The 56,205-nt window shown below is 63.0% G+C and carries 58 protein-coding genes (1 of these 58 only partly in view); 34 read left to right on the plus strand and 24 right to left on the minus strand.

All coding sequences use genetic code 11. The features are described from left to right. Positions 1-280, minus strand: a 280-nt coding sequence (locus tag BLW25_RS20365; protein ID WP_143040576.1) for an SDR family NAD(P)-dependent oxidoreductase, incomplete at its 3' end; no start/stop codon positions are given. A gap of 29 nt (positions 281-309) precedes the next feature. After that, complete coding sequence (locus BLW25_RS25410; protein WP_092903594.1) at positions 310-1,137, minus strand: SRPBCC family protein; 828 nt, start codon at positions 1,135-1,137, stop codon at positions 310-312. Positions 1,138-1,324: 187 nt separating this feature from the next. Here BLW25_RS25410 and BLW25_RS20375 point away from each other — a divergent pair, with 187 nt between their 5' ends. The 4 genes from BLW25_RS20375 to BLW25_RS20390 are packed head-to-tail and all read left to right on the plus strand — an operon-like array spanning position 1,325 to position 5,820. Beyond that, positions 1,325-2,200 (plus strand): FAD binding domain-containing protein, encoded by an 876-nt coding sequence (locus BLW25_RS20375; protein ID WP_092903596.1) that lies wholly within the window; start codon positions 1,325-1,327, stop codon positions 2,198-2,200. Then, positions 2,193-2,678, plus strand: coding sequence for a (2Fe-2S)-binding protein (locus tag BLW25_RS20380; protein ID WP_092903598.1), 486 nt, complete (start codon positions 2,193-2,195; stop codon positions 2,676-2,678). Before BLW25_RS20375 ends, BLW25_RS20380 begins: the two co-directional genes overlap by 8 nt. Positions 2,679-2,680: 2 nt before the next feature. Next, positions 2,681-3,436 (plus strand): N-acyl homoserine lactonase family protein, encoded by a 756-nt coding sequence (locus BLW25_RS20385; protein WP_216279449.1) that lies wholly within the window; start codon positions 2,681-2,683, stop codon positions 3,434-3,436. Continuing rightward, positions 3,433-5,820: a xanthine dehydrogenase family protein molybdopterin-binding subunit gene (locus BLW25_RS20390; protein WP_092903602.1), complete on the plus strand. Its 2,388-nt coding sequence runs from the start codon at positions 3,433-3,435 to the stop codon at positions 5,818-5,820. Before BLW25_RS20385 ends, BLW25_RS20390 begins: the two co-directional genes overlap by 4 nt. Positions 5,821-5,894: 74 nt before the next feature. On the opposite strand, the gene BLW25_RS20395 is transcribed toward BLW25_RS20390, so the two are convergent. The 5 genes from BLW25_RS20395 to BLW25_RS20415 form a co-directional block, all read right to left on the minus strand. Next, positions 5,895-6,818: a winged helix-turn-helix transcriptional regulator gene (locus BLW25_RS20395; protein WP_216279450.1), complete on the minus strand. Its 924-nt coding sequence runs from the start codon at positions 6,816-6,818 to the stop codon at positions 5,895-5,897. A gap of 133 nt (positions 6,819-6,951) precedes the next feature. Next, entirely contained in the window at positions 6,952-7,941 is a 990-nt protein-coding gene (locus BLW25_RS20400) for a branched-chain amino acid ABC transporter permease (RefSeq protein ID WP_092903606.1), read from the minus strand. 1 nt (position 7,942) lies between these two features. Then, positions 7,943-8,830: a branched-chain amino acid ABC transporter permease gene (locus tag BLW25_RS20405; RefSeq protein ID WP_092903608.1), complete on the minus strand. Its 888-nt coding sequence runs from the start codon at positions 8,828-8,830 to the stop codon at positions 7,943-7,945. Positions 8,831-8,840: 10 nt separating this feature from the next. Continuing rightward, complete coding sequence (locus BLW25_RS20410; RefSeq protein WP_092903610.1) at positions 8,841-9,557, minus strand: ABC transporter ATP-binding protein; 717 nt, start codon at positions 9,555-9,557, stop codon at positions 8,841-8,843. Further along, a complete protein-coding gene (locus BLW25_RS20415) occupies positions 9,550-10,308 on the minus strand; it encodes an ABC transporter ATP-binding protein (RefSeq protein WP_092903612.1) in 759 nt (252 codons plus the stop codon). Before BLW25_RS20415 ends, BLW25_RS20410 begins: the two co-directional genes overlap by 8 nt. 246 nt (positions 10,309-10,554) lie before the next feature. Between BLW25_RS20415 and BLW25_RS20420 the strand changes: the two genes are divergently transcribed. The 3 genes from BLW25_RS20420 to BLW25_RS20430 are packed head-to-tail and all read left to right on the plus strand — an operon-like array spanning position 10,555 to position 14,161. Next, positions 10,555-11,781 carry an ABC transporter substrate-binding protein gene (locus BLW25_RS20420; RefSeq protein WP_092903614.1) on the plus strand — a complete coding sequence of 409 codons (1,227 nt, stop codon included), beginning with the start codon at positions 10,555-10,557 and terminating at the stop codon, positions 11,779-11,781. Positions 11,782-11,832: 51 nt separating this feature from the next. Next, positions 11,833-12,603: an enoyl-CoA hydratase-related protein gene (locus tag BLW25_RS20425; protein WP_092903616.1), complete on the plus strand. Its 771-nt coding sequence runs from the start codon at positions 11,833-11,835 to the stop codon at positions 12,601-12,603. A gap of 40 nt (positions 12,604-12,643) precedes the next feature. Further along, a complete protein-coding gene (locus BLW25_RS20430; protein ID WP_092903618.1) occupies positions 12,644-14,161 on the plus strand; it encodes a class I adenylate-forming enzyme family protein in 1,518 nt (505 codons plus the stop codon). A gap of 413 nt (positions 14,162-14,574) precedes the next feature. Here BLW25_RS20430 and BLW25_RS20435 read toward each other — a convergent pair whose 3' ends face one another. Further along, a complete protein-coding gene (locus BLW25_RS20435; RefSeq protein ID WP_092903620.1) occupies positions 14,575-15,021 on the minus strand; it encodes a hypothetical protein in 447 nt (148 codons plus the stop codon). Positions 15,022-15,194: 173 nt separating this feature from the next. On the opposite strand from BLW25_RS20435, the gene BLW25_RS20440 reads away from it, so the two are divergent. Next, a complete protein-coding gene (locus tag BLW25_RS20440; protein WP_092903622.1) occupies positions 15,195-17,189 on the plus strand; it encodes a TonB-dependent receptor plug domain-containing protein in 1,995 nt (664 codons plus the stop codon). Between the two features lie 72 nt (positions 17,190-17,261). Here BLW25_RS20440 and BLW25_RS20445 read toward each other — a convergent pair whose 3' ends face one another. After that, entirely contained in the window at positions 17,262-18,686 is a 1,425-nt protein-coding gene (locus BLW25_RS20445) for a YncE family protein (RefSeq protein WP_092903624.1), read from the minus strand. Between the two features lie 547 nt (positions 18,687-19,233). Here BLW25_RS20445 and BLW25_RS20450 point away from each other — a divergent pair. From BLW25_RS20450 to BLW25_RS20480, 7 genes are all read left to right on the plus strand, one after another. Further along, positions 19,234-20,136 carry a 3-hydroxyacyl-CoA dehydrogenase gene (locus tag BLW25_RS20450; RefSeq protein ID WP_092903626.1) on the plus strand — a complete coding sequence of 301 codons (903 nt, stop codon included), beginning with the start codon at positions 19,234-19,236 and terminating at the stop codon, positions 20,134-20,136. Continuing rightward, positions 20,133-20,867 (plus strand): FCD domain-containing protein, encoded by a 735-nt coding sequence (locus BLW25_RS20455; protein ID WP_092903628.1) that lies wholly within the window; start codon positions 20,133-20,135, stop codon positions 20,865-20,867. Before BLW25_RS20450 ends, BLW25_RS20455 begins: the two co-directional genes overlap by 4 nt. A gap of 43 nt (positions 20,868-20,910) precedes the next feature. Beyond that, the gene (gene otnK / locus BLW25_RS20460) at positions 20,911-22,173 is read left to right on the plus strand and encodes a 3-oxo-tetronate kinase (protein ID WP_092903630.1); all 1,263 of its coding nucleotides are present in this window, start codon (positions 20,911-20,913) and stop codon (positions 22,171-22,173) included. A 62-nt stretch (positions 22,174-22,235) separates the two neighbouring features. Next, positions 22,236-23,234 (plus strand): TRAP transporter substrate-binding protein, encoded by a 999-nt coding sequence (locus tag BLW25_RS20465; RefSeq protein ID WP_092903632.1) that lies wholly within the window; start codon positions 22,236-22,238, stop codon positions 23,232-23,234. A gap of 77 nt (positions 23,235-23,311) precedes the next feature. Further along, the gene (locus BLW25_RS20470; protein ID WP_092903634.1) at positions 23,312-23,827 is read left to right on the plus strand and encodes a TRAP transporter small permease; all 516 of its coding nucleotides are present in this window, start codon (positions 23,312-23,314) and stop codon (positions 23,825-23,827) included. Further along, complete coding sequence (locus BLW25_RS20475) at positions 23,824-25,092, plus strand: TRAP transporter large permease (protein WP_092903636.1); 1,269 nt, start codon at positions 23,824-23,826, stop codon at positions 25,090-25,092. Before BLW25_RS20470 ends, BLW25_RS20475 begins: the two co-directional genes overlap by 4 nt. 85 nt (positions 25,093-25,177) lie before the next feature. Continuing rightward, complete coding sequence (locus BLW25_RS20480; RefSeq protein ID WP_092903638.1) at positions 25,178-25,831, plus strand: 3-oxo-tetronate 4-phosphate decarboxylase; 654 nt, start codon at positions 25,178-25,180, stop codon at positions 25,829-25,831. Positions 25,832-26,147: 316 nt separating this feature from the next. Here BLW25_RS20480 and BLW25_RS20485 read toward each other — a convergent pair whose 3' ends face one another. The 12 genes from BLW25_RS20485 to BLW25_RS20550 form a co-directional block, all read right to left on the minus strand. Next, complete coding sequence (locus tag BLW25_RS20485) at positions 26,148-26,918, minus strand: transporter substrate-binding domain-containing protein (RefSeq protein ID WP_171909680.1); 771 nt, start codon at positions 26,916-26,918, stop codon at positions 26,148-26,150. Positions 26,919-27,000: 82 nt separating this feature from the next. Continuing rightward, entirely contained in the window at positions 27,001-27,804 is an 804-nt protein-coding gene (locus BLW25_RS20490; RefSeq protein WP_092903642.1) for an ABC transporter permease, read from the minus strand. After that, positions 27,801-28,526, minus strand: coding sequence for an ABC transporter permease (locus BLW25_RS20495; RefSeq protein WP_092903644.1), 726 nt, complete (start codon positions 28,524-28,526; stop codon positions 27,801-27,803). Before BLW25_RS20495 ends, BLW25_RS20490 begins: the two co-directional genes overlap by 4 nt. Before the next feature lie 10 nt (positions 28,527-28,536). After that, entirely contained in the window at positions 28,537-29,310 is a 774-nt protein-coding gene (locus tag BLW25_RS20500; protein ID WP_092903646.1) for an ABC transporter ATP-binding protein, read from the minus strand. Between the two features lie 121 nt (positions 29,311-29,431). Next, on the minus strand, positions 29,432-30,886 hold the full coding sequence (locus BLW25_RS20505; protein WP_092903648.1) for a M20 family metallopeptidase: 1,455 nt from the start codon (positions 30,884-30,886) through the stop codon (positions 29,432-29,434). A gap of 2 nt (positions 30,887-30,888) precedes the next feature. Beyond that, positions 30,889-32,460 carry a malonate--CoA ligase gene (locus tag BLW25_RS20510; protein WP_092903650.1) on the minus strand — a complete coding sequence of 524 codons (1,572 nt, stop codon included), beginning with the start codon at positions 32,458-32,460 and terminating at the stop codon, positions 30,889-30,891. Between the two features lie 25 nt (positions 32,461-32,485). Beyond that, positions 32,486-33,847 (minus strand): malonyl-CoA decarboxylase, encoded by a 1,362-nt coding sequence (locus tag BLW25_RS20515; RefSeq protein WP_092903652.1) that lies wholly within the window; start codon positions 33,845-33,847, stop codon positions 32,486-32,488. Between the two features lie 653 nt (positions 33,848-34,500). Further along, positions 34,501-35,487 carry a UDP-glucose 4-epimerase GalE gene (galE, locus tag BLW25_RS20525; protein ID WP_092904016.1) on the minus strand — a complete coding sequence of 329 codons (987 nt, stop codon included), beginning with the start codon at positions 35,485-35,487 and terminating at the stop codon, positions 34,501-34,503. Positions 35,488-35,607: 120 nt separating this feature from the next. Further along, entirely contained in the window at positions 35,608-35,844 is a 237-nt protein-coding gene (locus tag BLW25_RS25415; protein WP_092903656.1) for a cupin domain-containing protein, read from the minus strand. 445 nt (positions 35,845-36,289) lie between these two features. After that, positions 36,290-36,736: a GMC oxidoreductase gene (locus BLW25_RS20535; RefSeq protein WP_092903658.1), complete on the minus strand. Its 447-nt coding sequence runs from the start codon at positions 36,734-36,736 to the stop codon at positions 36,290-36,292. Then, positions 36,672-37,037 carry a GMC family oxidoreductase N-terminal domain-containing protein gene (locus BLW25_RS20540; protein WP_171909681.1) on the minus strand — a complete coding sequence of 122 codons (366 nt, stop codon included), beginning with the start codon at positions 37,035-37,037 and terminating at the stop codon, positions 36,672-36,674. The genes BLW25_RS20535 and BLW25_RS20540 overlap by 65 nt, the downstream gene beginning before the upstream one ends. 307 nt (positions 37,038-37,344) lie before the next feature. After that, on the minus strand, positions 37,345-38,262 hold the full coding sequence (locus BLW25_RS20550) for a LysR substrate-binding domain-containing protein (RefSeq protein ID WP_092903663.1): 918 nt from the start codon (positions 38,260-38,262) through the stop codon (positions 37,345-37,347). 95 nt (positions 38,263-38,357) lie between these two features. Here BLW25_RS20550 and BLW25_RS20555 point away from each other — a divergent pair, with 95 nt between their 5' ends. Next, a complete protein-coding gene (locus tag BLW25_RS20555) occupies positions 38,358-38,678 on the plus strand; it encodes a nuclear transport factor 2 family protein (RefSeq protein ID WP_092903665.1) in 321 nt (106 codons plus the stop codon). After that, entirely contained in the window at positions 38,678-39,457 is a 780-nt protein-coding gene (locus tag BLW25_RS20560; protein WP_092903667.1) for an SDR family oxidoreductase, read from the plus strand. Before BLW25_RS20555 ends, BLW25_RS20560 begins: the two co-directional genes overlap by 1 nt. 23 nt (positions 39,458-39,480) lie before the next feature. On the opposite strand, the gene BLW25_RS20565 is transcribed toward BLW25_RS20560, so the two are convergent. Further along, entirely contained in the window at positions 39,481-39,867 is a 387-nt protein-coding gene (locus BLW25_RS20565) for a winged helix-turn-helix transcriptional regulator (RefSeq protein ID WP_092903669.1), read from the minus strand. A 105-nt stretch (positions 39,868-39,972) separates the two neighbouring features. Between BLW25_RS20565 and BLW25_RS20570 the strand changes: the two genes are divergently transcribed. Beyond that, entirely contained in the window at positions 39,973-40,365 is a 393-nt protein-coding gene (locus BLW25_RS20570; protein ID WP_092903671.1) for a nuclear transport factor 2 family protein, read from the plus strand. Between the two features lie 57 nt (positions 40,366-40,422). Here BLW25_RS20570 and BLW25_RS20575 read toward each other — a convergent pair whose 3' ends face one another. Beyond that, on the minus strand, positions 40,423-41,694 hold the full coding sequence (locus BLW25_RS20575) for an MFS transporter (RefSeq protein WP_092903673.1): 1,272 nt from the start codon (positions 41,692-41,694) through the stop codon (positions 40,423-40,425). A gap of 120 nt (positions 41,695-41,814) precedes the next feature. Between BLW25_RS20575 and BLW25_RS24770 the strand changes: the two genes are divergently transcribed. From BLW25_RS24770 to BLW25_RS20645, 16 genes are all read left to right on the plus strand, one after another. Beyond that, on the plus strand, positions 41,815-41,988 hold the full coding sequence (locus BLW25_RS24770) for a helix-turn-helix domain-containing protein (RefSeq protein WP_216279451.1): 174 nt from the start codon (positions 41,815-41,817) through the stop codon (positions 41,986-41,988). Positions 41,989-42,050: 62 nt separating this feature from the next. Continuing rightward, a complete protein-coding gene (locus BLW25_RS20580; protein WP_216279452.1) occupies positions 42,051-42,503 on the plus strand; it encodes a hypothetical protein in 453 nt (150 codons plus the stop codon). A gap of 196 nt (positions 42,504-42,699) precedes the next feature. Further along, complete coding sequence (locus BLW25_RS20585) at positions 42,700-43,680, plus strand: AAA family ATPase (protein WP_253188608.1); 981 nt, start codon at positions 42,700-42,702, stop codon at positions 43,678-43,680. After that, on the plus strand, positions 43,664-44,551 hold the full coding sequence (locus tag BLW25_RS20590) for a DUF58 domain-containing protein (RefSeq protein WP_092903675.1): 888 nt from the start codon (positions 43,664-43,666) through the stop codon (positions 44,549-44,551). Before BLW25_RS20585 ends, BLW25_RS20590 begins: the two co-directional genes overlap by 17 nt. Further along, a complete protein-coding gene (locus tag BLW25_RS24100; RefSeq protein WP_143040577.1) occupies positions 44,548-44,907 on the plus strand; it encodes a hypothetical protein in 360 nt (119 codons plus the stop codon). The genes BLW25_RS20590 and BLW25_RS24100 overlap by 4 nt, the downstream gene beginning before the upstream one ends. Continuing rightward, complete coding sequence (locus tag BLW25_RS20595; protein ID WP_394328454.1) at positions 44,904-45,845, plus strand: VWA domain-containing protein; 942 nt, start codon at positions 44,904-44,906, stop codon at positions 45,843-45,845. Before BLW25_RS24100 ends, BLW25_RS20595 begins: the two co-directional genes overlap by 4 nt. Next, a complete protein-coding gene (locus BLW25_RS20600; RefSeq protein WP_092903679.1) occupies positions 45,842-46,771 on the plus strand; it encodes a hypothetical protein in 930 nt (309 codons plus the stop codon). The genes BLW25_RS20595 and BLW25_RS20600 overlap by 4 nt, the downstream gene beginning before the upstream one ends. Then, the gene (locus BLW25_RS20605; RefSeq protein ID WP_092903681.1) at positions 46,771-47,364 is read left to right on the plus strand and encodes a tetratricopeptide repeat protein; all 594 of its coding nucleotides are present in this window, start codon (positions 46,771-46,773) and stop codon (positions 47,362-47,364) included. The genes BLW25_RS20600 and BLW25_RS20605 overlap by 1 nt, the downstream gene beginning before the upstream one ends. Next, positions 47,358-48,497, plus strand: coding sequence for a BatD family protein (locus tag BLW25_RS20610; RefSeq protein ID WP_092903683.1), 1,140 nt, complete (start codon positions 47,358-47,360; stop codon positions 48,495-48,497). Before BLW25_RS20605 ends, BLW25_RS20610 begins: the two co-directional genes overlap by 7 nt. Before the next feature lie 69 nt (positions 48,498-48,566). Further along, positions 48,567-49,148, plus strand: a complete 582-nt coding sequence (gene gfa / locus BLW25_RS20615; RefSeq protein WP_092904020.1) for an S-(hydroxymethyl)glutathione synthase — start codon at positions 48,567-48,569, stop codon at positions 49,146-49,148. Positions 49,149-49,277: 129 nt separating this feature from the next. Next, entirely contained in the window at positions 49,278-50,408 is a 1,131-nt protein-coding gene (locus BLW25_RS20620; RefSeq protein ID WP_092895544.1) for an S-(hydroxymethyl)glutathione dehydrogenase/class III alcohol dehydrogenase, read from the plus strand. Positions 50,409-50,501: 93 nt separating this feature from the next. After that, positions 50,502-51,335, plus strand: coding sequence for an S-formylglutathione hydrolase (gene fghA / locus BLW25_RS20625; RefSeq protein WP_092903685.1), 834 nt, complete (start codon positions 50,502-50,504; stop codon positions 51,333-51,335). Between the two features lie 33 nt (positions 51,336-51,368). Further along, complete coding sequence (locus tag BLW25_RS20630; RefSeq protein WP_092903687.1) at positions 51,369-51,842, plus strand: c-type cytochrome; 474 nt, start codon at positions 51,369-51,371, stop codon at positions 51,840-51,842. A gap of 252 nt (positions 51,843-52,094) precedes the next feature. After that, positions 52,095-53,900 (plus strand): methanol/ethanol family PQQ-dependent dehydrogenase, encoded by a 1,806-nt coding sequence (locus tag BLW25_RS20635; protein WP_092903688.1) that lies wholly within the window; start codon positions 52,095-52,097, stop codon positions 53,898-53,900. A 180-nt stretch (positions 53,901-54,080) separates the two neighbouring features. Next, on the plus strand, positions 54,081-54,587 hold the full coding sequence (locus tag BLW25_RS20640) for a c-type cytochrome, methanol metabolism-related (RefSeq protein WP_092903689.1): 507 nt from the start codon (positions 54,081-54,083) through the stop codon (positions 54,585-54,587). 1 nt (position 54,588) lies between these two features. Next, a complete protein-coding gene (locus tag BLW25_RS20645; RefSeq protein ID WP_092903690.1) occupies positions 54,589-55,401 on the plus strand; it encodes a substrate-binding domain-containing protein in 813 nt (270 codons plus the stop codon). Between the two features lie 5 nt (positions 55,402-55,406). Here BLW25_RS20645 and BLW25_RS20650 read toward each other — a convergent pair whose 3' ends face one another. Next, a protein-coding gene (locus BLW25_RS20650) for a YncE family protein (protein ID WP_092903691.1) crosses the window boundary here: on the minus strand, positions 55,407-56,205 show its 3' portion. Its footprint extends 146 nt past the window's final position; only the last 799 of its 945 coding nucleotides appear in the window; the start codon falls outside the window, past its right edge — the gene reads right to left on this strand; the stop codon is at positions 55,407-55,409.

A 56,205-nucleotide genomic window follows, 5' to 3' on the forward strand; every position in this document is an offset into this window, starting at 1 on the left:
CCGCATTGTTCACCAGAATATCGATCCGGCCGTGATCCGCGACGATGGCGTCCACCATGGCCTGAACCTGCGCATAGTCCGAGATATCCGCGCGATAAGCCCTGGCCTTATGCCCGGCGGCGGCCAGTTCGGCGACCAGGCCTTCGGCCTCGGCTTCGGAATTGCGGTAGTTGACGGCGAGGGTGGCACCGAGCGCGACCAGCTCGCGGGCGATCTCGGCCCCGGTGTCGCGGCCACCGCCGGTGACCAGCGCAACCTTGCCGGAAAGGGACATATCCATGGTGAACTCCTTGAGTATCAAAGGCGCGCCTAGCGGCGGCGGTCAGAAAGGCGGCCGAAGAGATAACCGACAGCCGCGATGAGGATGAGTTGGAGGGCCGCCCCAAATTCGGGCGACAGGCCTGAGGCGGGCGGCAGCACGGGGGCGGGGATCGTGTCCTGCCGTCCGGTCAGCCAGAGGAACGCGAAGACGCAGGCCAGTACCAGGGCGGCAAGGAATGCTGTTCGCGACCCGCCCGTGGGTTCTGGCGGAGGAGGCAAGGGATAGGGATAGGCCGGCGGATACCAGCCCGGCCCCGCCATGCCGGGTGGCATCCCGCCCATGGCGGGTGCCGCGCCGACCGGGCTCACCGCAGCGCCAGCGGCAGCCCCTGCGGCGCCGGTAGCGGCGGGTGCAGCAGCACCTTCGCCGTGATATTGCCGACGGATCTCGCTGGCGAATTTTTCGAAGAACGCCTCTGAAAGCTTGCGGGCCGTCGCGTCAATCAGCCGTCCGCCCAGCTGGGCCAGCTTGCCGCCGACCTGCGCATCGACGGTATAGGACAGCATCGTCCCACCCTCGACCTCTTCCAGACTGATGAAGGCGCCGCCTCTGGCAAAGCCCGCAACCCCGCCCTGCCCTTCGCCGGTGATGCGGTAGCTGACAGGCTCGTTCAGTTCAGATAGTGAAATCTTTCCGCCAAATTTGGCCGAGACCGGCCCGACCTTGATCGTTGCAGTGGCCTCCATCTCGGTGTCCGAGGTCTTGACCAGGGTTTGACATCCCGGAACGCAATTGCGCAGGATCTCAGGATCATTCAGCGCTTTCCAGACCGTCTCGCGTGTTTCTGGAATCAGCTTCTGACCGACCATTTCCATCGGAACTCTCCTTCCACGATGTGGGATAAAGGCGAATGACGCCTGCCCCACCGCTCTCCCGATCATTGACATGCCTCATTATAGTCTAGTAAAGCAAGTAATAATTTTCGATCCGTTACCGGGCTCCACCAGAGTCGGGCACGGCGGGGAGACCGTAGAGAGTGCAGAACATGGCTGAGGGGGCGCGGTGAAACCCGCAAAGTTCGACTATGTCCGGGCCGAGAGCCTGGATCACGCGCTGGAGGTTCTGGCGCAGCATGGCGATGACTCGAAAGTCATAGCGGGCGGACAGAGCCTGATGCCGATGATCAACTTCCGGCTGGTGAAGCCTGCCGTACTGGTGGACATCAACCACATCCCCGGACTGGAAGCGATCACCGCCGATGGGTCGCGCATCCGCATGGGCGCGCTTGCCCGACACCGGATGACCGCCAGCGACCCACTGATCCACGCCCGCCTGCCCGTGGTGGCCGAGACGATGCAGCATGTCGCACATATGACGGTGCGCAATCGCGGTACCTTCTGCGGCTCGGTCTGCCATGCCGACCCGGCAGCGGAAATGCCGATGATCGTTCAGATGTTCAACGGACAGGTGGAAATCGCTTCCGCCAAGGGTCGGCGGGTGCTGCCAGCGGCGGAATTCCTTGTCGCCTCAATGGTGAACGCGCTGGAACCGGGCGAGATGGTGACCGGCATCACCCTCTCCCCGCCCGATGCCACCGGCTGGGGGTTTGAGGAGTTCTCGCGCAGACATGGCGATTTCGCCATGGCCGCCATCGCCGTCACCTTCCAACTGGAGGAGGACGCGATCCGGGGTGCGGTGATCGGCATGACCGGCGTGGGCGAGACCGCGATGCGGATGACTGACCTGGAGGCACTGGTTGAAGGACGGGCGCCCGATGCCCCCCTGTACCGGGAGATTGCCGACTGGCTACAGGACAACCTGACCCCGAACAGCGACATCCATGCCAGCGCCGACTATCGCCGCCATTTGGCGGGCGTCCTGGCGGAACGCGCTATCCGCAAGGCCCATCGACGCGCAAGGGAGACCCATAATGGATGAGGGCAAGGTCGAGATCCGGGTGACCGTCAATGGCATCCACCACCGCCGTCTGGTCGAACCCCGGATGCTGCTGTCGGATTTTCTGCGTCATGAACTGGGGCTGACGGGCACCCATGTCGGTTGCGAACATGGCGTCTGCGGGGCCTGCACCATCACGCTGAACGGACGCTCGGCCCGCTCCTGCCTGACGCTGGCCGTGATGGCAGAGGGACAGGAGATCGAGACAATCGAATCCCAGGGGACGCCCGAGAATCTGTCGCGCATCCAACAGGCATTCCAGGACCATCACGGGCTGCAATGCGGCTTCTGCACCCCTGGCATGGTGATGGCCATCGCGGATCTGCTCAAGCACCACCCGCTGGAGACCGATGACGAGATCCGCGAGGGACTGTCCGGCAACATCTGCCGCTGTACCGGCTATGTCCACATCATCGCCGCTGTGCGTGAACTTGCCCGGGAAAGGGGACCGCTGAAATGAAGATGGATGTGCTTTCGGCCGGTCGGCTGAAGATGCGAAAGTCGATCTACATGCCTGCAAAGACCAAGGACGAGATGGTCTCGCTGCCGGTCATCTCGGTCCTCTTGCGCCACGCATCGGGCAATGTGCTGTTCGACACCGGCTGCGCGCCAGAGGCCGCAACGGATCCTGAAGGACGCTGGGGCGGATTGGCCCGCGTGATGCAGCCCGATTTCGCTCCGGCGGATGCGGTGGTGAACCAGTTACCAAAGCATGGGTTGACGCCGGATGACATCGACGTGGTGATCTGCTCGCATCTGCATCCCGATCATTGCGGCTGCAACACAGCCTTCCGCAGGGCCACGGTCTATGCCCACGCTGATGAGCTGGCCGCCGCAAAGGCCGGGGGGGCCGAGCGCCAGGGCTATCTGCCGCAGGAATGGGACATTTCGCAGGGCTATACCGAGATCAACGGCCAGACCGATCTGTTCGGCGATGGCCGTATCGTGCTGTTGCCCCTGCCCGGCCACTCTCCGGGACTGACCACTGCGCGAGTGGAACTGGATCGGGACGGCACCTTCCTCCTCGCATCGGATGCGGCACCGATGATGCGCCATGTCGATCAGGGTTATGCGCCGAAGAACAGCTGGAACATGGATCTGGCTGTGGCGGCGCTGGCAGAGATCAAGGCGCAGAAGGATCGGGGCACTGCCATCCTCTGCGGCCATGACGATGCGCAATGGCACAAGATTAGCACCCAGCCCGAGGGATTCCGGTGAAAAAGCCCGACTACTCTGATGTGACGATGCGGCCGAAGCTGGTCGGCCAGCGCGTGAAGCGGACCGAAGATCTGCGCCTGCTGACCGGCGGCGGCGAATATGTCGATGATGTGCCGGCGGTGGGGATGCTCCATCTGGCGATCCGGCGGTCAGACATGCCGCATGCGCGGATAAGGAGTATCGACGCCAGCGGTGCCTTCGACCTGCCCGGCGTAGTGGCGGTCTTTGACATGTTGGATCTCGTCGACGAATGTCAGCCCGCCGTGCCGACCTCACGCATGAAGGACTATTACGCGACGCCGACCTGGCCCCTGGCCAAGGACAAGGTGCGCTATGTCGGTGAGCCTGTGGTCGCCGTGGTGGCCGAAAGTCGCTATGCCGCCGAGGATGCGCTTGAACATGTGCTGATCGACTACGACCCTCTGCCATTCGCGATCCGCCAAGTCGATGCGGTGAAGGACGATGCGCCCCTGCTGCATGACGAGGCCGGGACAAACGTTATCATCAAGCGCACCTTCGAGCGTGCCGATGTGGATGCGGTTTTCGAGACCGCACCGCACCGGGTTTCGGGCACTTTCCGCATGACGCGCAAATGCGCCAGCCCGATGGAAAACCGCAGTTATATGGCGGAATGGGACAAAAGGCGGCGGTCTTTAACGCTATATACCGCGTCAAACATCCCTGGCGTGGTGCGCGATGTGCTGTCGGACTGCCTTGGCCTGTCCAGCAACCAATTACGGGTGATCGCACCGGATGTGGGCGGTTCGTTCGGCGGCAAGGGGTCGTTCTATGGCGAGGAGATGCTGGTCTGCATCCTCGCGCGCAAGCTGCAGCGCCCTGTGAAATACATTGCCGACCGGCTGGAGGATCTGGCCGCAATGAGCCAGGCTTTTGATGAGCTGATCGAGGCGGAACTGGCATTTGCCGATGACGGCACCTTCCTTGGCCTGCGCGCCGATGTGATCGGCGATGTCGGCGCCTTTTCCATCTACCCCTGGACAGCCGCGCTGGAAACGGTGCAGGTCATCAGCTTCATGCCCGGCCCCTACAAGATCGAGGCCTATCGTGGCCGTATCCGGGGTGTGCTGACGCCGAAGCCCCCGACCGGCCCCTATCGCGGCGTCGGGCGGCCGTCTTCGACGCTGGCGATGGAGCGGTTGGTCGAGATGGCGGCGCGCAAGATCGGTATGGACCCGGCCGAGATCCGCCGCCGCAATCTGGTGCGGGATGACGAATTCCCATATCGCACCGCGCCCGGCATCATCTGGGATAAATCCGCATTTCAGGAATGTCTGCAAGGCGCCTGCGATGCCGTCGACTACCCCACACTCCTGAAACGCCGCGATGCCATGCGGGCCGAGGGACGCTGGGTCGGGATCGGCATGGCTTCCTATGCCGAGCTGACCGGGATCGGCTCGCGCATTTCAGTGGCACCGGGAATGCCGATCAACACCGGCACCGAGACCGCCAACATAGGAATTGATTCAACAGGGGTGGTGACTGCAGCCTTTGGCGTTGCCTCGCACGGGCAGGGGCTGGAAACCACGCTGGCGCAGATCATCTCGGACGAACTGGGCTGCGAGATGAAGGACATCACCGTCCTGCACGGCGACAGTTCGCTGGTGCCGATGAGCACGGGCACCTTCGCCAGCCGGTCCGCCGTGCTGGGGGGCGGGGCAGCGACCCTTGCCTCGAAAGGGTTGAAATCTAAAGTTCTGGCTATGGCGTCGATCCTGTTGGAGGTCCCGGTCGAGGATCTTGACATGCAGGGCGGCATCGTCTCGGCGAAAGGGTCGAACCAGAGCCTGACGCTGAAAGAGGTGGCCAAGGCAGTCTACAACCAGATGGGCCGCATCCCCCGCGACAAGCGGGTCGATCTGGTGGAACAGACCACCTATGATCCCTATCTCGGAACAGCGTGTTCCTCGACCCATCTCTGCATGGCCGAAGTAGACCCCGGCACCTTCGGGGTGAAGATCCATACCTATGTCGTGTCCGAGGATTGCGGGCGCATCATCAACCCGATGATCGTCGATGGGCAGGTCCATGGTGCGGTTGCCCAGGGCATCGGCGCAGCGCTTCTGGAAGAGATCATCCATGACGATGCCGGGCAAAGCGTGGCGGCCAGTCTGGCCGACTACCTGCTGCCGGTGGCGACCGACATTCCTGAGATAGCAATCGTCCATATCGAGGCGGATCTGCCGAACAATGTGGGCGGCATCCGCGGCATGGGCGAAGGCGGCACCATCGGCGCGCCCGCCACCATCGCCAATGCCCTGTCCGATGCGCTGGCCCATCTGGGGGTGGGGATCAACCTGCTGCCCGCCACGCCGGACCGGCTGTTCCAGGCGGTCCGGGCGGCAGAGAAACAGGTGGCGGTCTGAGCGCGGAACTGCGGCATGCCGCCTGATACCCCCACAAACCGCAGGCCTGATCGCCGTTGCCGAGCGGCGGGTTGCTACTCCTGCAAATCATACCGCAGGACGTAATCCGTATCCCGCGCGTTGATCGGCTGCTTGCAGGCCGAGCAGACCACGATCGGGATGAAATCCTGGCCACAGGATTTGTGGCGCAGCCGCATTGGCGGCTTGCCATCGGTCAGCCATCTGTCGCCCCAGGCCATCATCACGATCATCGGCTTGTAGAGCGCCAGCCCCTTCTCGGTGAACCGGTATTCCTGCCGGTCGCCATTGCCGTAGGGGGCGCGGCGGAAAACTTCAGCCTCGACGAGACGGTTCAGCCGGTCGGTCAGGATATTGGGCGCGATGCCAAGATTTTCGCGCATCTCCTCAAACCGGCGCACGCCGGTCCAACCCTCTCGCAGGATCAGGAAACTCCAGCGATCGCCAATGATGGCCAGGCTTCGCGCCACCGAACAGGGACGCACGCGCTGCAGCAATGTCGGGTCGGAGCTGCGGCGGGTCCGTGCACGGGCCTCTGCCGGCTCATAGCCCGCCCCCGGTCCATCGCGGGGTGCCACCGCGCGGGCATCCACCGGCGCGAGGCAGCCCGAGCACACGGTCGTCGGGTGGCATTCACAGCCGCATTTCGTATGAATCAGTTGCAGAGGTGGCAGCGCATCGCCCGCCAGCCAGGTGTCGCCGAATTCCATCAGCGACAGCATGGCGGGGAACAGATCCTTGCCGCGCTCGGTCAGGAAATACTGGTGCCCCGGCTCTCCGGCTTTTCGGCCAATGCTGAAGATCTGCTTCTCCACTAACATGTTCAGCCGGCTGGACAGCGTCTGGCGCGGGATCGCGAGGCGGGACTGGAATTTGTCGAAACGACGCACGCCAAAGAAGGCCTCGCGAAGGATCAGGAAGTTCCAGCTGTCGAGGACGATGTCGATCGTCTTGCGCACCGAGGAGTAGCGCTGCAGCACGACGGGGACATCTGGGGCGGATGAAGACGACAGGTTCATTGCGTAACAAGACCCTCTGGGACAGGATCAGATAGCCATATTGTGCGCGAAGCGCAATTCCACCGCCTTGCGGCGATGGAAGCGTGATTTGTCATCAGGACCTGGGCCCGGAGGTCGGAACCTGCAGCCGGCTGCGCAGGAGCTCCAGCGTCTCGCCATAGAAGCCGCGACGGAACAGCATCACACAAGCCATGAAGACCAGGCCGACGACCAGGCTGACCGGCAGGCCGGAGCTGGCCAGGAAATGCCCGATCATCACCACGAAGACCGCGCCGATCAAAGGCCCCCAGAGCGTCGCCATACCGCCGATCAGCACCATCAGAACCACCTCGCCCGAGATGTGCCACGACACGTCGCCCAGTGCTGCCAGCTGGAAGGCCTGAGCCTTCAGGGCACCAGCCAGGCCAGACAGGGCTGCCGACAGCACGAAGGCCAGGAGCTTATAGCGCGCGGCGTTCAGGCCCAGCGAGGTGACGCGGATCTCGCTCTCGCGGATGGCACCCAGAACATGACCGAAGGGCGAATGGACCACCCGGCGGATCAGCAGCAGGCAGGCCACCACTATGGCCAGCACAACGTAGTAAAGCGTGTTGGTGTCCCGCAGATCGACCAGCCCCAGCAACGTGCCGCGCGGCACATTCTGAATCCCGTCCTCGCCGCCGGTGAACGGGGCCTGAACGGCCAGGAAATAGACCATTTGCGCCAGAGCCAGTGTGATCATCGTGAAGTAGATGCCCTGTCGGCGGATTGCGACAAGGCCGAAGACCAGCCCCAGCCCGGCACCGACGAAAACGCCGAACAGCAGCGACAGCTCGAACGGCCAGCCCCAGACCTTCGCCGATTGCGCAAAGGCATAACCCGCAGCCCCGAAGAAGGCGGCATGGCCCAGCGAAAGCAATCCCGCAAAACCCAGAACCAGGTTCAGCGCCGCCGCGAACAGCATAAAGCAGAGCACCTTAATCAGAAACAGCGGGAAGACCGCGAGCGGGGCAGCAAGGGCCACCATAGCCACCAGTGCCAGAAGGGCATAGCGCGGCATAGCGCCGATCAGGCCGGGACGGAAATCCTGGTAACGTGCGATCATGTCACTTGCCCTTCCCAAACAGCCCGGCCGGCCGCAGCAGCAGCACCAGGATCATCACGATGAACACCGTCAGCGCCGAGGCGGTGGGAAAGAAGACCTTGGTCAGCCCCTCCAGCACGCCCAGTGCCAGCCCGGTGATGATTGACCCGAGGATCGACCCCATGCCACCTATCACCACCACGGCGAAGACGATGATGATCAGGCTGGATCCCATGTTCGGACTGACCTGATAGATCGGCGCGGCCATCACCCCGGCAAAGCCCGCCAGCGCCACACCCGCGGCGTAGGTCAGAGTCAACATTAACGGCACGTTGATGCCGAAGGCGGTCACAAGGTAGGGGTTCTCGGTCGCGGCACGCAGCCGGGCCCCCAGTGGCGTCTTTTCGATCACCGCCCAGGCAGCCAGACAAACCGCCAGAGAGGCAACAATGACCCAGGCCCGATAGACCGGAAGAACCATGAACCCCAGGTTGTAAACGCCCTGCAGGCTGGCGGGTACCGGATAGGACTTGCCGCCCGCTCCGTAGATCCAGCGGATCAGCCCCTCCAGCGCCAGCGCCAGACCGAAGGTCAGGAGCAGGCTGTAAAGGTGGTCCAGCCCATAAAGGCGCCGCAGCATCGTTCGCTCGAACAGCGCTCCGAAGGCGCCCACGATCAGCGGCGTCAGCAGCAGCGACGGCCAATAGCCGATGCCGCCATAGATCAGCAGCATCCAGGACACGAAAGCGCCCAGCATGTAAAAGGCGCCATGGGCGAAGTTGATCACGTTCAACAGCCCGAAGATGATGGCCAGTCCCAGCGACAAAAGCGCGTAGAACGAACCGTTGATCAGGCCGATCATCACCTGACCTGAAAGGACGGCTAGCGGCACTCCGAAGATTTCGATCATCAGTGCCCCCTCAGATGCCCAGATAGCGGTTCAGCTTGCCCATATTCGCCGGCAGGCTTTCGTTGCTGAATTCGTCGATGATGCGGCCCTGTTCCATCACGTAGTGGCGGTCGGCAGCCGATTGCGCGAAGCTCAGGTTCTGTTCGACCAGAAGCACGGTGAAGCCCTTTTCCTTCAGCCGCATCAGCGCCTTGCCGATCTGTTCGACAATCACCGGGGCCAGCCCTTCGGTTGGTTCGTCCAGCAGGATGAAGTTGCAGCCGGTGCGCAGGATCCGCGCGATGGCCAGCATCTGTTGCTCGCCCCCGGACAGGCGGGTGCCAATAGTGCTGTCGCGGCCTTTCAGATTCGGGAACAGCTCGTGGATCGCCTCGACCGACCAGCCACCCGGGTGGATCACGGGCGGCAACAGCAGGTTTTCCCGCACAGTCAGCGTGGAAAAGATCCCGCGCTCTTCAGGCACATGGCCAAGCCCGGTCTGCGCCACCCGATGCGGCGGCGCCGTCAGAAGTTCGTGCCCATCCAGCCTGGCCGAGCCGCGCCGCTTGCGCATGACCCCGGCCAGTGCCCGCATGGTGGATGTCTTGCCCGCGCCGTTGCGGCCCAAAAGCGTGACCACCTCGCCCCGCGCTACGTTGAAGCTGGCACCGTGAAGAACGTGGCTCTCGCCATACCAGCCTTCCAGCGCCTGAACCTGAAGTCGGATCTCAGCCCCAATATCAGCCATGTGCGCCTCCCATATATGCCGAACGCACCTCTTCATTCGCAGCAACCGTGTCATAGTCGCCCTCGGCGATCTTCTCGCCCCGACGCAGCACAGTGATCCGGTCCGAGATATCCGCGACGACCTTTAAATTATGTTCGACCATTAAAACCGTATGGCGCGGCGCCAGACTGCTGATCAGGGCGGAGGTGCGTTCGATGTCCTCCTGCCCCATGCCAGCCATCGGCTCGTCAAGGAGGATCAGATCGGGCTTCAGCGCCAGCGTCGTCGCCAGTTCCAGCGCCCGCTTGCGGCCATAAGACAGATCTGCTGCTCGGGTATAGACGAGTTGCTCCAGTCCGACCTGGCAGACCAGTTCATATACGCGGTCGTCGAAACGGTGTAGCCCGGCCTCGCTGCGCCAGAAGCTCCAGGTGTCTCCCTCCTGCGCCTGCAGGGCGATTCGGATGTTCTCGTAGACGCTCAGATGTGGGAATACCGAGGAAATCTGGAAAGAGCGCACCATGCCCATGCGCGCGATCGCGGCCGGCAGGGCGCGGGTGATGTCTTGCCCCCGGAACCGGATCTCACCTGCAGTGGGCAGTATGAATTTTGTCAACAAGTTGAACAGGGTGGACTTTCCTGCCCCGTTCGGCCCGATCAGCGCATGAATATGCCCCGCCTGCACGGCCAGATCGACGCCCGCTATGGCGATAAAACCCCCGAAAGATTTCCTCAGCCCGCGCGCTTCGAGAATGATGCCCGAATCCTTCACGTTCCCTCCCTTCCTTCGCCCGGCACGGGCGGCACCCTGCAAACCCTCCTCGGTTCCTCAGGATGTATCAAAGTCTAACTATGAAATTATACTATATGTCAATAACTCACAGAGAAGGCGTAATTTATCTTCACAAATCCCTATGTTACTTAGCTATTGACGATACAAGTCCATCAATGCAATGAATATGTAGTTCTGCAATGATACTGAAAAAATCGGTATCTCTTCATTTGGGAGGATGAAGGCATGCGAGGCTTTCCTCAAACGACGACGCGTGGCGTTGCCCTCGCGGTGGCATTGACCCTTACGGTGGCGCATGGCCCTCTGATGGCCCAGGACGCGCCTGTCCGCATTGGCGTGCTGACCGACATGAGCGGCCAGTTCAGCCACGAAGCGGGCGAAGGCTCCGTTACCGCGATCAACATGGCGGTCGAGGATTTCGGAGGCGAGGTTCTGGGGCGGAAGATCGAGATCCTTGTCTCCGACCACCAGAATAAGCCGGAACTGGCAGTGTCCACCGCGCAGGAATGGTACGAATCCCAAGGCGTCAACTTGATCGGCAATCTGATCAATTCGGGCATTGCGCTGGCGGTGGCGGGGGTCGCGGCCGACAACAATGGCATTGCCATCATCAACGGCTCGGGCTCGTCCAAACTGACGGGCGAAGGCTGCACGCCACATTCGATCCACTACGCATATGACACCTATGCGCTGGCCGTGGGCACTGCCCGCGAACTGGCCAGGCAGGGCCACAAGAACTGGTTCTTCCTGACCGCCGACTACGCCTTTGGCCATGCACTTGAGGCGGATGCCTCAGCAATCGTAACCTCGCTGGGCGGTACAGTCGAAGGCGGGATCCGCTACCCGATCGAAACCACTGACCATTCATCCTTCGTGCTGCAGGCCATGGCCTCACCCGCTGATGTGGTGGCGATCGCCGGTTCAGGCACCACCTTCATCAACGCTGTGAAATCGGCGGGCGAGTTTGGCGTGACTTCCAGCGGCAAAACAGTGGCGGGCCTGCTGGTCTGGCTGACAGACACGCATTCGCTGGGGCTTGAAGCCGCGCAGGGCATGATTCTGACCAACGCCTTCTACCATGATCGCGACGATGACACCCGCGCCTTCTCGGCCCGGTTTATGGAGCGGGTCGGTCGTCCGCCGCATATGGGAGATGCGGGCGATTATTCCTCGACCCTGCACTACCTCAAAGCGGTAGAGGCTGCAGGCACTACCGATGCTGATGCCGTGATGGCAAAAATGCGTGAAATGCCGGTGAATGACTTCTTCGCCAGGGGCGGCGTGATCCGTGAGGACGGCCGCATGGTCCATGACATGTATGTGTATCAGGTGAAGACACCCGAGGAATCGATCGACGAATGGGATGTCTATAAGCTGGTCAGCGTGATCCCGGGCGAGGAAGCCTATCGCCCGCTGTCGGAAAGCACCTGCCCGCTTGTGAAGAAGAATTGATTAGACGGGGCGGCGGCACGATCGCCGCCTCTAACTGCCGGGGTTGAAAGAATGACGGACATCTTGGTCGATATTCAGGGCGCGATCGCGGTGGTGACACTGAACCGTCCGGCGCAGCGCAATGCCCTGACCTATGACATGTGGAACGGCCTGGATCGCGTCTTCGGCGCTCTTGGCCGCGACCCGGTCGTGAAGGCCGTCATCCTGACCGGCGCGGATGCGGATTTCACCGCAGGCGCAGACATCGCAGAATTCGCCCGCATCCGCGACGATGCCGAACAGGCCCGCGCCTATGAGGCAGCGGTGGATCTGGGCTGCGACACGCTGGCCCGTTGCCCCAAGCCGGTGATTGCCGCTTGCCGGGGCTACACGCTGGGCGGCGGAATGCATGTCGCCATGTCCGCCGATTTTCGCTTTGCCACGCCAGCCGCGCAATTCGGCATCCCGGCGGCGAGACTGTCCATCGTCTATGGCGTGCAGGCGACCCGTAAACTTCTGGCATTGGTGGGTCAGACCGAGGCCAAACGGATCCTCTATGGCGGCCACCGTTTCGGCGCGGAGCACGCGCTGACGGTCGGGCTGATCGACCGGATCTGCGACGATCCTTTGGCCGAGGCGATGGACTATGCCCGCGACCTGGCCGCCAGTTCTGCCCCGCTGACCATCGCGGGCGCGAAATACATTCTGAACGGGTATGCCAGCGGCGGGTTCGATCTGGCCGAGGCCGACCGTCAGATCGACGGGGCTGCGGCAAGCGAGGATTACCGTGAGGGCCGGTGCGCCTTCGCAGAGAAACGCGCACCGGCCTTCTGCGGCCGCTGACTTGCATGACAGAGGGCGGCCCTGCCGCCGGGAGGAACGGATGATACGTCTGGAGCTGATCGCATCGGTCGGCACACTTTTGCAACGCCACGCCCGGGACACGCCCGACAAATTGGCCTATGTGGATGACAACCGCGCCGTCACCTGGGCCGAGCTTGAAGCAGAGACCGCCGCATGGGCGCGCGACCTGGTGGCGCAGGGGCTTCTGCCCGGCCAGACGGTCTCCGTCTGGCTGGCCAATTCGGTGGACTGGGTTGTGGTGACGCTGGCCACGATCCGCGCCGGTGGCGTCGCTGTCCCGATCACGATCGAAGCCACCCTGCCTGAGGCAGAATATCGCCTCACCGACAGCTCGGCGCAGGTGGTCTTCGTGGATACCGCGGCCCGCCCGGTGGTCGACGAAATGCTGGCAAAGGGCATCGCCCTGCCCCGCCTTATATGGCGCGACGGCGCCCTTCCCGCCCCCCCGCCACAGGAAACGGTATTACCCGATGAGGATATCCACGGCCCGGCCTTCATTGTGTACACGTCGGGCACGACGGGCAAACCAAAGGGCGTGGTTCTGTCGGTGCATTCCATGCTGTGGGTCAATGCTGCATGCTGGGCGCCGATCGCAGGTCTGTCCGCCGACGACATCGTCCTGGCTCCGCTGCCGCTCTTCCACTCCTACGCGATCAACATCGCTGTCATGGCGATCCTCGCCACTGGCGCAACTGAGCGGATCGTCTCCAAATTCTCGCCCTCACGGGTTCTGGACCTGGCGCAGGCGGGCGAGGTGACCTTCCTGCCGGGCGTGCCCACCATGTTCCACTATCTGCTGTTGGCGGCGAAGGAGCGCGGTATCACCTCACTGGGCAGGATGCGGGTCTGCGTCTCGGCCGGGGCGATCTTGCCCGCCGCGCTGAACTGCGACTTCGAGGCGCAGTTCGGGGTCGAGCTGCTGGATGGCTATGGCATCACCGAAACCTCGACCATGGTAACAATGAACTGGCCGGGGCGGAACCGTATCCATGGTTCCTGCGGGTTGCCCTTGCCGGGGCTGGCGGTGCGGATTGTCGATCCTGTCACCGGGTCAGACTGCCCGCGTGGCACCGAGGGCGAACTGGTCTGCTCCGGCCCGAATGTGATGCAGGGCTATTTGAACAAACCCGAAGAGACCGCCAAGGCCCTGCGCAATGGCTGGTATCACACGGGGGATCTGGCACGCTCGGACGAGAATGGCTTCCTTACCATTACCGGCAGGCTAAAGGAGGTGATTATCCGCGGTGGCCAGAACATCTCGCCCGCCGAGGTGGAAGAGGCGCTGCTGGACCACCCCGCCGTGCGGGATGCCGCCGTCGTAGGCGTCCCGCACGAGACGCTGGGCGAGGTGCCGGTGGCCTACATAGTCCGAGCCGAAGCACCGATCGACTGCGAGCTCCTGTTGGCCCACTGCCGTGGCAGGCTTGCACCTTACAAAATCCCGTTCGCCGTCAAGGAAATCACCGCCATCCCAAGGACCGGCTCGGGCAAGACGATCCGGTTCAAACTACGAGAAGACTGGGTAGCAGAGGCATAGAGGAGAAGGGAAGCCCGCACCGAAACCCGCATCTTCATGGCTTTGGATATGCCCGGCAGGTCGTCCAGCGCGGGATGTGCCAGCCGGTCGGACATCTTGGCCCGGGAAAGCCACTGGAAGCCATCAGGCTTTTCGAGCTTTCCTGCGATCTCGCGCGAACATGGTTGGGGCCAATACCAGCGGAAAATCGCAAGCATTCTCCCACCCCGGATGCGACTGCGGCCTTCAGGCTTGCGACCAGCTCACCCGCGCCCTGACGCGTTGTATGCTCGCCCGAAAGGGCGAGCCTTCCCGGCGCTGCGCATCGACGTATAGCCTGAAATTATCGGATGCCATCCAGTAAAGCGTCCTGGGGCTGAAGGTTCCGGTCTGGTCTGACCTGTGCCACGCCTGGGACATGCGCCCATCTGTTTCTAAGCATCTAGCCGCGCCCGTATGCCTGGCTGCGTAAGGATTGGGATCTGACCGCTTGCGGGCAGCCCGATCCATGGCAGTAGAACCGCTACAGATTTCAAGATTACCTTCAGCTGTAGCTTGTATATGAAAGCGGCGATTTCTTCCGGCGTGGCCGTCAATACTTGTCTACCAGACAATTCAGTCAATGCGTACCATGCGGCATTACCCACAGCGTCATAAACGTCCAGACGCAGATCGCCGCGATGCAGGTCAAACGATTTGTCGTTCAGCACGCCGGGAACGTTGAGCCCGCGCACCGGCATGAGCACCTCGCCGGACCTGATCACCGGGCGCGCGCTGCGTGCCTCCGCCGCGACAGGTTTGCGGCCCGACATCTGGGTGACAACCCCGGCGATGTCGGTTTTGTTCTTGTCGGGTGTGGCGATCGCCTGTCCGTCGCGCATCACAGTGGTCTGGTCGCAAAACGGTACATCCGGCCGGAAGTGACTGCGGAAAGAATGCCAGACAAAGGCCCCACTGAGAAGTTGACAACAACTGTCAATTTTCCGACTAGGGGATAAAGCAAGCCAGCATCTGCAAGCCAAGCTTCCAATCAGACAGTTTCCAGCAGGACAGCATGGCCAGATCCAAACTCCTATTCGCGGCAACCCTTGCACTCAGCACTTCACCGCTTGCGCTCTTTGCCCAGACCACAGCACCCAACAGCGACACAGCAGAGACCAACCACCTCGGCGTGATTGTGCTTAATGCTGATGCGCCCGCAGTCACTGCGGGAACCGGGCCGAATTTCAGCCTTGATGCCGAGGGTATCGCGCGCAGCCAGGCGACCACTTTGCAGGATGCCTTGCGCGATGCGCCTTCGGTCACGACGACCCGCCGCGGCAATCTGCTGACGGGTGGTATTTCGATCCGCGGCTTCGGCGGCAACCACCATTATCCGGGCGATCCGGCGACCAAGCTTGTGGTTGATGGTGTGGCCGACAATCCGGGCCGGCACTATCAGGGCTCTTCGGGTGCGATCTCCGACCCGGCCTTGCTGCGCTCGATCGATGTGACAACCGGGCCGCTCGCCTCGCTCGAATACGGCTCTGGCATCACCGGCGGCGCGGTCACTGCGCGCACCATCAACGGTTCAGACCTGACCGGCGGCGAAGACGGGGTCCGTTTCCGCCAGATGCTCGGCGCCAACAGCAATGGCGATGGCTGGGTGACCTCATCGACACTGGCCTGGCAGGTGAACAGCTCGGTCGATTTCCTGTTCAACTACACGAGGCGCGGCCAGGATGCTCAGGAAGATGGCGATGGCAATGAAACCGCGCGCGGTTTCAACGTGCCGTCGATGCTGTTCAAATCGCGGTTCCGGCTGGATGATGCGAACAGCGTCACCCTGAGCTATACGAAGTATGAAAGCTCGGAAAGCAACGTCAACCTCTCGAACCTGCTGAACGACTTCGGGGGCCTTGGCCTCGCCAATATCGACCGCAAGGGCAATGTGGCGTCGCTGACCTGGAACCATAATCCGGCCGGCAATGATCTTATCGATCTTGAACTGACCTTCTCGCGCTCGGATCAGGACCACAATATCGAGGCGCTGACCCCCGGTTTCGCCCAGACCCAGGCAGGCCTTTTCAACACTGTCACAGACCGCGTCACCCTGACCAATACCGCGCGCTTTGACACGGGCATCATCAGCCACAGCCTGCGCGCAGGTCTCGGCTGGTCGAGCGAAGACCGCACCCGTCTGAAAACCTCGCCCGCCAGCGGCAAGGACCGCCGCCTCAGCCTCTTTGCCATCGACACGATGGATTTCGGCAATGAGCTGCGCGCGACCCTTGGGCTGCGGCTGGAAGATCAGAAGATCAGCGCCACCACAGCGCCGCGTGGTCCTTTTGACAATCTGGCCCGCACGCTTGGCCTTGGGCTGGAAAAGGGCTTCGGCAACGGGCTGAAGGTTTTCGGCTCCTTCACCTATACCGAAGCGCTGCCGAGCTATGACGTGCTGCCGACCTTTGACGAAAAATTGCAGCAGTCGCGCAACTGGGAAGGCGGCGTCCGCTATGAGGGCAGCGACCTTATCGCGGCGGGCGATACGCTCAGTGGCTCGATCACGCTTTACCGCAGCGAAATCTGGAACACGATGTACGCCCTTTCCGTTCCGGGCCGGCAGCTGACGCGTGAAGGTGTCGAGATCGCGGCGCATTACAACATGGCAAGCGGCACCTATCTGAACGGCACGGTGAACCTGACCAAGAATGAGCGTCTGATGGCGGGGGGTGTCTGGGATCTGGACAGCTACAGCCCCAGCGACTCGCTCACTCTGACGGTCGGCCATAAGTTCGGCTCCGGGCTTGATGTGTCCTGGCGGATGGAAGCGCAGAAGGGCATTCTCGTCGGTACCGCAGACCATGCGGGCTTTGGCGTGCATGACCTGAAGGTCAGCTACACCGTGCCACAGGGAAATCTTGAAGGCCTGGTGATCGATTTCGGCGTCGAGAATATCTTCGACCGGACCTACCATTACGCCATGACGCCCTTGAACGCTGCAACTGGCAAGGCGTGGGTGAACGAGACCGGCCGGAATTTCCGCCTGAACCTCTCGAAAACCTTCTGAGCCAGGCTCTGTGCAAAGAAAAAGCCCCGGATGCGATGGCATCCGGGGCTTTTTCATCTGATATGGCAGGGATCAGTTCGCCCTGGTGATCCGGCGCAGGACATCCGCCTTCGCATCATCGGCCCCAAGCGATTTGTTGACCGCAAAGACCGCGCCTTTGCCATCAATCGCCACATGATTGGCAAGGCTGCCCCCCTCAAGATGCGCGACGATCTCACCATCAGCATTCACCGCCGACAGGCTGCCCGCCTCACGCGAGGACACCCAGGCCAGACCGCTGGTCGCATCATAGACCACATTCAGCGCGCCGGCCCCGACGGTGACATCCCGGAGAACCTCGCCGGTCTCGTGGTCCAGCACCAGCAGGTTATTGCTGTCCTGCGCGGCCACAAACAGTCGCCCGGTGGCGGGATCGACATCAAGCCCGGTCGCATTCTTTGCCCCCGGAAGCGCGAAGACCTTCTTCACTTCAAGACTGGCGGCATCAAGGATCGCCAGTTCATTGCTGACACGGCTGACCGCGTAGACCTCGCCCTTTTCCGGATCAATCGCGAGGCTCATGACATAGAAATCACCGCCGCGCTGCGCCGAGCGGATATCGACCACGCCAAGCGGCTCGAAGCTTTCACTGTCGAAGACATAGACATTGCTGGTGGCCGAAGACGAGACAAAGGCGCGCTTGCGCACGGGATCAAGGATGACATCGCGCGAATGGTAGACCGTTCCGGGCGCGAACTGATGCACCAGCGACAGATCCTCCTGCGCATAGACCGCAATCGTATTGTCGGGTGTGTTGGTCACCCAGATCCGCCCTGCCGCCTCATCAAGGCCAAGCCCGAAGACGCCGGCCGGTGCCAGTTTAAACGGCCCTTTCGGCGCGCCTTCCTTTTTCGGTGGCTTCTGGTCTTCGGGGAAATCTGCCGGGGTAACGCGGGCCAGGACCTCAAGGGTTTCGGGGTCGACGCGAAGCAGTTCCGACGTTGCCTCGTTGAAATCCGCAGCCGTCAAGAAGAGCGCATTGCTGCGGGCGCTGTAGGCGGATTGATAAAGCCCCCTGGCCGGCTGCACTGCGGCAACGGTCCAGTCCTGCTCGTTCAGATAATCCAGCGGCTTAGAAATCTTGAGATCCACAGTCGTGGTCATCGAAGGCTCTTCCAGCAGCGCCACCAGGGGATGCAGGCCGGTGGCCGCATCTGAGGGCAGCGTGAAGGTCAGGCTGACACTGCCCTTGTCATCGGCAATCAGGGCCGTGTCGGAAAGAATATCTGTGCCGCGTTGCAAAACAAGCTTTTGCCCCGGCTGAAGGCCGGTCGCCGAGATCCGGACATCGCCGCCGGCATAAACCGGAAGACCGGGTACCGCGCTTTCGGCCCTGATCCGGCCTTTGAATTCAAGAGGTGCGGAGAAGGCTGATTCTGCGAGGGCAAGCGATGGTGCAGAGAGGCTGGCGATGCACAGTGTGGCAAGAAGAGTTCGTCTGAGGCCGGTGCTTTTCAAGTCATGATCCTTTCAGCGAGACCGGCCTCTTGGACGCTTCATAAGTAAAAAAGTCAACTATTAACGCTCTCATGTCCGATCTGTCGCATCCGTCACCAGGACACCGGATCGGACGAACGATCTTTGACAGCGCGGCGCCCTCAAGCGTGGACGGGAAAACCCAACGCTTTGTTCATCGCCCGCAGGGCGAAATGCGGTTGTTTCCGCGCCACGGCGCCAGTGACGGTGGGCAGCGAAGGTCAGCCAGATGATCGACAGTGTCGCCGGCATCCTCAGGACGGCGCCTGCGGCTACCCAATGTACGCAACACATCATCAATGCCGCAAAGAGTGCATCGATTCCATGAGAGGTTGACTAAGTGATGATCAACCTGTCATACCACCCTCCGAGCGAGACCGAGGGAGGCGGTTGGCTACGATTCTGCGACCATATGGGCCGCATGGACCGGAGCACGCCTTTCCGATGACGCCACATGACTACCCATCGCGCAAAGTCTCGGGTGAACCGGTCGCTTTGCCGTGCAACTAACGCTAAGGGCTACGTGAAAATGAAAATTGCCATCATCGGCTGCGGGGTCGTCGGTTCGTCCTGGTCCCTCGTCTTCGCTCGGGCAGGGCACGAGATTGCGATCTACGACCAGAACACCAGCGCGGCAGAGGCTGCACTGGCCTTTGTCGCCGCCGCTGATCCCGCCTTTGCCGCACAATGCCGTGTGGCAAGCAGCCTCGCCGATGCCCTGAATGGCGCTGAATATGTGCAGGAAAGCGCGCCTGAGCGGTTGCCGATCAAACAGGCACTCTACCGCGAGATGGACGGGCTCCTGGCCGCAAATACCATCGTTGGCAGCTCGACCTCGGGCTTTCCGGCGTCCCAGTTCACCGAGGGCCTTGTGAATGCGGCCCGTTGCCTTGTCTCGCATCCGATCAATCCGCCGCATCTGATTCCGCTGGTAGAACTGATCCCTGCGCCCTGGACTGCAGCGGAAACGCTTGAATTTACCCGTAATTTGATGCGTGATCTTGGCCAGAGCCCGATCACCCTGACGCGAGAGATCAACGGCTTTGTCGTCAACCGTCTGCAAAGCGCGCTGCTGGGCGAGGCTTTCCGTCTCGTGGAAGACGGCATATGCACGCCGGCCGAGGTTGATGCGGCGGTGGCCGATGGTCTGGGCCTGCGCTGGTGCTTTATGGGCCCCTTTGCCACCATCGATCTGAACGCCGCAAATGGTATCGCCGAATATTGCGCCAATCTCGGCCCGATGTATCACGGCCTTGCCAAAGAGCAGGCCGATCCGCGCGAATGGGGCCCCGAGCTCGTCGGCGCCATCGAAGAAAAGATGCGGGCCGCCGTCCCCGCCGATGATCTTCCCGCGCGCCGCAAATGGCGCGACAGCTTCCTCGCCTCGGTTGTCGAGGCCAAGCGCAGCATCACAAAGGATCTTGGTGTATGAGCGGATTCGGCGCGCCCGTCCATCTGAGCCGTGAAAGATTGTCGGACAAGATTGCCCGGGATATCGAGGCGCGGGTGCTGTCGGGCGAGCTGGTGGTCGGCGACCAGCTTCCGTCGGAACGCGACCTGATGGCGCATTACGGCGTTGGCAGGCCCGCGGTCCGCGAGGCGCTTTTGTGGCTGAACAAAACCGGCATTCTGGCAGTCTCAAACGGAGATCGGACCAGGGTGACCGAGCCCGATCCCCGTGATCTGCTGCAACTGCTCTCCGGGGCGGCGAAGATGCTTGTCGCCCGGCCCGAGGGCATCCGGCAGTTCCAGAAGACCCGTATCTTTGTTGAAGTTGCCCTGGCGCGTGAGGCCGCGCGGCTTGCAACTCCTGAAGATATCACGGCGCTGGAAGCGCTGGTTATAAAGAACGAAAACAGCGCGGATGATATTCCGGCCTTCTCGGCCTCTGATGATGCGTTCCACCAATATATTGCGGCAATCGCGCATGATCCGCTGCTGATTGCACTCTATGATGTGGTGCTGGATTTGCTGGAAGACCAGCGCCGCATGTCGCTCAGCCATCCTGAGGCGCTTTCCGACGCGGCTCTCTCGCATCGTCGGATCTACGAGGCGATTCGTGATCGTGACCCTGATCGGGCCGAGGCCGCGATGCGTGCGCATCTTGCCACGGTGATCCGCACCTATTGGGAAATCTGCGCACAGGAGGGCGAGGCCCGCTGACGGCCTCCCACCCCTGTCATCTCATTCGAAAAAGGCAAAAACCATGCTTCTTGGTTGCATTGGTGATGACTTCACCGGCTCTGGCGATCTTGCAAACACGCTGGCGAAACAGGGTATGCGTGTCACCCAATATTCAGGCGTGCCCGAAGGTGATGCCGATCCGGGCGTCGAGGCGGGCGTTGTTGCGCTGAAATCGCGCAGCATTCCGGCTGCCGAAGCAATCCGGCAATCGCTGCGCGCTCTGGAATGGCTGCAGGCCCAGGGCTGCAAACAGTTCCTGTTCAAATATTGCTCGACCTTTGACAGCACGCCCGACGGCAATATCGGCCCGGTTGCCGCCGCGCTGGCCGAGGCGCTGAATGCACGTCAGGTCGTGGTCTGCCCGGCCTTTCCCGGGGCGGGGCGCACGCTCTACATGGGCACGCTTTTCGTGAAGGACCGCCCGCTCAATGAGAGCGGGATGGAGCACCACCCGCTGAACCCGATGAGCGATTCCGACATCCGGCGCTGGCTGGCGCAGCAGACCGATATGCCTGTCGGGCATGTGGGCTTTGCCGATGTGCGCAATGGGGCCGAGGCTATCGCAGCGGCGCTGCAATCGGCTGACGCCAGCGGCGCGCGGCTGATCGTGGTCGATGCGCTTTCGGACGAGGATCTGATCGAGATCGGAACCGCGCTGGACGGCTTGCCGCTTCTGACCGGTGGATCGGGGATTGCGATGGGCCTGCCGGGGAACTTCCGCCGTCAGGGCCTCTTGTCGGGTGAGAGCGGCGGCTGGCAGGGCATCGGCGGTAAATCGGTTGTGCTGTCGGGTTCCTGCTCGACCGCCACGCGCGGCCAGGTGGCGCAGCACCGCGCCGCGGGGCTGCCGATCCTCGAAATCGGCGCCGATGAGGCGGTGGCAGGCACGCTGGACGCGGCCGAGATTGCGGCCTGGGCACTGGCGCAGGACGCACGTCCGCTGATCTTTTCCTCTGCTGATCCGGCAACGGTGCGGGCAGCGCAGGACAAGCATGGCCGGGAGAAAGTTGCGGGCGCCATCGAGGCGCTTTTCGCCGGGATTGCCACGCATCTGACCCGCTCGGGGCTTGGTCGTCTGATCGTCGCCGGCGGCGAGACCTCGGGCGCTGTGGTTGAAGCGCTCGAAATCAGATCGCTCGAAATCGGCCCCGAAATCGCAGCCGGCGTCCCGGCGATGCGCGCGCTCCTGCCCGGGGGCGCGGTCGTAGCGCTCGCGCTCAAATCCGGCAATTTCGGCGGTCCGGAGTTTTTCAATGAAGCGGACCAGATCCTGAGCGGAAGCTGATCCGCAACACCGGCCGGGGCATCCCCCGCCATCGCGTGACGCATAATGGAGGAGAAGAAACCATGATCAATCCGGCAAAAACCCTGAAACGGGCATCGCTGGCTGCGCTTGCAGGCCTTGCCATTGCCACGGCGCCGCTGGCGGCACTTGCTCAGGAGCTGAACCTTAAGCTTGGCCATATCCAGTCCGAACAGGATCTGTGGCATTTCGGCGCGCTGAAGTTCAAGGAAGAGCTTGAGACCCGTTCGGGCGGCGCGATCACCCTGACCATCTATCCGAACTCGACCATCGGCGGCGACCGCGATCTGGTTGAGGGCATGCAGATGGGCACCGTGGACTTTGGCCTGATCGCCGGGGTTCTGGGCAATTTTGAACCCTCGATCCAGCTTTTGGAACTGCCCTATCTGTTCCGCTCGCAAGAAGAGTTCGACACCGTGATCGGCGGCGATATCGGGGCGGAAATCATCGAGAATGTGCGTCAGAACGCCAATGTCCGCATCCTGAACTGGTGGGAGCGTGGCTCGCGTCAGGTCACCTCGAAAAAACCGATCAACGGGCTGGAAGACCTCAAGGGTCTGAAGATCCGCGTGCCGGAAATCCCCGCAATGGTGACCACCTGGCGCGCCATGGGTGCAAACCCGACCCCGATGGCCTGGAGCGAGGTCTATACCGGGCTTGAGCAACATGTGATCGACGCACAGGAAAACCCGATCCCCTTCATCTATGGCGGCCGGATCGGCGAAGTGCAGGACTATCTCGCCTTCACCAACCACAAGTTTGAATATGTGACGCTGGCGATGAGCGAGTTGCGCTGGAGCCAGCTGACCGAAGAGCAGCGCCAGATCATCATCGAGGCCGCTGCTGCCGCGACCCAGGCCGAGAATGAGGCCGTCCGCGCCCAAACCTCGGAAATGCTGCAGAAAATGGTCGATGAAGGTCTTCAGATCACCGAGCCCGACACGGATGCCATCGCAGCCGCCGCTGTGACCGCGCATGAACCCTTCGCTCGGACGGTCAATATCGACCTCTACAACCGGATCATCGCAGCGCTCGGGCGCTGAGCGCAACAACGGGCCTGACTGTCCGCCGCTTGCTTCCGGGCCTGCGGCGGACATGATCTGCGCGAAGGAGAACCAGCTTGGAAAAGCTTGACCGATTTCTGCATAAATTCCTGCTCTGGGCGATTGCGGCCCTGATCTTCACCATGATGGTGGTGACCTTCTCGCAGGTGGTCGCCCGCTATGCGCTGGCGAATTCCCTCAGCTGGTCCGAGGAAGTGGGCCGCTATATCTTCGTGTGGATTACCTTCCTTGGCATGGCTGCGGCCTTCCAGTCGCGCGCGCATGTCGCGCTTGATTTTCTGGTTGGCCTGCTGCCCGCAAGGCCCTCAAAAGCCCTGACGGTATTCAATGCGCTTCTGGTCGCGGTTGCTGGCGCAGCACTGGTTATCGGTGGTCTCTCGCTGATTAAATTCGGCCTGAACCAGCGCAGTGCGGCGCTTGGGTTGCCCATGTATCTCGTCTATGTCGTGATCCCCTTCAGCGGGGTTGCCCTTTGCTATTTCGCGCTGCGGCAGGCCTGGCTTCACGCCACCGGCACTGCACCCGCGCAGGCAAGCGTTATCGAAACCCTTGTCGGAGAGGCACATAAATGATCTCGCTTATCCTTTTCGGTGGCTTCGGGCTGTTTCTGGCCATCGGCCTGCCGGTCGCCTTCGGCATCGCCATCGCCTCTCTGGTGGCGATCTGGTATAATGGTTTCCCGATGGCGGTGTTCGGTCAGCGCCTGTTCACCTCGGTCGATTCCTTCCCACTGATGGCGATCCCGCTGTTCATGCTGGCCGGTGCCCTGATGGGCCATGGCGGCATCACCACACGGATCATCAGCTTTGCACTCTCGATCTTCGGAAATATCCGCGGCAGCCTGGCGCAGGTCGTCTCGGCCAGTGGTGTCGTGATGGGCGGCGTGTCCGGTTCAGGCGTGGCCGATGTGGCGGCGCTTGGCTCGGTCATGATACCCGAGATGAAGAAGCGTAAATATGATGCCGGTTTTTCGGCAGCGCTGGTCGCCTGTTCAGGCAGCCTTGCCCTGATCCTGCCGCCCTCGATCGCTATCATCATCTATGGTGTCTCGGCCCAGGCCTCGATCGGCGATATGTTCCTGGCCGCCATTGCACCTGGCCTGATGATCGGCATCGGCTTCTCGCTCTACGCCTATGTCTATGCCCGCATGAAAGGCCTTCCCCGGGAAGGCGGTGTCAGCAATGCGGAGAAATGGCGTCGCTTCAAGGATGCAAGCTGGTCGCTTCTGATGCCGGTCATCATCATCGGCGGGATCCGGATGGGGATCTTCACCCCGACCGAGGGCGGCGCGGTGGTGGCGGTCTATGCCTTTGTCGTCGGCATGTTCGTCTATAAGGAAATCACCATCTCGAAGATCCCGCAGATATGTATCGAAGCAGCCATCGGCACTGCCGTGGTGGCGGCGATCATTGCGGCGACCTCGCTTTTCGGCTGGCTTCTGACAAATGCGCAGTTGCCGCAGGCGATTGCAGCGGCGATCCTCAGCCTGACCGACAATCCGATCCTGCTGCTCCTGCTGATCAATATCATGCTGCTGATCATTGGCATGTTTGTCGACAGCGGTCCGGCCATCCTGCTGATGACGCCGATCCTGGCGCCTGTCGCCAATTCCATCGGCGTTGATCCGGTGCAGTTTGGCCTGATCATGGTGATCAACCTGACCATCGGTCTTTTGACACCACCTGTCGGCACCGCGCTTTACCTTGCGAGTTCTATCTCGGGCGTGTCGATCATGCGGTTGACGCGGGCCATGCTGCCCTTCTGGGGGATCATGCTCTTCGTGCTGATGCTGGTCACCTATGTGCCTGGCTTCACCAGCTGGGCGATCTCAAAGTAATCCCTGCTGCCGGGGAAGTCGGGGGGCGGATCTGGTTCCGCTCCCCTTGCTTACTGAAATGACCTGATAAAACGGAGCCCGTGCCATGAGCCGCAACCTGAACGCCGAAAAACTGTGCACCCTCAGCCGCAGCCTGTTTGACCGGGGCTATTCGGTTGGCGGCGCTGGCAATGTCTCGGTGCGGACAGAGGGTGGCGGCTTTCTGGTCACGCCGACCGGCGGCAGCCTCGGGCGGCTGTCACCCGCAGATCTGGCCGAGATCGGGCCTGATGGCGGGGTGTTAGAGGGGCCGAAACCCTCAAAAGAATTTGCCTTCCACAAGGCGCTGTTCGACTGCCGCCCCGATGCCGGCGCCATCGTCCATTTGCATTCTACATGGCTGACCGCGCTCTCCTGTCTTGAGAACCTGCCACAGGATAATGCACTGCGGCCCTTCACCCCCTATTACGTGATGCGGGTCGGTTACATGCCGGTGATCCCCTATTACCGTCCCGGCGCACCGGAGATCGCGCGCGATCTTGAGGCTGCAGCGAAGGCGCATCCCGTCAACGCTTTCCTTCTGGCCTCGCATGGGGTCGTGGTTCTGGGCAAGGATATCGAGGACGCGGTGAACAATGCTGAAGAGCTGGAAGAAACCGCCCGGCTGCATTTCATCCTCCAGGGCCATCAGATTCGCTACCTGAGCGAAGACGAAATCTCTGAACTGACCCCTGCCATAAGACGGCGGGAAGGCCGCTAAGGCCCCCTTCCCGACCATACGCCTATCGCCCGTGCAGATCACGTCTCGGGCGCCGTATCGTCAACTGGAACAGCGAGTATTGGTGAGGTTCCAGGAGGGTAACAGATCCTTTTGACCGGCCACACCCCCGTTGCGGCCTGTACCGAACCTCTACGCGGGTCTCTCTTTGACTGTCGGGGGCTCTCGGCCAGGCTGGTGAAAGTGTCCAGGCTGGTTGCCTTCAACCCGATCACAGGCGCTGTGAGTGGAGCAAGACAACCATGAAAAAGGCCCGCATTTCTGCGAGCCTTTTGCCTTTCTGTCCTGCATCCGTCGCTCAGCCGCGCGGTTTGCCGTAGATGTCGAAATCGAAATATCGGTCGGCAATCTCATCATAGGTGCCATTGTCGAGAATGGCTTTCAGGCCGGTGTTGAATTTTTCGATATTCGCGTCGCCTTTGCGGAAGGCAGCCCCAATGCTCAGCGGCGGATAGGTCTCATCTTCAACCACCGCGAGAGCTTTGAATTCCGCCCCTTCCGCTGAACCAAGGAAAGCGAGCGAGCCCATCCGGCCCGCAAGGACGACATCAACACGCCCGGCGACCAGATCGGCCAGCAATTCATCCTGCGCCTGATAGACCTTGATCTCGGCCTGGCCATCAAATTTGCGGTTCAGATATTCCTCATGCGCGCTGCCGGTCTGCACGCCCAGCAGAGTGCTTTTCATGATATCGGCATCATTCGGATCAAACTTCATATCCTTCTGGCCGATATAGATCGCGTTGGAAGAATAATAGGGGTCTGAGAAATCAACCACTTCCAGCCGTTTCGGCGTGATGCTCATCGAGGCGATGATCATATCGATCTTTTTGGTTTCCAGCGCGGGAATGATGCCATTCCAGGCCACTGTCTCGATGACGCAATCCATTTCAGCAGCGGCACAGACCGCTGTTACCAGATCAACCTCAAACCCATGAAAGGAGCCGTCCGCCTCCTGCCAGCTCATGGGTTTATAGGGGGCGGAATCCATCCCGACTTTCAGCTGCTGGGCCATAGCCGGCGCCGCGAAGGCCAGCATCGCGGCAAGGGCAAGTGCTGTTTTTTTCATTGGTGTCTTCTCCATGTTGGTCAGTTGTTTCTTGTTAAAACCGTTTGAGCCCCTGCGATTGCGCAAGGGAACAAGCTCTCGCTCACCTTTTCGCCAGGTTGAAACGCCTCTCAACGATGCCGAGCGCCTGAACGATCAGGAAGGTCAGAACCAGATAGATGCCGGCGATGAACAGCAAAGGTTCATAGGTCAGCAAAGTGTCATGGCGCGCCTGCACCACGATCGCGTACATCTCGGGCACTGTGACGGTGGCGATCAGGGGAATTGTCTTCAGCTGCAAAACCGTCTCGCCCGCGAGAGTCGGCAGGGCCTGGCGCAGGGCGAGCGGCAGCCAGATCCGGCGGAAGATCCTGCCCTTTGACATGCCGAAGGCCTGGCCCGCCTCGATTTCACCGCGGCCGACTCCGGCGAAAGCACCGCGCATGATTTCGCCCGCATAGGCGGCGTAGTTCAGCGACAGGGCCAGAACCGCGAAAGGCCAGGCCTCGCGCACATGGGGCCAGAAAATGGTTTCGCGGATGCCCGGCATCTGGGTGATCATCGCGCCGACACCGAAATAGAACAGCCAGAGCTGCATCAGAAGCGGCGTCCCCCGGAACGTCGTGCAATAGGCGACAGAGAACCAGCGCAGCGGCCCGCGTGAGACCACCTGCGCCAACCCCAGTGGCAGCGCCAGCAGGAAGCCGAACACAACCGATGCGGCCCAGATCGCGATGGTGATTTTAAAACCGTGCCAGAACTTTGGCAGATACTGGGGCAACCAGTCCCACTGTAGCCCCGTCACAATCGCGTAAAGAATGGCCAGCCCGATGGCGATATAGATGACGCGGTAGAGGGGCAAAGCGGCGCGCAACCCGCGCCTGGAAGAAAAGGCAAGCTCGCTCATCTGTGTTTCACCGTGCCGCGGCTGTAGCGCGCCTCAAGCTGATTGAAGACGACCCGCGAAATCAGCGTGATCGCCAGGTAAAGGGCTGAGGCCGCAAGAAAGAAGGTCATGTAATGTTTGGTGCTGCCCGCCGCCTGTTTGGCCACCAGAGCAAGTTCCGAAAAGCCGACCACCGACAGGAGCGCAGTCTCTTTGGTGGCAATGACCCAGAGGTTTGAAAGGCCTGGCAGGGCACGTGGCACCAGAAGCGGCAGCGTCACGCGACGGAAGGCCGTCCATTTCGCCATCCCATAGGCTGAGGCGGCCTCGTGACAGCCCGTCGGAATGGCCTGGATCGCTCCCCGGATCACCTCGGTGCTATAGGCCCCCTGCACGGTTGCGATCACCATCACCCCCGCCATGGCGCCATTGACGTTGATCGGGCCAAGGCCAAAATGGCCAGCCAGGGCGTTCAGACCCGCCGTACCCGCATAAAAGAGGATCAGGATCAGGATCAGCTCCGGCACGGCCCGGATCAGAGTTGTGTAGATGGCCAGCAGTTCTTTCAGCCAGGGCGGCCCGTAAACCTTGCCCATTGCGCCGCCAATACCGATCATCTGGCCCAGCAGATAGCCGCCCAGGGCGATCTGCACGGTTGTGACCGCACCCCAGAGCAGCGCGCCGCCCCAGCCGGGTGACTCCCAGGCGAGAAGGCTCCAGTCAGTGATATTCAGAAGATCCATCAGCCCCGCCTCAGTATTTCGGTGCGAGGAAGGCGCGCAGAGCTTCGGATTTCGGCGCGTCGAAAACCTCCGCCGGGCGGCCCTGTTCTTCGATCACCCCATTGCGCAGGAAGATGATTTCACTGGCAACGTTGCGGGCAAACTGCATCTCATGGGTCACCAGGATCATGGTCCGGCCTTCGCGTGCCAGGTCGGCAATGACCGAGAGCACCTCGCCCACCAGTTCCGGATCCAGGGCAGAGGTCGGCTCGTCAAATAACATGGCATGCGGGTCAACCGCCAGGGCGCGGGCAATCGCGGCGCGTTGCTTTTGCCCGCCCGAGAGCATCTCGGGAAAGGTGTCACGCTTGGCCAGCAATCCGACGCGGTCGAGCAGCCTTTCGGCATTGGCAATCGCCGCATCACGGGGCTGGCCCAGCACCTGGACCGGCGCCTCGATCACATTTTCCAGCACGGTGCGATGCGGCCAGAGGTTGAAGGCCTGGAACACCATCCCGAGCCGCGCCCGCAAACGGTTGAGCTGCGCCGGGTTTGCTGCGCGAAGGCCGCCTTTTCCGTCAGACCTGGTTTCAACCAGCTCACCATGCAGCCGCACTTCGCCCGCTGTCGGGGTTTCAAGAAAGTTGATGCAGCGCAACATGGTCGACTTGCCCGAACCCGAGCCGCCGATGATTGCAATCACGTCACCGGATCGGGCCGTGAGCGAAACCCCTTTCAGCACCTCCAGGTCGTCAAAACGCTTGCGCAGCCCTGTCAGCTGAACCGCCACCTTTCTTTCCGCCATTAACTCGCCTCTCCTGTGGTGGTCTTCGGTTGTTTCAAAGCCTGCACGCGAAAATACATCCTGGCCCGGCCCGCAGCCGGGTCGGGAAAGAGATGAGACCCGGTGCGGATCTCCGGCCTCATTAGGCGGCCCGTTCCGGCGGGGAAGGCTGGCCGGCACAGGCGCTTTTGCGGGGCGCGCTGTTCTTCGGCGGAGGGGCCAGTCCGGGCGTACCGATATCCCAGAAAAGACCCGTCATCCCGATCAGCCCCTGACGCAGCACTGACATCAGAGCATGTTCATCCGGTGCGTGCTGGTTGCAGCCCGCATAACTGTGCGGGATCCAGATCGTCGGCAGACCCAGAATATCGGCAAAGCAATCATTCGGCAGGGAGCCGCCCAGGTTGGGCAGGAGATGCGGCTCCAGGCCGGTGCTTTCCTCCAGCGAACCCGCCGCAAACCGCACCCAGGGGTGATCGGGGTCAAGCCGGGTTGCGGGGAAGTAGCCGGTGTCTGTCATGGTGATCTGCACCATCCCGAAGCCCGCCTGATCCAGATAGCGGCGCAGGGCCGGAAGGATTTCCTGCGGATCGGTCCCGACCACATAGCGCAGCTGACAGGTGGCATGGGCGTGACCTGCGATGGCATTCACCGGCGCTTCGGGCCGCCCCGCCTTCATCGCCAGCACCGCAAAACTGTTCCAGCCAAAGACCCGCTCTGTCTGGCTCAGGCTTTCCTCTCCCCAGTCGGGGTCGAGGGCAAACCCGGCCTCCGGCACGGGCAGCGCCGCCAGCACTTCGCGAATGCGCGGGGTCAGCGTGTCGGGACGCCATTCCGGCACCTGGATCTGGCCCCGCTGGTCTGTAATCACGGCCAGAGCATGGGCCAGAATGACCGCAGGATCTGCAATCAACCCGCCGAAATTACCCGAATGATGCGCGCCTTCGCGCAAATCCACGCTCAGCCGGAAGGTCAGAGAACTGCGCGATCCGGTGAAAATCATCGGCCTGGCGGGATCGATACGCGGTCCGTCCGAGGCGATCAGCACATCGGCCTCCAGAAGCGCGGCCCTGCTGCGGCAAAACTCCTGCAACCCCGGGGACCCCGCCTCTTCCCCCATCTCGATCAGGAGTTTCGCGTTGAAGCCCAGCCTTCCGCGCTCTGCGATCACCTGCTGAAGCGCGGTCAGATTGACCAGATGCTGGCCCTTGTTATCTGCCGTTCCCCGGCCATAGATCCGGTCACCTTCCTGCTGCAACCGGAAGGGAGCGAGCCCCTCACGCCAGTCTTCGGCCTGGCCATGAACGACATCCCCATGGCCATAGATCAGGACTGTCGGCAGGCCCGGATCTTCGATGCGACTGGCCAGCAGAAAAGGCGGACCGCCTCGTTCGGGGTTCTCGTGAAGGACAGCGTCAAAGCCTGGCGCCTGCAGTCTCGGCAGCAGATCTTTGGTCAGATAGGCCAGCAGCTCGGGTCCGGCCCCGGGATTCTGGCTTTCGCTGGGGCGCGAGACAAGGGCGGCAAGATCCGCGAGAAAAGCCCCGTTGTCGAAACATGCGGCGGCTTTGCGCAAAGCGGCGTTACGGGTGGGCATTGTCATGGCGCCTCATCAGTTTGGCTCTGGGTTTGCCCGGAGGCGTGGGATCCGTTCAGGTCGGATGCGGCCGCCCACGAATATTGCTCTCGCATCAGGTTCTTTTGCACCTTTCCCATTGTGTTGCGCGGCAGCTCTGCAACGAAGACAACCCGTTTGGGCTGTTTGAAGCGTGCGAGCTGCGTTGCCAGCGCGGCGATGACCGCGCTCTCGGTCAGGGCCGGAGTGCCGGTGGGCACCACGATTGCCGTCACGGCCTCGCCAAAATCCGGATGCGGCACGCCGATCACGGCGGATTCCAGCACCCCGGGGATCTCGTCGATCACGGCTTCCACTTCTTTGGGGTAGACGTTGTAGCCGCCGGTGATGATCAGGTCCTTGCCGCGACCGACGATATGGACGTAGCCCCTGTCATCGATGCGGCCGAGGTCGCCCGTGATGAAGAAGCCATTGGCGCGCAACTCTGCGGCGGTTTTGTCCGGCATCCGCCAATAGCCCCTGAAGACATTGGCGCCACGCACCTCGATCATGCCGATCTCGCCCTGCGCCAGTTCCGCGCCGGTCTCCGGATCGGTCACGATCACCTCGGTCCCCGGCAGTGGCAGTCCGACTGTGCCTGCCACCCGGTCTCCGGCATAGGGGTTGGAAGTGTTCATATTGGTTTCAGTCATGCCATAGCGTTCCAGGATGGCATGGCCGGTGCGGGCGCGCCATTCGCGATGGGTTTCCGCCAGCAGCGGCGCCGAGCCGGAGATGAAGAGGCGCATATTGGCGGTGGTTGCCGTGTTCAGCCCCGCCTCGTCCAGCAGCCTTGTATAAAAAGTGGGCACCCCCATCAGCACCGTGGCGCGGCCCATCAGGCCAAGGATAGAGCCGGGGTCAAATTTCGGCAGCAGGATCATCGAAGCGCCCGAGAAGAGCGTCACATTGGTCGCGACGAACAAGCCATGGGTATGAAAGATCGGCAGCGCATGGATCAACAGATCACCTGCCGTAAAGCGCCATGCCTCGCGCAGGCTCAGCGCGTTCGAGATCAGGTTGCCATGGGTCAGCATCGCCCCTTTGGACCGCCCCGTCGTGCCCGAGGTGTAAAGAAGGGCCGCCAGATCATCCGCCTCGCGCGGCAGGGTGGCGAAATCATCGGGCGCTGCCGCTGCTGCTTCGGTCAGGCTGCCCTGACCTTTTGCATCCAGCGTCACCATCCGCGCCCCCGCTGCGTCGGAAATCGCCGCAAGATCGCCGGCGCGGGCCGGATCGCAGACAAAAAGCGCGGGCTCTGCATCGCCGATGAAATAGGCGATCTCGGCCGGGGTATAGCCGGTATTCAGCGGCAGGAAGACCGCGCCCGCCCGCAGCGTGGCAAGGTAGAGGATGATCGCCTCAACCGATTTTTCCACCTGCACCGCCACCCGGTCGCCAGGGGCGACACCAAGCCCGGTCAGCGCATGCGCCATTTTCCCGCTGCGCCGGGTCAGTTCGGTATAGCTGATCCGCTCGCCACTCGGGGTTTCGATGGCGGTCGCCCCGGGATCGGTGATAGAGCGGGTCAGAATGTCGAAAAGATTGGCGGACATGGCATATTCCTGCAAAGGCGGGCTGTCAGGGGCGGGGGGCGGGCTTCGCAGTGGTCACGGCGTCTGAGGCGACGATGTCACCACGCTCGGCAAAGGCCTCATGATTCACTTCGATCTGGCTGAGGTCGTAGAGATAATTGACCATCAGCCCATGCGACTGTTTCAACCCATTCTCTGAGACATCGCCCAGAAAGTTCAGCCGCTCCAGCCGGGCGCCGTTGCCCAGATGGAAGCGCGCCACCGGATCGATAACACGCCCCGCCTTGTCGCGGGCGCTGAGGAAATAGGTGGCGGCAGCGGCCAGCAGCGGAGCGCGGATATCGGCGCCATTCTCATGCCAGCCGGGCCGGTCAAGCGCAGCAAAAGCGAGGCGTTGTTCCGGGCGGATCAGGTCGGAGGCCTCGTCCCTGCGCTGCGCATCCAGCCAGGCGGCAAAGCCCGGCACCGGCGACAGGGTGACGAATGTCCTGATATTAGGGCATTCGGCCTTCAGTTCCTCGACCACCTGTTTGATCAGGAAATTGCCGAAGGAAACCCCCGCCAGCCCTTTCTGGGTGTTGGAAATGGAATAGAAAACCGCCGTATCGGCCTCTTCCGCGCGGATCGGCCGGCGCGTGAGGTCCAGCAGCTCTGCCACATTGTCGGGACTGGCGCGGGTCAGCGCGACCTCGACGAAAATCAGCGGCTCATCGGTCAGCTGCGGGTGAAAGAAGCCATAACAGCGCCGGTCGCCTGGCTGCAGGCGGTTGCGCAGATCGTCCCAGTTGCGGATCGCATGTACGGCCTCGTAGCGGATGATCTTTTCCAGAATGCTGGCCGGGGTGTTCCAGTCGATACGGCGCAGGCCGAGGAAGCCCCGGTTGAACCAGGACCCGAAGAGATGCGCGAAATCCTGGTCGACCCGCCGCAGCTCCGGCTGGTCGCGCAGATGACCGATGAGCTCCTCGCGCATTCTGACCAGCGCCGCAGTGCCGCCCGGCGCAAGGTTCAGGCGCCGCAGCAATTCCTGGCGGCGCGGCTCGGAGGCGCTGTGCAGCGCCTCCATCGGCCCGGCCGCGTCGGGAGCCTGTTGCAGGGCGGCCAGCGCGACCTGCACCGCCTTCGGGTCGGGACCGAAATCATCGGCCAATGCCCGAAGGAAGGCCAGCCGCTCCTCAGGGCCCGCATCCTCAAAAGCCGCCAGCAGGGCACGCGCAATCACCACGCCCGAGGCCTCCCCGCGCCGCGACAGGAGGCCCACGCCCAGTTCGGCAAGATCTGGCGGCGGCAGCCTGCCGCGCCGCGCCCCTGCGCGCCAGCCCATAAAGCGCCGGCCACGTTCGCTCAGGCTCTCAAACAGATCGCCCAGCAGCGAGGGACGGGATGAAGCAGATCCGGTTCTGGACATGACATGGTTTCCGGTTTGACGCGCCGGTAAAGTTCAGACCCCGAAGCCGGCTGAGACCCGGGATCACACTCATGATATATTCATTGCAACATACGTTGTATATAACAATCTGACGCATCGATTAACGACTGCTGAAAGAAAAGGCAGTTGGCGTCGCCATCGGTTGAGGCGATGGCACCGAAGGTTCCCTCTGCCCCCGTTCCTGCGCTTTGTTGCCGGAATGGGCATCGACCGCCCTGGTACCGAAAAGCCTGTAACTGTCGGCCCGGCAGAGTTCGGTGGTATTGGCCCGAGGATCACCCCACACCCGATCAGGAGATCGAGCCAGGCGGAGCAATGGCAATAAACTCCGACCTGCCCCCTCAGCACGTCAGAGCCCAGACCATCGAAATAACAGGCATGGAAACCCGGCAGCGTGGCAGATTCAGCGCTCAAGGGCGCATCCAGCCCGGCACCAGGCGAGCCAGGCGCTGCCTGGATCGCGGTCTCATCCGCCCTGGGATCTTGCAGGTGGTGTTGTGGACTTTCAGCCCGTTCCGGTCAGCCTGGATATGGCTGCCGCTCTCCATCACCGCGCCGCATTCGACCAGGGCCTTTCGCGGATCCTGCGCCTGCCCCGGATAGCCCGGGACAGGGACGGGGCAGCGCCCCTCCTATTCCCGGTATTCCGGCTGCTGCGCCCAGGTCCAGGCATCACCGATCATCTGCCGCAGGGTGGAGCGTTTCGGCTCCCAGCCCAGTTCCTGAACTGCCCTGGCCGAGCCCGAGACCAGCGCCACCGCGTCGCCCGGGCGGCGCTCGCCCTGGATGATCGGCACCTCCCTGTTGGTGACGGTGCGGGCGGCATCGATCACCTCGCGCACGGAAAAACCTTTGCCCGTGCCCAGGTTGAACGCCCGGGTGCCCTTGCCGTCCAGAAGCCATTTCAGCCCCAGCACATGGGCATCGACCAGATCCGAGACATGGACATAGTCGCGCACGCAGGTGCCGTCGCGGGTGGCGTAATCGGAGCCGAAGACGGTCAGCGCAGGACGCTTGCCCGCCACCGCCTCCAGCATCAGCGGGATCAGATGCGTCTCGGGCTGGTGCTGTTCGCCCAGCTGCCCCTCGGGATCGGCACCCGCCACGTTGAAATAGCGGAAAATCACATGGTTCAGGGGATAGGCCGCCGCGAAATCGCCAAGCATATTCTCGATGGCTTTTTTCGAGCCGCCATAGGCATTGATCGGATATTGCGGCGTGGTCTCGGTCAACACCACCCCATCCTGATCGCCATAAGTGGCGCAGGTCGAGGAGAAGACGAAATTGCCGATCCCGGCCGCAACCGTTGCCTCGATCAGGTTCAGCGCGCCCTCGATATTCACCCGCCAGTATTTGCCGGGATCCTTCATCGACTCGCCCACCAGTGACAGCGCCGCGAAATGCATCACCGCAACCGGCCGGTGTTCGGCCAGCGCCGCATCGATCGAGGCGCGGTCCAGGAGATCCCCCCTGGCCAGCGGCCCGAACTTTACTGCCTCGGCCCAGCCGGTCGAGAGATTGTCGAAAGCCACCGGCAAAAACCCGGCCCGTGCCAGCGCCTTACAGGCATGCGACCCGATATACCCGGCACCACCCGTCACAAGAACGCGGTCCATCAGATGTCCTTTGCGAAACTTATCCGCCCGATGCCTAGCGCGCAGAGGACGCAAAAGCCAGAAAGTCCGGACCGGAAGCGGAGCAGATATGCGAGGCTGGTCCATTCAGGGCCAGACTGCCTGTCACGAGTATGCGGCCCGGTAGCGTCGGGCCAGCGCTTCGGGTAAAATCAGACCGATATCAGCCCTTTGCCCTCTGGCCGAGCCCCGGACCACAATCCGATGCACAGCGCGGTGTGCGGACGATTGAAGTGACAGGACAGCGCCCGGCCTCACGACGGTGCACTTGACCTGAAGGCACGACTCGGTGACCGGGCTTTGGAATATGCCCCGAGGGTGGTGCCCGGTCGGGAATTGCATGGCCCGCGCCGCGGGCCTTCAGGGCCATGAAGACCGCTTTCACCCGTTGGCCTCGGATCTGTGCGCCAGCGGCAGTGCATCAATGGTCGCAATCGCAGAGTTGTCGGTCGGCCGATCCCCATCGGTTTCACCCGGTCGGATTTCGAGAGCGGGAGATTGCCATCGCAATCGATGGCCAGCATGGGCCCGGGCGACATTAACACGCACATCAGGCCCGCTTTTCTGACATACCGCGCCCTGGCCGCCCAGATCAGACCAACCCCCGAGGCGCGAAGGCGTCCGGGACACCCGGGGCTGTTCTGCCTTCCACTCCATGAAGCGAACCAGCCTATCGAACCGTGAAACAAACACCTGAGGAACTCTATGCAGCCACACCATAAAAGCGTGTGTCCTGTGCCCCATAAGCACATATGTCCGGATCAAAGTCAGCGGGCAGCTCCAAGGATCAGATCGGCGGCTTTTCCGCAATCATGAAAACGGCCGCCTGGGTGTTTCCGGCAACCACTGTCGGCATCACAGATGCGTCGGCAATTCGCAGCCCTGCCAGACCGTGCAGCTTCAGAGACGAGTCAACCACAGCCATCGGGTCGGTGCCCATCTTTGCCGTACCGGCATTGTGATAGATGGTCTGGTCGTTCCGGCGGGTGAACTCGTCCCGATCGGCCTCATTTGCGCAATCCGGGCCCGGGCTCATTTCATGCGCGACAGAGGGCACCAGCGCTTTTTGTCCGACGATGTCACGCGCGATCTGCATGCCGCGGCGCATGACGATCAGATTGGCCGGTGAAGAGAGGTAGTTTAGAGCGATTGCCGGCTGCGCATATGGATCAGCGGAACGGATATGACTGGAGCCAACGCTTTCCGGGCGCAACTCGGTGACGCCGATCGTCATAGCAGGCTGATGATCCAGTATCCGCTTTGCTGCATCGACGAAGCTTGCCACGGGGATGGTAGATGACGCGATCGCTCAGGCCGGGTTCCGGCACACCCGAATACATCCAGTTAACACCCTGGGCCTGAAACAGCTTGCCCATCGCCCAGGGGATATGGATCCACGGATTGCGGTCTTCTCCCCCGGCCTCGACCAGGGCAACCCGGATCGAGGGATCCTCGGTCATCCGGGCGACGACCACGGCTCCAGCAGACCTTGCCCCGACCACGATGTAATCGGAGATTTCTCCTCCCAGAGACATATTGTCCTCCACAGAACGGCCCGTAAAGCCGTCTGTAAACATCAACGGCCGGGCTGATATGGCCCACCGTCACTTCGATCAGGCGCGCGACATCGCCATCTGCGATGGCGCTGATATACCCCCACTGCCGCTGCAAGGTGATGTCGCGCGCGCCGCTCAGGGCCTTCAGCACCATATCGGTCCTTGGAGAAACGATCAGACGGATCGTTTTCTGGCACTCGCCATAACTGCAACCCGGGTCATGATTGCGGCGTTTCCGCAGTGCTGAGCTGATCGTTCCAAGGAGCCCCATGGCCATGGGCCGCGACTATGCAATTCCGCCGTGTATATCAGGGGTTGCGGCCCACTCCCGCACCATGCTCAGGAATGCTGTGAACCCCGCCGAAGGGTTGCGGCGGCCGGGATAGTAGAGGCTGAAGCCGGGGCGCGCGGGCGTCCATTCCGTCAGCAGGCGGATCAGGCGGCCTGCGGCGAGGTCTTCGGCCACGTCCTCTTCAAAGAAATAGCCGATCCCGGCGCCCTCCAGCGCGGCCGCGCGGGCGATGGCGCCCTCATCCAGCGTCAGGCGGCCTTTGGCCTCGAACAGCACCTGCACGCCCTCCTTTTCAAATGGCCAGCGCAGCAGCGCGCCATTTGGAAGGCGGATGCGGATGCAGTGCTGTGGCGCCAGATCGGCGGGAGATTTCGGAGCCGGATGATGGGCCAGCCAGCCGGGTGAGGCCACCACGGCATGGCGCAGCGGCGCGCCGAGCGGCAGCGCGATCATGTCGCGCGGCACCAGATCGGCGGGGCGCAGACCCAGATCAAAGCCCTCGGCGACAATATCGACCAGCCGCCCCTCGGTCACCAGATCGATCTGCATCTCAGGGTAGCGGCGCAGAAAGGCCAGGACGAGCGGCGCGACCGCCCGCCCGGCCTGCACCGAGGCATTGATCCGCAAAAGGCCGGAAGGTGTCTCGCTTTGCGACCGCGCGCCATCCATCGCGGCGCGGATTTCGGCCAGAGCAGGTGTGACGCGCGCCACAAAAGCCCGCCCGGCATCGCTGAGCGAGACGCTGCGGGTGGTCCGGTTGAATAGCCGCACGCCGAGGCCAGCCTCCAGCCGCCCGATCATATGCGACAGCGCGGTGGTCGATATCCCCAGATCCAGCGCCGCTGCGCGAAACGATCCGCGCCGCGCGATAGCCAGAACCGCTTCCAGCCCGTTCAGCCCGATCTCCGCCATTAGCCCGATCCTGTCATCATAAGATGCCAGTTTATCCCGATTATCCGCAGATCCGTCGAGGCCTATATTGCTGCCAGACCAGACAGGAGCATGTGATGAACCTTCCCGCCCCGATCCACACCTACTTCACGGCGCAGGCCCCCCAGGACGGCGACGCTTTGGCGGCAAGTTTCGCGCCGGATGCCATTGTCCATGATGAAGGGCATATCCACTGCGGCCCAAAGGCGATCCGCGCCTGGTGGCTGGCCGCCCATGCGAAATACCGCCAAAGCGCCGCGCCGCTTGAGCTGAGCGAAGCCGATGGCAAGGCGACGGTTCGCGCGCGCGTGACCGGCGATTTTCCGGGCAGCCCGGCGGTTCTGACCTTCACCTTCGGGCTGACGGGCGATCAGATCAGCGATCTGAGGATCGGCTGATGGGCGGGTTTCTGACGTTGCAGGGCAAGCGCGCCCTGATCACCGGTGGCACCCAGGGGGCCGGTGCGGCCACGGTCGCGCTGTTCCGGGAGCTTGGGGCGACAGTGCTGACCACCGCCCGCAGCCAGAAAGGCGATCTGCCGGACGAGATGTTCGTCGCCGCAGACCTGACCACGCCGAAAGGCTGCGAGACAGTCGCCGATGCTGTGCAGAACCGGATGGGCGGCGTGGATATCATCATCCATATGCTCGGAGGTTCCTCCGCTCCGGCGGGCGGCTTTGCCGCGCTGGACGAGGCTGAGTGGCAGTCCGCGCTTGATCTGAACCTGATGCCCGCCGTGCGGCTCGACCGGGCCTTGCTGCCGGGAATGGTGGCGCAGGGGTCGGGCGTGGTGATCCATGTCACCTCGATTCAGCGCGCGCTGCCATTGCCCGAGGCCACCACAGCCTATGCAAGCGCCAAGGCTGCTTTGTCGGTCTATAGCAAGAGCCTCTCGAAAGAAGTGTCCCCGAAAGGCGTGCGGGTGCTGCGCGTGGCCCCGGGCTGGATTGAGACCGAAGCCTCGACCCGGCTGGCCGAACGACTGGCGGCCGAAGCGGGCACCGATGTCGAGGGCGGCAAACAGATGATTATGACCGCGCTTGGCGGCATCCCGCTTGGCCGGCCCTCCACCCCGGCCGAGATCGCCAACCTGATCGCATTCCTCGCCTCTGACCGTGCCGCCTGCATCACCGGGGCGGAATATGTGATCGACGGCGGCACGGTGCCAACCGCCTGATCCGCGCAGATAAGGGGCAGATGCTACCCGGCATCTGCCCCCGCCTGATCATACAAAATCTGGCTTTGCAGCACCTGATCGACATTGGCCTCGGCCCAGATCCGCAGCGCATCCACCAGATGCGACAGCGAGTGGCCAAGCGGGGTCAGCGTATATTCCACCTTCGGAGGAACGGAGGCGAATACCTTCCGCTGCACGATACCGTCCCGCTCCAGCGCCCGCAGGGTCTGGGTCAGCATCTTCTGCGATACGCCCTCAATACCGCGACGCAACTCGCCAAAACGTCTGGTGCCGCCCATCAGAAGGCCGACCACCAGCACCGCCCATTTGTCGGAAATACAGTCCAGGACTTTCCGCGTAGGGCATGTTGCCTGAAACACATTCCAGGCCGGGCGATCGGGCATGTCCATTGGTTACCTTTAGGTAGCTATAGCACAAAAAGGTGCTTTCTTGCGGAAAAATACCAGAGCACCTAGCTCCGGTGCAAGCTTTCACCCCGTTCAGGCGAGACATTCATGAGCACCGAGACCATCGACATCACCCGCCGGTACTTTGCCGCCGTGGCAGCAGGCGACATTCCCGCTCTGACCGATCTTCTGGCAGAAGATCTGGGCTGGCATCAGCCGGGCCGCAGCAGCCTCTCCGGCAAATATACCAGCCGCGATGCCGTCTTCGGGCTGATCGGCGCCTTCATGCAGCGCAGCGGTGGCAGCTTTGCCATCGACAGGGTCGGAACCTTTCTGGCGAATGGCGATCTGGTTGCGGCGACTGTGCATTTCCGCGCCAGCCGTGAGGGCGCCGAAATGGCGATGAACGGTATCGACCTTCTCCGGATCGAGGGAGGCAGGATCCGCGAAGTCTGGCTGTTCTCAGAAGATCAGGCCGCCGAAGACCGGTTCTGGGGCTGACGTAGCAGATCAAAGGCCCTGAAGCCCGCCGGAAATCCGGTGAGGGACGGGTTCAGGTCACAACGGCTTGGGGCCCGTTTTTTGGTGCCGCTGTCTCATCGCAGGTCCTCGCCCCACAAGCAGGCATCCGATTGCGGCGACTTGAATGGCGGCGACGCAGAGGAACAATGCCTCAGTGCCTGCCGTATCGCCCGGGCGCAGCAATCCGAATGCAGCCGGGGCAAAGGCATAGCCTGCCTGACCGATGGCGACGATCAGCAGCACCACGCGGGCGGTCACGGCCGGGGAAAACTCCTGCTGCGCGATCAGGGGCGGCAGCGATGTCGCATTGCCGATCCCCAGACCGAACAGCGCGATGCCGAGGAACAGCCACAGACAAGCATCACCTGCGGCCAGGATGAACAGAAGCGAGCCGGTCACCTGCACGCCGTAGCTGGCGCAGGCGACCAGCCTGCGGTCGGCGGTCGCGGGCATCAACCAGCCGACCATCGACCGCCCAAGGATCGCGGCGAGGGTGGCACCCGCCATCGCAAGGCCCGTCATCCCCTCGCCCAGCACCGGAACCAACAGCGAGAAAAAATGCGCCAGCAGCCCGATCTGGGCGAAAAGACCCAGCATCACGCCCGCAGCCAGGGTCAGGAATTTGCGGTCGCGCAGGAGGGATCTGCGCGCCGGGGCCCTGGTCGGAACGGTCTGCGGGCGCGGGGACTCGGAGCCATCGGGGTTTTGCCCCATGCTGTCGGGTGTGTGCCGGAACACCAGCACGGCCAGCATCCCGACCACGACAACCATGACCCCGCCAATGGTCAGCGCAGCCGGGACAAAGCCGATGCCCACGATCAGCGTGATCCAGAGCGGTGAGAAGAGGACGCCGCCAAGGCTTGCGCCGTTATAGGCCATGCCCAGGGCGGCAGGACGGCGCAGGCTGAACCAGGGCGCGATCAGCGCATTCACCGCAGCGGCCCCCATCGCCACCCAGCCCGCGCCGCTCGCCAGCGCCGCGAGGAACAGCTGCCAGGGATGCGCGGCCAGCGCCCAGCCAAGAATACCGATGGCGAGCAATCCCGCCCCGGTCACGGTCACAACCGGTACCCCGATACGCCGGTAAAGCCGCGGTAAATTGGCCACCACCCCGGCCCCGAACAGGAAATGCACCGTCACCGCAGCCGAGACCATCGCCACCGGCCAGCCGGTCCGCGCGACGACTGCGTAAAGAAACACCGGCGGGCCGTAGAATCCCACGCCCCAGCCGAAAATGGCGAGGAGGAAAGTGGCAGCGACGACATGCCAGCCAAAGAACGGACGGGCAGTTCGGGCAGGCAGCGGCATGGTCGAAACTCCCGGTGATGTCATGCCCGTTATGCCCGCAACCCGGACCGGGATGCTTCGGTGAAACCCGAAGCATTCAACAACGATTTGTGCCAGACTGCCCCGCAACCGGAGGCCCCCATGTCCACATCGAACCGCATTGCCGAAGTGGCCGCCGCCGTGGGCGAGCCTGCGCGCGCCGCCATGCTGGCGGCGCTGATGGACGGGCGCGCCCTGACGGCCACAGAACTGGCCGAAGTCGCCGCAATCACGCCGCAGACGGCCACCTGGCCCGGCTGGCCTCGGTCGGGCTGATCACGGCGGAAAAGCAGGGACGCCACCGCTATCACCGCCTTGCCAGTGCCGGGGTCGCGCGGATGATCGAAAGCGTCATGCAGATCGCGGGAGGCATCTCGTTGGCCCGGCCCTTACCCCGTATCGGCCCCAGGGACGCGGCCCTGCGGCAGGCACGCACCTGCTATGACCATCTCGCGGGGGCGCTTGGCGTCAGCATCGCCGATGCCCTGCACACCAGCGGGGCGGTCGAAATCGAAGGCGATGCCGCTGCGCTGACCGGAGCCGGTCGCGCGCAAATGCAGGCGCTCGGCATCCTCACACCCGCCGGTGGCACCCGTCCGGTCTGCCGCCCCTGTCTGGGCTGGAGCGAGCGCCGCCCGCATCTGGCCGGTGCCCTGGGCGCCGCAATCTGCAGCCATGCGCTGGATCAGGCCTGGGTCCGGCGCCGCGCAGGCACGCGGGCGCTGGAGATTACGCCTGCCGGAAGGATCGGGTTCAGGCAGGCCTTCGGGGTCGAGACCATTGGCGGCTAAGTCGGCCTAGCGCCACTGGCCTCCCGGCCCCGTTCGGCAGCTGATCCCGGATGGGCGGCAGCCGCGCCTGATCTGCGTCAACGCCGCCCGGCATGCCGCAGGCGTCGTCATTCCAAAGTATGGTGACGCCTCGCTGGCCCCGAAGCGCAAAGGCTGACAGTCTGATCCCTGCGGACCCTGATCCCGGAGGTGGAAGGTGACAGCTGACGGTAATCCCGGTAATCCGACGCCGCTCCGGCAGGTGGCCGGGCTGGCCCGCGACGTTTCGGCGGGGCTGATAGGCCATCACGTCCTTGTCGAGCGGCTGATGATCGCGCTGCTGACCGGCGGTCATGTGCTGATCGAGGGGCCGCCTGGCCTGGCCAAGACCCGCGCAGTGAAGCGGGTTGCGCAGGGGCTGAGCGGCGGCTTCGCCCGCATCCAGTGCACGCCTGACCTGATGCCCTCGGATATTGTCGGCACCCAGATCTTCCGCCCCGATGGCGGTCGTTTCGACTTTCAGCCGGGGCCGGTGTTTCACGATCTGGTACTGGTGGATGAAATCAACCGCGCGCCGCCCAAGGCCCAATCCGCGCTGCTGGAGGCCATGGGCGAGGGCCAGGTGACGACTGCGGGGGTCACCCGCCGCCTGCCGGATACATTCATGGTGGTCGCCACGCAGAACTCGATCGAGCATGAGGGCACATTTCCGCTCCCCGAGGCGCAGCTTGACCGCTTTCTGCTGCATCTGAACCTCGGATTGCCCGATGCCACCACCGAACGCGCCATCCTGGATCTCGTCGAGAGCGAGGCCAGAGAAGCGCCGCCGCCGCCCGTCGACAAGCTGGACAGCGCGACGATCCGCGCCGCGCGGGTGGCTGTCGCAGACATTTTCCTTGCACCGGCGCTGAAGGATTTCATTGTCCGGCTGGTGGTGGCGACGCGGGAAACAGCGGGAGGCCCGCTGGAGGGGCTGATCGAACATGCCGTCTCGCCGCGTGGCACGCTTGCGCTCGCAGCGGGCGCACGGGCGCGGGCGGCGCTGCTGGGGCGCGACAATGCGCTGCCGGAGGATGTCGACGCACTGGCGGCCGATACGCTTTCGCACCGGCTGATCCCCAGCTGGCGGGCGGTGTCCGAAGGTCTCAGCCCCCGGGATCTTGTCGAGCGGTTGCTGGCCCATGTCCGTCCGTGGTGACCCGCCCCGCGCCAGCGCCGCTGCCGACCCCGCAGGGCTCAGCACCGGGCGGCTGATGGCGCTGGAACCGCTGGCGGCGAAAGAGCTGCGCGATGCGGCGAGCCTCGCTGAGCGCCCGGGCAATACAGCCACCCGCCGCCGGGGCAATGGCCATGAAATCCGTGAACTGCGCCCCTTTGCCGAGGGCGATGATCCTCGCCATATCGATGCCGCCGCCACTGCAAGAACCGGCGCGCCGCAGCTGCGCAGCTTTCATGAGGATCGCGAATATAATCTGATGCTGCTTGCGGATTTCCGGCGACCGATGCTCTGGGGAACCCGGGGCAGGCTGCGCTCGGTCGCGGCGGCAGAGACGCTGATGCTGGCAGGGTGGAAGGCCATTCTGGCGGGTGGTGCGGTCGGGGCAGCCGTGCTGACCGATGACGGGCCCCAGGTCCGGCTGCCCCGCCCGCGGCATCGCGGCATGGCAGGGGTGGCGGCCTGCCTCGCCGATGCCCATGCCGCAGCGCTGGAGCGGGCAGGCCCGGGGAAGGGAGAAAGCCTGGCGCTGGCCCCTGCCCTCGCGCAACTGGCCCGTCAGGTGCCCCGCGGCGCCGGCATCCTGCTTGCCACCGGGCTGGATCTGCCGGGTGAAGGGCTGGATGCCGCCCTTGCAGCCTTGCGCGCGCGTGGCCCGTTGCAGCTTTTGCTGATCGAAGACGCGGCGGAGACCGCGCCGCCCCCCATGGCGATGCCCTGTATCACCCGGGCCGGAGAGGCCTTGCATCTGCGCCTTGATCCGCTGCCCGCAGCGCGGGAAGCGCGGGCCGTGCGCTATCAGGTGCCGGGCCAGACCGTGCGCCGGATTTCCACTGCCGGATCATCGCCATGAATGACGATCTGCTTCACAGCCTGCATCCGCCGCGCCTGCCTGAGACCTTTGCCGCCCCTGGCGCAGGCGATTTTCTGGCCGGTTTTGGCCTTGGCCTGATCCTCGCCGCGCTGATCCTGACGCTGGCAATGCCCTTGCTGCGCCGCCGCCCTGCAGTGCCGCGCATGCGCGCGAGGCTTGCCGCAGCGGCAGCACTGCCCGAGGCGGAACGAAGCCTTGCCCTCGCCCGGATTGCAACCGCAACCGGATGCCCTATCCCCGAAGATCTGCGCCAGGATCTCTATTCCCGCAAAGGGGCCGATCCTGCCCGACTGGAGGCGCTGATCCGGCAGCGCAGGCGGCGGGCCGCCCCGTGATCACATTCGCCACGCCCCTCGCCCTTTTATTGCTGCCTTTGCCGCTGCTGGCACGGCTGCTGCCAGTGCAAAGCGGCGGAGGACAGGTGATGGAGCTGCCCGAAGGCATCGCCGCCGTCGCCCGCCCGGCCGAGGCGCCGGAGCATCACCGGTCGCTTTTGTTGCTGGCGCTGATCTGGGCCAGCCTCTGCCTTGCACTGGCCGGGCCCGAACGGGTTGTGCTGATGCCCGATCAAAGCGCCTCTGGCCGCGATATCATAATCGCGCTGGATATGTCGGGCAGTATGGCGACGCCCGATTTTGCGCTGGACGGCGCCACCGTCACCCGGCTTGAGGCGGTGAAACAGGTGGCGAAATCTTTCATCGCGGCGCGCGGCGGCGACCGGATTGGCCTCGTGGTCTTTGCCGACCGCGCCTATGTCGCAGCGCCGCTGACCTATGATCTGAAAGCGGTCAGCCGGGCGCTGGATGAGGCGGAGATCGGCCTGACCGGGCGTTCGACCGCGATTTCCGAAGGGCTTGGGCTGGCCCTCAGACGCAGCCTTGCCGAGGCCTCGGATGCCAGGGTGATCGTGCTGCTTTCGGACGGGCGCGAGACGGCGGACCGCACCGATGCGCGCCTTGTCGCCGGCCTTGCGGCAAAGGTCGGGGTGCGGATCCACACCGTCGCCCTTGGACCCGAGGATCTGGAGACCCGGCCCGCCGCCCGCGACGCGGTGGATGTGGCGATGCTGCGCGCCATTGCGCAAGAGGCAGGCGGCGAAACCTTCCGCGTGCGCACGACGGCCGATCTGCAGGCGATGGCCGGAGCACTTGACCGCCTGGAGCCTAACCCCACAAGGCGCCCGCCGGTCGAAGTGCCGTATCCGGTCTGGACCTGGCCCGCCGCGCTGGCCCTGCTGCTGACCCTGGTCGCTGGCTGGAGGCGATGGGGATGAGCGGCTTCCTGCTGTTGCGGCCCGCCTGGCTGCTGGCGCTGATCCCGGTTCTGACGCTGGCGGTCTTCGCGCTGCGGCGCAACCGGCGCGGGGCCTGGACGGCTGTCACGGATCCTGCGCTGATCCCGGTGCTCCTGCAACTGGGCTGGCTGCGCAACAGTGCGGGAAACCGGGTCATGCTGTTGCCCTTCATTGCTGCCGGTGTGACGGCCCTGGCGCTGTCGGGCCCTGCGGTGCCCCAGGCCGGCAGGACCGAATTGCGCGCGCTGGATCCGCTTGTTCTGATGCTGGACCTCTCGCCCTCGGTGGTCTCTGAGGCGCGAAACCTGTCAGACCTGCAGGCTGCTGCGGCCGGGCTGATCTCCGCAGCGGCGGGACGCCCCGTTGGCATGATGCTTTACACCGCCGATGCCTGGCTTGCCTCGGCGCCCACCACCGACAGCGATACTCTCCTCAGCCTGATCGGTGTTCTAGACCGCGAAACCGCACCGATTGCCGGCAGCCGACCGGATATCGCGCTGGCCATGGCGCGCGATCTGTTTTCGACAGCGGATGGAGAGGGACACAGCCTGCCGGGCGGTGTCGATCTGGTGCTTGTCACCGATGGCGGTGGCAGCGGCCCGCGCGCCACCGAGGAGGCAGCGCGCCTTGCCCATGATGGCGCCAGGGTCTGGGGGCTGGCCCTGACCCCTGCCGCCGCCGCGCCGGCTCAGGATGCGGCGGGCCTGGCAGCCATTGCCCGGGCCGGCGGCGGCGAGAGCTATGCATTTGCGGATATCTCGGGCCTTTCCACCGCGATCACCCGCGCCCGCAGTGCGAAACTGGCGCGCGAAGATGTCGCCGGCGCCGGGATGCGCGATCTCGGGCCATGGCTGCTGGTGCTGGCACTGGCCTGCCTGTTCCCGCTGTTCCTGAGGTGGCGCTGATGCGGATCGCCCTTTTCCTGTCCGGGCTTCTGGCCCTGATGCTGGCGGGTAAGGTGCCGCTGGCAAAGCTTTTGATCCTTGCGGGTCTGCCCGCTTTCGCCGTCCCCCTGCTGGAGGATCCCGCGATCCGGGGCGTCGCGCTCTATCAGGCGGGGGAGTATCAGGCCGCGGATGACGCCTTTCGCGCGGCGGGCCGGGTCTCGACCTATAACCGGGGCCTCTCGCTTGCGATGACCGGCGATCTGCCGCTGTCGCTTGCCTATTTCGATGCGGTCCTCTTCGCCAATCCCGCCGACAGTATCGCGCGCGAAAACCGCAATGCGGTCAATGCGCTGGTGCCCCCGCATCTGGGCGAGGCCAATGCCGCCGGGCGGATCGCCGCGAAAGTGATCGCCAGCCCGACCGGCGTCCCCTTTGACGAGATCAAGCGGCTGGGGAAACCGCTGGATGCCGGTGGCCGGGTCGCAGATGGCACCTGGCTTGAAAGCATCCAGGACGATCCCGGCGAGTTTCTGCGCCTCCGGCTCGAGGCCGAACATCTGCGCCGACTTTCGATGGGGCTGACCGCGCCGGATCAGGGGGACCCATGGTAAGACTGCTTGCTCTGATCCTTACGCTGCTGATGCTCCCCCTCGCGGCAGGCGCTGAGACCGGGCTGAAGCTGTCCATCCTGCGAGATGGCGATGGCCCGCAACCAGTGGTGGGTGAGATGATCCCCGTCATCATCCGCGCCGTTTACGACTACAAAATCGCCAATGAAAAGCTGGAGATCACGCCCAGCACGGCGTTCGACTGGATCCAGACCCATCCCGATGACTGGCATGAAGAGCGTATCGACGGCCTGCCGAAGATCGTGATGGAGCGCAGGCTGGCGCTCTGGCCAAAGCGCGCGGGGCCTTTGCAATTCGGCCCGGTGCGCCATCAGCTGACCATCATCAACAAACAAAGCCAGCGTGAGGATGCGACGGTGGTGGCGCCGCCCCTGCTGCTCTCGGTGGGAGAGTTTCCGGCGCTGAAAGGCTGGCATTTCGCGGCATCAGAGATTGAACTGACCGAAGAGCTGTCGACCGATGCGGCACATCTTGCCGATGGGGAAACGGTGACGCGGGTGATCCGGCTGCGGGTGGTTGATGCGCTGCCCGAACAGATCCCGCCCCGCCCTGTCGTGTCAGAAAACTGGCTGATCACCTTTGCCGCCCCCACAAGACGCGAGCTGGTCCGGACAGAGAGCGGGCCCGAGACCGAGGTGATCTGGTCCTGGCAATTCCGCCCCCATACCGGCGAGCCCGGCGTGCTGGAGCCGGTGAAGATCCCGTATTTCAACACCCGCTCGCGCCAGATCGAGACGGTCGAAATTCCTGCCCTCACCATCGGCTATGCCAGCTTCTACACCGGCCAGGTGCCGCGCGGGGTGATCGCCACGGGCCAGAGGCTGGCGCTGGCGGCCATGGTGGCGCTTGGGCTTGCATCAGGCTTTGGCCTTGCCGCCTGGCGACTGCGCCCGGATCGGAGCGGTCAGGCGCTGCGCCGGCTGCGGGCGCGCTATGGGCCGCCGGCGCTGATCCGCCGCTGGCAGGCCTGGCGCAAAGACGATCTTCTGACCCTGCGCCGCCTGCTGGGCGAGGCAGGCGCAGCGCCGGAAAGGCTCGCCCGGCTCGACTCGCAGATCTATGGGCGGCCGCCGGAATCGCCGGTCTCTGTGCCGCCGCCTCACACCTTTGGCTGAATTGTCCGGAGCCGGGACGCGTTCAATAGTGCAGATTGCAGGGCCGCTGTGGCCGGGGAGGAACATATCGTGACCTATGAGAATGTGAAAATCCATCCGGCAGTGGATGGCGGCGTGAAAAAGGGATCTGCCGGCTTCGGCGGCGGCACTTTGCATTGCAATTGTGCCAGCGACCGGGTCGAGGTGAAGGTCTCGGCGCAGACCGCGCATAACCATGTCTGCGGCTGCACCAAATGCTGGAAACCCGATGGATCAGTCTTCGCGCAGATCGCCGTTGTCGGGCGCGACGCGGTCAGCGTCACCGCCAATGAGGGCAAGCTGAAGATCGTGAATGAGGCCGCGCCGATCCGACGCCACGCCTGCACCGGATGCGGCGCGCATATGTATGGCCGGATCGAGAATAAGGAACACCCGTTCTACGGTCTCGATTTCGTGCATACCGAGCTTTCGGATCAGTCGGGCTGGTCAGAACCGCAATTCGCGGCCTTTGTATCCTCGGTGATCGAATCCGGTGTGGATCCGTCGCGGATGGAGGGCATCCGGGGCCGGCTGCGCGAACTGGGGCTGGAACCCTATGACGCGCTGTCGCCGCCGCTGATGGACGCGATCGCCACCCATGCCGCGAAAAAATCCGGCGCCCTCCCCGCCTGAGCGGATCCCTGGCGTCCGGCGCGGTGCAATACCCTCTCCGGACCGTGGATTTCTGCCCGAAACCCCGTCATGCCCCGGATCTGTCCGGCGGCGTGGCGTCACAAAGACAGCATGTTAAGGATCTGCCCCATGCGTACCCGTGCCGCCGTCGCTCTTGCTGCAGGCAAACCGCTTGAAATCATGGAAGTGAACCTGGAAGGCCCGAAGCGGGGCGAGGTTCTGGTGGAGATCAAGGCCACGGGGCTTTGCCATACCGATGAATTCACCCGTTCCGGCGCGGATCCCGAAGGGATCTTCCCCTGTATCCTCGGCCATGAGGGCGCCGGGATCGTGATCGAGGTCGGCGAGGGCGTGACGACGCTGAAGCCCGGCGATCATGTGATCCCGCTTTACACGCCGGAATGCCGGGAATGCTATTCCTGCCTGTCGGGCAAGACCAATCTCTGCACCGCGATCCGCAATACGCAAGGCCAGGGGCTGATGCCCGACGGCACCACGCGCTTCTCGCTGCTCGATGGCACGCCGGTCTATCATTACATGGGCTGCTCGACCTTTGCGAACCATACGGTGATGCCGGAGATCGCGCTGGCCAAGGTCCGCGATGACGCGCCGTTCGACAAGATCTGCTATATCGGCTGCGGCGTGACCACCGGCATCGGCGCGGTGATCAATACCGCAGGCGTCGAGATCGGCTCGACCGCGGCGGTGTTTGGCCTTGGCGGCATCGGGCTGAACGTGATCCAGGGCCTCAGGATGGCGGGCGCAGATATGATCATCGGCGTCGATCTGAATGACGATAAAGAGGAAATGGCGCGCAAATTCGGCATGACGCATTTCGTGAATCCCTCGAAGATCGAAGGCAGCGTGGTGCAGGAGATCGTCAATCTGACGAAGCGCGGCGCGGATCATCTTGGCGGTGTCGATTATTCGTTCGATGCGACCGGCAATGTCAAAGTGATGCGCGACGCACTGGAATGCTCGCATCGCGGCTGGGGTGTTTCCGTGATCATCGGCGTGGCGCCGGCGGGGGCCGAGATCTCGACACGGCCGTTCCAGCTGGTGACGGGACGGGTCTGGAAGGGCACCGCATTCGGCGGCGCGAAAGGCCGCCGCGATGTGCCGAAATTCGTCGACTGGTACATGGATGGCAAGATCGAGATCGACCCGATGATCACCCATCAGCTGAAGCTGGAAGAGATCAACCATGGTTTCGATCTGATGCATGAGGGCAAGTCGATCCGGGCGGTCGTGGTCTATTAAGGACAACCGGCCAGAGACCGCCCGCCCCTACGGGGGCGGCGGGCTAAGGCAGAAATATTCCAGGCAAAAGGAAAGGGGCGGAGACAGAGCAGCATGAAGACCATTTCAGAGAACGCCGCTTTTGCCGGCGTGCAGGGCGTTTATGCGCATGGCTCGGATGTCTGCGGCTGTGAGATGACCTTTGCCGTGTACCTGCCCCCGGCAGCCCGCATCCGGAACGTGCCGGTGCTCTGGTTCCTCTCGGGCCTGACCTGCACCCATGAGAATGCCATGACCAAGGCCGGGGCACAGAAATGGGCCGCCGATGCCGGTATCGCGCTGATCTTCCCCGATACCAGCCCGCGCGGCCCGGGGGTTGCCAATGACGAGGCCTATGATCTGGGCCAGGGCGCCGGCTTTTACGTCAATGCAACTGAGACGCCATGGTCGGCGCATTTCCGGATGTGGGACTATATCGTCCATGAACTGCCGGCGCTGGTCTTCGACAGGTTTCCGCTGGATCGTGAACGCCAGGGCATCACCGGTCATTCGATGGGCGGTCATGGCGCGCTGACCATCGCCATGACCCATCCCGAGACCTATGCCTCGGTTTCGGCGCTGGCGCCGATCTCGAACCCGGTCGCAAGTGACTGGGGCAGAAAGCAGTTCACCGCCTATCTCGGTCCGGATGAGGCTGGCTGGGCCCGCCATGATGCCAGTATCCTGATGTCCGAGAGGGGCTTTCCCGGGCCGGTCATGATCGACCAGGGCGCGCGCGATCAGTTTCTGGATCTGCTGAAACCCGAGGCGCTGCTCGCCGCGGCCACGGCGCGGCGTCAGCCGCTCCGCTTCCGGCTTCTTGACAGTTATGACCACAGTTATTTCTTCGTATCCAGCGTGATGGAGGATCACATCCGTTTCCACGCGGAGCGGCTGGCCGAAGCCTGACCCATGCTGACATCGTCCTGAGGAGGAAACCAAATGTCCGCCACCCTGCGCGCCGCTCTGATGGCGGCATTGCTGCCCTGGCTGTCTCTGCCGGCATTTGCCGAAGGGGATCCGGCCAAGGGCGAGAAGTCTTTCAAGAAATGCATGGCCTGCCATACGGTGGCCGCAGATGGTCCCTCAAAGGCCGGGCCCAATCTGCATGACGTTGTCGGCCGCAAAACCGGCACGCTGGAAGGATTTGCGTATTCGACGGTCATGCGCACAATGGGAGAAGAGGGCCATATCTGGACCCCGGAAGAGCTGGATCTCTTTCTTGAAAACCCGAAGAAAATGGCGCCAGGGACCAAGATGACCTTTGCCGGGCTGAAAAAGCCCGAAGAGCGGGCCGATGTGGTCGCCTATCTGATCAGCCTGCATCCCGAGGGTGTTGCCGCCGGCGAGGCGGCACCCGGAGCGGCGCCGGATGCGGAGCCCGACGCCGCATCTGAGGCGACCCCGGCCGAATAATAACCGCGCCTCAGGCATCACGTGTTAAGCAGGAAAGGCCATATCCATGAACGGGTGTGGCCCTTTCATTTCTGGCACCGCGACAGTGGCAGACACCGGCTCATACTTTGGTCGCAGGGGAGTGGCGGCCTCGTTGACAGAACCGATCTCAGGTCGCTTCATAAGAAAGATATAAGAATCCACCGCCATATCCCCGGAGGAGATCGGGAGAAGCGGGGAGTGCCAGCGAAACCGCGTTCCGGGAGGATGACCATGAGAGCGAAGCTATTAGGACTTGCAGCAGGTTTGCTGACAACTGTGGCCGCACCGGCATTTGCCAATGACTCGGTGACGGAAGGTATCAAGAATTCGGGCCAGCTGGTTACCCAGCTGCTGAACTATGCCGGGACGCGCTATTCCGAACTCGGCGATATCACCAAGGACAATGTCGGCGACCTGCAGGTGGCCTGGACGTTCTCGACCGGAGTACTGCGCGGTCATGAGGGCGCGCCCCTGGTGATCGGCGATGTGATGTATGTCCATACGCCCTTCCCGAACAATGTCTATGCGCTTGACCTGAAGAATGACGGCAAAATCCTGTGGCGCTATCACCCGCAGCAGAATTCTGACGTGATCGGCGTGATGTGCTGTGACACCGTCAATCGCGGTCTTGCCTATGGTGATGGCATGATCTTCCTCAGCCAGGCCGATACCACGCTGGTCGCGCTGGACGAAAAGACCGGCGAAGTGAAATGGTCGGTGGTCAATGGCGATCCGGCCAAAGGCGAGACCTCGACCGCAACGCCGCTGATCGTGAAAGACAAGGTGCTGATCGGCATTTCAGGCGGTGAATATGGCGTGCGTGGCCATATGACGGCCTATAATATCGCTGACGGCAAAATGGCCTGGCGCGCCTATTCGACCGGCCCGGATGCCGAGATGCTGGTCGATCCCGAAAAGACCATGGTCCTTGGCAAGCCGATCGGCGCCGACAGCTCGCTGAATTCCTGGGAGGGGGACCAGTGGCAGATCGGGGGCGGCACCACCTGGGGCTGGACCACCTATGACCCCGAGCTGAACCTGATCTATTACGGCACCGGCAACCCTTCGACCTGGAACCCCAGCCAGCGCCCGGGTGACAATAAATGGTCGATGACGATCATGGCCCGCGATGTCGATACCGGCATGGCAAAGTGGTTCTACCAGAAAACCCCGCATGACGAATGGGACTATGACGGGGTGAATGAAAACATCCTGGTCGACAAGGAAATCGACGGCACCATGCGCAAGCTGCTGGTCAATTTCGACCGCAACGGCTTTGCCTATACGATGGATCGCGAATCCGGCGAGCTGCTGGTGGCAGAGAAATATGACCCGGCGGTGAACTGGGCGACCGAAGTCGATATGAACAAGGATTCGGAAACCTATGGCCGGCCACTGGTCGTGGCAGAATACTCGACCGCGCAGAATGGCGAAGACGTCAATTCGACCGGCATCTGCCCGGCGGCGCTTGGCACCAAAGACCAGCAGCCGGCGGCCTATTCGCCAAAAACCGGGCTGTTCTATGTGCCCACCAACCACGTCTGCATGGATTATGAGCCGTTCCGCGTCAGCTATGCCGCAGGCCAGCCCTATGTCGGCGCAACGCTTTCGATGTTCCCGGCACCGGACAGCCATGGCGGCATGGGGAACTTCATCGCCTGGGATGCTGTGAAGGGCGAGATCAAATGGTCGCTGCCCGAGCAGTTCTCGGTCTGGTCCGGTGCGCTTGCCACCTCGGGTGATGTCGTCTTCTACGGCACGCTGGAGGGCTACCTGAAGGCGGTCGACTCCGAGACCGGCAAAGAACTTTACAAGTTCAAAACCCCCTCGGGCATCATCGGCAATATCTTCACCTATAAGAGCGGCGACAAACAATATGTGGGCGTTCTCTCGGGTGTGGGGGGCTGGGCTGGCATCGGTCTCGCGGCAGGCCTGACCAATGCAACCGAAGGTCTTGGGGCCGTTGGCGGCTATGCGGCGCTCTCGGATTACACCGCGCTCGGCGGCCAGCTGACTGTCTTTGCCCTGCCGAACTGAACCGGTCTCTCTGAAAACAGCCTGCGCCGCCCCACCCGGGCGGCGCATTCATTTTGGCAAGGTCCGGACCGCACCCAGAGGCGAAAACATCGGGGGGTCGCAGCCCGTCAGACTAAAGTCTGAATTGCTCTGCGGCCCGCGCGGTCTAGGCTTTTCTTAACGTCTTGGGAGGACAAACCGATGAAAGCTGGCATGCCGCTTCTGGCATTCGCGACATTTTTTGCCACCGCAGCCGTCGCCGAGGAGCCTAATGTCGAAGCGGTCACCAATGACGGTATCCGCTGGTTCAACTCTGACGACACCCCCACCTATAAGATCGAGGCGGATGGAACCGTCGACTGGCCGACCTTCTCGGGCTATCGCCGGTATCAGGCGGAATGCCATGTCTGTCACGGCCCGGAAGGCGAAGGCTCCACCTATGCGCCGGCGCTGAAGGCCTCTGCCCTGCGGATGGATTATTATGACTTTATCGGGGTGGTCGCCAGCGGCCGCAAGAATGTCGGCGCCGCCGATAACCAGGTGATGCCCGCTTTCGGAACCAATCCGAATGTGATGTGCTATCTTGATGATATTTATACCTATCTGCGCGCGAGAGGCACCGATGTTGTGCCGCGTGGCCGCCCCGCCAAGAAAGAAGCCAAGTCCGATGCCTATGCCGAGGCCGAAAAGGCCTGCATGGGGGGCTGAGATGCGCGCGGCCCTTGCGGCGACGCTTTGTCTCTGGCTGACGGCGCCCGCCATGGCGCAGGTGGCCGATCTGGTGGACCGCGACGCCTTTCGTGTCTGCGCCGATCCGGCGAATGTGCCGCTGTCATCAGAGGATGGCAGCGGTTTTGAAAACCGCATCGCAGAGCTCTTTGCCAAAGAACTGGATGTCCCGCTGCAATACACCTGGTTTCCCCAGGTGACCGGCTTTCTGCGCCAGACGCTCAGCATCGGAAAATGCGATGTGGTGATCGGCTTTGCGCAGGGTGATGAGATGGTGCTGAACACCAATCATTATTACACCTCGACCCATGTTCTGGTGGTGCGCGCTGATGGCGATCTCGCCTCGGTCGAGAGGCTGACGGATCCGGCGCTGCAGGGCAAGCGCCTGGGGGTGGTGGCCGGGGCGCCGCCGACAACGCATGTCGCGCGGCTTGGCATGATGAAACTGGCGAAACCCTATGATCTGATGACCGACCGCCGCGTCGAGAACCCCGCCGGCGATATGCTGCGCGATGTTGAGGATGGCGTGACGGATGGCGCCCTTTTGTGGGGACCGATCGGCGGCCCGCTGGCAAAAGGCAATCCCAAGCTGAAAGTGATCCCGCTGTTGCAGGAAGAGGCCGCGCCGCGCCTGTTTTTCCGCATCACCATGGGCGTGCGGGCCGGCGAGCTGACCTGGAAACATGAGCTGAACAGCCTGATCCGTCGCAACCAGGCCGGGATCGATGCCATCCTGCGAGAAGCCGGGGTGCCGCTGGTTGACGATTACGGCAAGGCGCTGAAGGCACCGTAACCCTGTCAGGGTTTCGCCGCGATGAACCGGCCAAAAGCGCGCGGCCCGGCGGGCATTTCCAGGCTGTCGATCACCTCGAGGCTCTGGCTGTCAATCACCTGAACTGTGTCTGAAAACCAGTTTGCCACCAGAATACGGCTTTCATCGGCGGTGGCGGCGACGCCCTCGGGATAGTCATCGGTTGCAATGCTGGTCAGCACCTCAAGCGAATCCGCATCAAAGACGGTCAGGCTCGCCTCATATTGATTGCTGACAAAGCCCTTCCCGGCGGCAAAGGCCACCGCATAGGGGCGCTCGCCGGTCGGGATGCGGGCGATGACCCTGGCGCTTGCAGAATCAATGACGCTGACCTGATCAGAGAGCACATCGGTCACGAATGCCCGCCCCTCATAAAGCGTCACACCAAAGGGGTGATGACCTGTTGCGACCTCGCGCGCGCCATCAGCTCTGATCAGGGTCACGCTGTCCGCGTCGCGATTGGCCACCACGATCAGACCGGGCTCTGCGGTGACGCCCGAAGGCATCGCCCCGGTTCGCCAGCGGCCGAGCTCTCGCCCGCTTTCCGGGTCGATCTCGGCCACAAAACCGGTGATGACGCTGACCAGCGCTGTGCCGCTTTCGGGTCGTATCGCAATGCCGAAAACCCCGTCGGGCAGTGGCCAGACTGCGCGGGCAGTGCCGTTCAGGTCAAAGACATGCAGCGCCGCCGGATCGGTCGCGACCGCAAGGATCAGATCGCGGCCCGCATCCGTTGCCACGCCAGCGGGTTTACCCGGCAAGGGAAGGCTCGCCAGGATCTCAAGG

The organism is Rhodobacter sp. 24-YEA-8, assembly GCF_900105075.1.
Classification (GTDB): domain Bacteria; phylum Pseudomonadota; class Alphaproteobacteria; order Rhodobacterales; family Rhodobacteraceae; genus Pseudogemmobacter.

Bases quoted from the DNA above. Each gene is read 5' to 3' on its own strand.
- BLW25_RS20645 (WP_092903690.1), top strand. From the start codon at position 54,589: ATGCGCGCGGCCCTTGCGGCGACGCTTTGTCTCTGGCTGACGGCGCCC.
- BLW25_RS20560 (WP_092903667.1), top strand. From the start codon at position 38,678: ATGGGCGGGTTTCTGACGTTGCAGGGCAAGCGCGCCCTGATCACCGGT.
- BLW25_RS20485 (WP_171909680.1), bottom strand. From the start codon at position 26,918: ATGAAAAAAACAGCACTTGCCCTTGCCGCGATGCTGGCCTTCGCGGCG.
- BLW25_RS24770 (WP_216279451.1), top strand. From the start codon at position 41,815: ATGTCCACATCGAACCGCATTGCCGAAGTGGCCGCCGCCGTGGGCGAG.
- BLW25_RS20400 (WP_092903606.1), bottom strand. From the start codon at position 7,941: ATGATCGCACGTTACCAGGATTTCCGTCCCGGCCTGATCGGCGCTATG.
- BLW25_RS20510 (WP_092903650.1), bottom strand. From the start codon at position 32,460: ATGTCCGCCAATCTTTTCGACATTCTGACCCGCTCTATCACCGATCCC.
- BLW25_RS20490 (WP_092903642.1), bottom strand. From the start codon at position 27,804: ATGAGCGAGCTTGCCTTTTCTTCCAGGCGCGGGTTGCGCGCCGCTTTG.
- BLW25_RS20605 (WP_092903681.1), top strand. From the start codon at position 46,771: ATGCGGATCGCCCTTTTCCTGTCCGGGCTTCTGGCCCTGATGCTGGCG.
- BLW25_RS20630 (WP_092903687.1), top strand. From the start codon at position 51,369: ATGTCCGCCACCCTGCGCGCCGCTCTGATGGCGGCATTGCTGCCCTGG.
- BLW25_RS20550 (WP_092903663.1), bottom strand. From the start codon at position 38,262: ATGGCGGAGATCGGGCTGAACGGGCTGGAAGCGGTTCTGGCTATCGCG.
- BLW25_RS24100 (WP_143040577.1), top strand. From the start codon at position 44,548: ATGAATGACGATCTGCTTCACAGCCTGCATCCGCCGCGCCTGCCTGAG.
- otnK (WP_092903630.1), top strand. From the start codon at position 20,911: ATGCTTCTTGGTTGCATTGGTGATGACTTCACCGGCTCTGGCGATCTT.
- BLW25_RS20475 (WP_092903636.1), top strand. From the start codon at position 23,824: ATGATCTCGCTTATCCTTTTCGGTGGCTTCGGGCTGTTTCTGGCCATC.
- BLW25_RS20555 (WP_092903665.1), top strand. From the start codon at position 38,358: ATGAACCTTCCCGCCCCGATCCACACCTACTTCACGGCGCAGGCCCCC.
- BLW25_RS20435 (WP_092903620.1), bottom strand. From the start codon at position 15,021: ATGCGCGACGGACAGGCGATCGCCACACCCGACAAGAACAAAACCGAC.
- BLW25_RS20495 (WP_092903644.1), bottom strand. From the start codon at position 28,526: ATGGATCTTCTGAATATCACTGACTGGAGCCTTCTCGCCTGGGAGTCA.
- BLW25_RS20385 (WP_216279449.1), top strand. From the start codon at position 2,681: ATGGATGTGCTTTCGGCCGGTCGGCTGAAGATGCGAAAGTCGATCTAC.
- BLW25_RS20430 (WP_092903618.1), top strand. From the start codon at position 12,644: ATGATACGTCTGGAGCTGATCGCATCGGTCGGCACACTTTTGCAACGC.
- fghA (WP_092903685.1), top strand. From the start codon at position 50,502: ATGAAGACCATTTCAGAGAACGCCGCTTTTGCCGGCGTGCAGGGCGTT.
- BLW25_RS20570 (WP_092903671.1), top strand. From the start codon at position 39,973: ATGAGCACCGAGACCATCGACATCACCCGCCGGTACTTTGCCGCCGTG.
- BLW25_RS20640 (WP_092903689.1), top strand. From the start codon at position 54,081: ATGAAAGCTGGCATGCCGCTTCTGGCATTCGCGACATTTTTTGCCACC.
- BLW25_RS20610 (WP_092903683.1), top strand. From the start codon at position 47,358: ATGGTAAGACTGCTTGCTCTGATCCTTACGCTGCTGATGCTCCCCCTC.
- BLW25_RS20440 (WP_092903622.1), top strand. From the start codon at position 15,195: ATGGCCAGATCCAAACTCCTATTCGCGGCAACCCTTGCACTCAGCACT.
- BLW25_RS20580 (WP_216279452.1), top strand. From the start codon at position 42,051: ATGATCGAAAGCGTCATGCAGATCGCGGGAGGCATCTCGTTGGCCCGG.
- BLW25_RS20575 (WP_092903673.1), bottom strand. From the start codon at position 41,694: ATGCCGCTGCCTGCCCGAACTGCCCGTCCGTTCTTTGGCTGGCATGTC.
- BLW25_RS20465 (WP_092903632.1), top strand. From the start codon at position 22,236: ATGATCAATCCGGCAAAAACCCTGAAACGGGCATCGCTGGCTGCGCTT.
- BLW25_RS25410 (WP_092903594.1), bottom strand. From the start codon at position 1,137: ATGGAAATGGTCGGTCAGAAGCTGATTCCAGAAACACGCGAGACGGTC.
- BLW25_RS20600 (WP_092903679.1), top strand. From the start codon at position 45,842: ATGAGCGGCTTCCTGCTGTTGCGGCCCGCCTGGCTGCTGGCGCTGATC.
- BLW25_RS20380 (WP_092903598.1), top strand. From the start codon at position 2,193: ATGGATGAGGGCAAGGTCGAGATCCGGGTGACCGTCAATGGCATCCAC.
- BLW25_RS20455 (WP_092903628.1), top strand. From the start codon at position 20,133: ATGAGCGGATTCGGCGCGCCCGTCCATCTGAGCCGTGAAAGATTGTCG.
- BLW25_RS20425 (WP_092903616.1), top strand. From the start codon at position 11,833: ATGACGGACATCTTGGTCGATATTCAGGGCGCGATCGCGGTGGTGACA.
- BLW25_RS20535 (WP_092903658.1), bottom strand. From the start codon at position 36,736: ATGACGATCGGCGTCACCGAGTTGCGCCCGGAAAGCGTTGGCTCCAGT.
- BLW25_RS20590 (WP_092903675.1), top strand. From the start codon at position 43,664: ATGTCCGTCCGTGGTGACCCGCCCCGCGCCAGCGCCGCTGCCGACCCC.
- BLW25_RS20505 (WP_092903648.1), bottom strand. From the start codon at position 30,886: ATGCCCACCCGTAACGCCGCTTTGCGCAAAGCCGCCGCATGTTTCGAC.
- BLW25_RS20420 (WP_092903614.1), top strand. From the start codon at position 10,555: ATGCGAGGCTTTCCTCAAACGACGACGCGTGGCGTTGCCCTCGCGGTG.
- BLW25_RS20410 (WP_092903610.1), bottom strand. From the start codon at position 9,557: ATGGCTGATATTGGGGCTGAGATCCGACTTCAGGTTCAGGCGCTGGAA.
- BLW25_RS20480 (WP_092903638.1), top strand. From the start codon at position 25,178: ATGAGCCGCAACCTGAACGCCGAAAAACTGTGCACCCTCAGCCGCAGC.
- BLW25_RS20405 (WP_092903608.1), bottom strand. From the start codon at position 8,830: ATGATCGAAATCTTCGGAGTGCCGCTAGCCGTCCTTTCAGGTCAGGTG.
- BLW25_RS25415 (WP_092903656.1), bottom strand. From the start codon at position 35,844: ATGCAATTCCCGACCGGGCACCACCCTCGGGGCATATTCCAAAGCCCG.
- BLW25_RS20540 (WP_171909681.1), bottom strand. From the start codon at position 37,037: ATGTCTCTGGGAGGAGAAATCTCCGATTACATCGTGGTCGGGGCAAGG.
- BLW25_RS20620 (WP_092895544.1), top strand. From the start codon at position 49,278: ATGCGTACCCGTGCCGCCGTCGCTCTTGCTGCAGGCAAACCGCTTGAA.
- BLW25_RS20635 (WP_092903688.1), top strand. From the start codon at position 52,095: ATGAGAGCGAAGCTATTAGGACTTGCAGCAGGTTTGCTGACAACTGTG.
- BLW25_RS20450 (WP_092903626.1), top strand. From the start codon at position 19,234: ATGAAAATTGCCATCATCGGCTGCGGGGTCGTCGGTTCGTCCTGGTCC.
- BLW25_RS20500 (WP_092903646.1), bottom strand. From the start codon at position 29,310: ATGGCGGAAAGAAAGGTGGCGGTTCAGCTGACAGGGCTGCGCAAGCGT.
- BLW25_RS20515 (WP_092903652.1), bottom strand. From the start codon at position 33,847: ATGTCCAGAACCGGATCTGCTTCATCCCGTCCCTCGCTGCTGGGCGAT.
- BLW25_RS20565 (WP_092903669.1), bottom strand. From the start codon at position 39,867: ATGGACATGCCCGATCGCCCGGCCTGGAATGTGTTTCAGGCAACATGC.